Source organism: Nocardia noduli, from assembly GCF_019038455.1.
In the GTDB taxonomy this organism is placed as follows: domain Bacteria; phylum Actinomycetota; class Actinomycetes; order Mycobacteriales; family Mycobacteriaceae; genus Nocardia; species Nocardia noduli.
Window position 1 is genome coordinate 1 of the sequence record NZ_JAFMPL010000061.1, and the last position, 46,436, is coordinate 46,436.

The 46,436-nt window shown below is 67.7% G+C and carries 46 protein-coding genes; 32 read left to right on the top strand and 14 right to left on the bottom strand.

What is annotated here, in order from left to right; genetic code table 11:
- From JZ792_RS26285 to JZ792_RS43050, 3 genes are all read left to right on the top strand, one after another.
- Nucleotides 1-354, top strand: a 354-nt coding sequence (locus tag JZ792_RS26285) for a hypothetical protein (RefSeq protein WP_216914445.1), incomplete at its 5' end; no start/stop codon positions are given.
- Between the two features lie 255 nt (nt 355-609).
- Nucleotides 610-792 carry a hypothetical protein gene (locus JZ792_RS26290; protein ID WP_216914446.1) on the top strand — a complete coding sequence of 61 codons (183 nt, stop codon included), beginning with the start codon at nt 610-612 and terminating at the stop codon, nt 790-792.
- Nucleotides 793-811: 19 nt separating this feature from the next.
- Nucleotides 812-1,231, top strand: coding sequence for an LppP/LprE family lipoprotein (locus JZ792_RS43050; protein ID WP_216914448.1), 420 nt, complete (start codon nt 812-814; stop codon nt 1,229-1,231).
- A gap of 6 nt (nt 1,232-1,237) precedes the next feature.
- Here JZ792_RS43050 and JZ792_RS26300 read toward each other — a convergent pair whose 3' ends face one another.
- Nucleotides 1,238-2,038 carry a DUF1460 domain-containing protein gene (locus tag JZ792_RS26300; RefSeq protein WP_216914450.1) on the bottom strand — a complete coding sequence of 267 codons (801 nt, stop codon included), beginning with the start codon at nt 2,036-2,038 and terminating at the stop codon, nt 1,238-1,240.
- A 209-nt stretch (nt 2,039-2,247) separates the two neighbouring features.
- Between JZ792_RS26300 and JZ792_RS26305 the strand changes: the two genes are divergently transcribed.
- The 3 genes from JZ792_RS26305 to JZ792_RS26315 all read left to right on the top strand — a co-directional run bounded on the left by JZ792_RS26305 (nt 2,248) and on the right by JZ792_RS26315 (nt 4,449).
- Nucleotides 2,248-2,685, top strand: coding sequence for a hypothetical protein (locus JZ792_RS26305; RefSeq protein WP_216914452.1), 438 nt, complete (start codon nt 2,248-2,250; stop codon nt 2,683-2,685).
- A 101-nt stretch (nt 2,686-2,786) separates the two neighbouring features.
- Entirely contained in the window at nt 2,787-3,008 is a 222-nt protein-coding gene (locus tag JZ792_RS26310; protein WP_216914454.1) for a hypothetical protein, read from the top strand.
- A 154-nt stretch (nt 3,009-3,162) separates the two neighbouring features.
- Nucleotides 3,163-4,449, top strand: coding sequence for a glycosyltransferase 87 family protein (locus JZ792_RS26315; RefSeq protein WP_308165467.1), 1,287 nt, complete (start codon nt 3,163-3,165; stop codon nt 4,447-4,449).
- 231 nt (nt 4,450-4,680) lie between these two features.
- Here JZ792_RS26315 and JZ792_RS26320 read toward each other — a convergent pair whose 3' ends face one another.
- Entirely contained in the window at nt 4,681-6,978 is a 2,298-nt protein-coding gene (locus tag JZ792_RS26320) for a putative glycosyltransferase family protein (protein WP_254190380.1), read from the bottom strand.
- A 106-nt stretch (nt 6,979-7,084) separates the two neighbouring features.
- Between JZ792_RS26320 and JZ792_RS26325 the strand changes: the two genes are divergently transcribed.
- From JZ792_RS26325 to JZ792_RS26335, 3 genes are all read left to right on the top strand, one after another.
- Entirely contained in the window at nt 7,085-7,777 is a 693-nt protein-coding gene (locus JZ792_RS26325) for a DsbA family oxidoreductase (RefSeq protein WP_216914456.1), read from the top strand.
- A gap of 88 nt (nt 7,778-7,865) precedes the next feature.
- Nucleotides 7,866-8,321, top strand: a complete 456-nt coding sequence (locus tag JZ792_RS26330; RefSeq protein ID WP_216914458.1) for a MarR family winged helix-turn-helix transcriptional regulator — start codon at nt 7,866-7,868, stop codon at nt 8,319-8,321.
- A 52-nt stretch (nt 8,322-8,373) separates the two neighbouring features.
- Complete coding sequence (locus JZ792_RS26335; protein ID WP_216914460.1) at nt 8,374-8,832, top strand: SRPBCC family protein; 459 nt, start codon at nt 8,374-8,376, stop codon at nt 8,830-8,832.
- Between the two features lie 47 nt (nt 8,833-8,879).
- Here JZ792_RS26335 and JZ792_RS26340 read toward each other — a convergent pair whose 3' ends face one another.
- The gene (locus JZ792_RS26340) at nt 8,880-10,421 is read right to left on the bottom strand and encodes an AMP-binding protein (protein ID WP_216914462.1); all 1,542 of its coding nucleotides are present in this window, start codon (nt 10,419-10,421) and stop codon (nt 8,880-8,882) included.
- 230 nt (nt 10,422-10,651) lie between these two features.
- Between JZ792_RS26340 and JZ792_RS26345 the strand changes: the two genes are divergently transcribed.
- The 8 genes from JZ792_RS26345 (at nt 10,652) to JZ792_RS26380 (ending at nt 20,101) form a co-directional block, all read left to right on the top strand.
- The gene (locus tag JZ792_RS26345) at nt 10,652-11,668 is read left to right on the top strand and encodes a GAF domain-containing protein (RefSeq protein WP_216914464.1); all 1,017 of its coding nucleotides are present in this window, start codon (nt 10,652-10,654) and stop codon (nt 11,666-11,668) included.
- A 305-nt stretch (nt 11,669-11,973) separates the two neighbouring features.
- Nucleotides 11,974-12,417 carry a GyrI-like domain-containing protein gene (locus JZ792_RS26350; RefSeq protein ID WP_109527807.1) on the top strand — a complete coding sequence of 148 codons (444 nt, stop codon included), beginning with the start codon at nt 11,974-11,976 and terminating at the stop codon, nt 12,415-12,417.
- Nucleotides 12,414-12,848 (top strand): GyrI-like domain-containing protein, encoded by a 435-nt coding sequence (locus tag JZ792_RS26355; RefSeq protein WP_216914466.1) that lies wholly within the window; start codon nt 12,414-12,416, stop codon nt 12,846-12,848. The genes JZ792_RS26350 and JZ792_RS26355 overlap by 4 nt, the downstream gene beginning before the upstream one ends.
- A gap of 256 nt (nt 12,849-13,104) precedes the next feature.
- Nucleotides 13,105-13,878 (top strand): hypothetical protein, encoded by a 774-nt coding sequence (locus tag JZ792_RS26360; protein ID WP_216914468.1) that lies wholly within the window; start codon nt 13,105-13,107, stop codon nt 13,876-13,878.
- Complete coding sequence (locus JZ792_RS26365) at nt 13,868-16,039, top strand: Rv1355c family protein (protein ID WP_216914470.1); 2,172 nt, start codon at nt 13,868-13,870, stop codon at nt 16,037-16,039. The genes JZ792_RS26360 and JZ792_RS26365 overlap by 11 nt, the downstream gene beginning before the upstream one ends.
- A gap of 67 nt (nt 16,040-16,106) precedes the next feature.
- Nucleotides 16,107-17,924 carry a putative bifunctional diguanylate cyclase/phosphodiesterase gene (locus tag JZ792_RS26370; protein WP_216914515.1) on the top strand — a complete coding sequence of 606 codons (1,818 nt, stop codon included), beginning with the start codon at nt 16,107-16,109 and terminating at the stop codon, nt 17,922-17,924.
- Between the two features lie 90 nt (nt 17,925-18,014).
- Nucleotides 18,015-19,142 (top strand): glycosyltransferase, encoded by a 1,128-nt coding sequence (locus tag JZ792_RS26375; RefSeq protein WP_216914472.1) that lies wholly within the window; start codon nt 18,015-18,017, stop codon nt 19,140-19,142.
- A 119-nt stretch (nt 19,143-19,261) separates the two neighbouring features.
- On the top strand, nt 19,262-20,101 hold the full coding sequence (locus JZ792_RS26380; RefSeq protein ID WP_216914517.1) for an SDR family oxidoreductase: 840 nt from the start codon (nt 19,262-19,264) through the stop codon (nt 20,099-20,101).
- Here the strand turns inward: JZ792_RS26380 and soxR are convergent.
- A complete protein-coding gene (gene soxR / locus JZ792_RS26385) occupies nt 20,070-20,555 on the bottom strand; it encodes a redox-sensitive transcriptional activator SoxR (RefSeq protein ID WP_109527813.1) in 486 nt (161 codons plus the stop codon). The genes JZ792_RS26380 and soxR overlap by 32 nt on opposite strands.
- 124 nt (nt 20,556-20,679) lie before the next feature.
- On the opposite strand from soxR, the gene arcA reads away from it, so the two are divergent.
- Complete coding sequence (gene arcA / locus JZ792_RS26390; RefSeq protein WP_216914474.1) at nt 20,680-21,975, top strand: arginine deiminase; 1,296 nt, start codon at nt 20,680-20,682, stop codon at nt 21,973-21,975.
- 6 nt (nt 21,976-21,981) lie between these two features.
- Nucleotides 21,982-22,344, top strand: a complete 363-nt coding sequence (locus JZ792_RS26395) for a GntR family transcriptional regulator (RefSeq protein WP_109527814.1) — start codon at nt 21,982-21,984, stop codon at nt 22,342-22,344.
- 17 nt (nt 22,345-22,361) lie between these two features.
- Here JZ792_RS26395 and JZ792_RS26400 read toward each other — a convergent pair whose 3' ends face one another.
- Complete coding sequence (locus tag JZ792_RS26400; protein WP_216914476.1) at nt 22,362-24,002, bottom strand: dolichyl-phosphate-mannose--protein mannosyltransferase; 1,641 nt, start codon at nt 24,000-24,002, stop codon at nt 22,362-22,364.
- Between the two features lie 247 nt (nt 24,003-24,249).
- On the opposite strand from JZ792_RS26400, the gene rsmI reads away from it, so the two are divergent.
- On the top strand, nt 24,250-25,152 hold the full coding sequence (gene rsmI, locus JZ792_RS26405; RefSeq protein WP_308165470.1) for a 16S rRNA (cytidine(1402)-2'-O)-methyltransferase: 903 nt from the start codon (nt 24,250-24,252) through the stop codon (nt 25,150-25,152).
- Entirely contained in the window at nt 25,149-25,901 is a 753-nt protein-coding gene (locus JZ792_RS26410; protein WP_216914478.1) for an isocitrate lyase/PEP mutase family protein, read from the top strand. The genes rsmI and JZ792_RS26410 overlap by 4 nt, the downstream gene beginning before the upstream one ends.
- Nucleotides 25,902-25,973: 72 nt before the next feature.
- Here JZ792_RS26410 and metG read toward each other — a convergent pair whose 3' ends face one another.
- Complete coding sequence (metG, locus tag JZ792_RS26415; RefSeq protein ID WP_216914480.1) at nt 25,974-27,536, bottom strand: methionine--tRNA ligase; 1,563 nt, start codon at nt 27,534-27,536, stop codon at nt 25,974-25,976.
- A 163-nt stretch (nt 27,537-27,699) separates the two neighbouring features.
- On the opposite strand from metG, the gene JZ792_RS26420 reads away from it, so the two are divergent.
- From JZ792_RS26420 to rsmA, 3 genes are all read left to right on the top strand, one after another.
- Nucleotides 27,700-28,527: a TatD family hydrolase gene (locus tag JZ792_RS26420; protein WP_216914482.1), complete on the top strand. Its 828-nt coding sequence runs from the start codon at nt 27,700-27,702 to the stop codon at nt 28,525-28,527.
- Between the two features lie 173 nt (nt 28,528-28,700).
- On the top strand, nt 28,701-29,828 hold the full coding sequence (locus tag JZ792_RS26425; protein WP_216914484.1) for a resuscitation-promoting factor: 1,128 nt from the start codon (nt 28,701-28,703) through the stop codon (nt 29,826-29,828).
- Between the two features lie 42 nt (nt 29,829-29,870).
- Nucleotides 29,871-30,752 (top strand): 16S rRNA (adenine(1518)-N(6)/adenine(1519)-N(6))-dimethyltransferase RsmA, encoded by an 882-nt coding sequence (rsmA, locus tag JZ792_RS26430; RefSeq protein WP_216914486.1) that lies wholly within the window; start codon nt 29,871-29,873, stop codon nt 30,750-30,752.
- 206 nt (nt 30,753-30,958) lie between these two features.
- Here the strand turns inward: rsmA and JZ792_RS26435 are convergent, their stop codons facing one another.
- Nucleotides 30,959-31,864 (bottom strand): DUF8832 domain-containing protein, encoded by a 906-nt coding sequence (locus JZ792_RS26435; RefSeq protein WP_216914488.1) that lies wholly within the window; start codon nt 31,862-31,864, stop codon nt 30,959-30,961.
- On the bottom strand, nt 31,864-32,070 hold the full coding sequence (locus tag JZ792_RS26440; protein ID WP_216914490.1) for a heavy-metal-associated domain-containing protein: 207 nt from the start codon (nt 32,068-32,070) through the stop codon (nt 31,864-31,866). Before JZ792_RS26440 ends, JZ792_RS26435 begins: the two co-directional genes overlap by 1 nt.
- Before the next feature lie 185 nt (nt 32,071-32,255).
- Between JZ792_RS26440 and JZ792_RS26445 the strand changes: the two genes are divergently transcribed.
- On the top strand, nt 32,256-33,191 hold the full coding sequence (locus JZ792_RS26445) for a 4-(cytidine 5'-diphospho)-2-C-methyl-D-erythritol kinase (protein ID WP_109527948.1): 936 nt from the start codon (nt 32,256-32,258) through the stop codon (nt 33,189-33,191).
- An 82-nt stretch (nt 33,192-33,273) separates the two neighbouring features.
- The gene (locus JZ792_RS26450) at nt 33,274-35,079 is read left to right on the top strand and encodes an ABC-F family ATP-binding cassette domain-containing protein (RefSeq protein ID WP_216914492.1); all 1,806 of its coding nucleotides are present in this window, start codon (nt 33,274-33,276) and stop codon (nt 35,077-35,079) included.
- A 4-nt stretch (nt 35,080-35,083) separates the two neighbouring features.
- Here the strand turns inward: JZ792_RS26450 and JZ792_RS26455 are convergent, their stop codons facing one another.
- Nucleotides 35,084-35,983: an Abi-alpha family protein gene (locus tag JZ792_RS26455; protein ID WP_216914494.1), complete on the bottom strand. Its 900-nt coding sequence runs from the start codon at nt 35,981-35,983 to the stop codon at nt 35,084-35,086.
- The gene (locus tag JZ792_RS26460) at nt 35,980-37,254 is read right to left on the bottom strand and encodes a DUF445 domain-containing protein (protein WP_308165471.1); all 1,275 of its coding nucleotides are present in this window, start codon (nt 37,252-37,254) and stop codon (nt 35,980-35,982) included. The genes JZ792_RS26455 and JZ792_RS26460 overlap by 4 nt, the downstream gene beginning before the upstream one ends.
- Before the next feature lie 387 nt (nt 37,255-37,641).
- Between JZ792_RS26460 and JZ792_RS26465 the strand changes: the two genes are divergently transcribed.
- Nucleotides 37,642-38,529 carry an Abi-alpha family protein gene (locus tag JZ792_RS26465; protein ID WP_216914496.1) on the top strand — a complete coding sequence of 296 codons (888 nt, stop codon included), beginning with the start codon at nt 37,642-37,644 and terminating at the stop codon, nt 38,527-38,529.
- Between the two features lie 371 nt (nt 38,530-38,900).
- Nucleotides 38,901-39,488 carry a nuclear transport factor 2 family protein gene (locus JZ792_RS26470; RefSeq protein ID WP_216914520.1) on the top strand — a complete coding sequence of 196 codons (588 nt, stop codon included), beginning with the start codon at nt 38,901-38,903 and terminating at the stop codon, nt 39,486-39,488.
- On the opposite strand, the gene JZ792_RS26475 is transcribed toward JZ792_RS26470, so the two are convergent.
- Complete coding sequence (locus JZ792_RS26475) at nt 39,489-41,129, bottom strand: peptide chain release factor 3 (RefSeq protein ID WP_216914498.1); 1,641 nt, start codon at nt 41,127-41,129, stop codon at nt 39,489-39,491. It abuts the gene before it with no gap.
- A gap of 341 nt (nt 41,130-41,470) precedes the next feature.
- On the opposite strand from JZ792_RS26475, the gene JZ792_RS26480 reads away from it, so the two are divergent.
- The 4 genes from JZ792_RS26480 (at nt 41,471) to JZ792_RS26495 (ending at nt 43,855) form a co-directional block, all read left to right on the top strand.
- Nucleotides 41,471-42,067: a 50S ribosomal protein L25/general stress protein Ctc gene (locus tag JZ792_RS26480; protein ID WP_216914500.1), complete on the top strand. Its 597-nt coding sequence runs from the start codon at nt 41,471-41,473 to the stop codon at nt 42,065-42,067.
- A gap of 21 nt (nt 42,068-42,088) precedes the next feature.
- Complete coding sequence (pth, locus tag JZ792_RS26485; protein WP_109527828.1) at nt 42,089-42,670, top strand: aminoacyl-tRNA hydrolase; 582 nt, start codon at nt 42,089-42,091, stop codon at nt 42,668-42,670.
- 153 nt (nt 42,671-42,823) lie between these two features.
- Nucleotides 42,824-43,465 (top strand): DUF2461 domain-containing protein, encoded by a 642-nt coding sequence (locus tag JZ792_RS26490; RefSeq protein ID WP_216914501.1) that lies wholly within the window; start codon nt 42,824-42,826, stop codon nt 43,463-43,465.
- A 45-nt stretch (nt 43,466-43,510) separates the two neighbouring features.
- Complete coding sequence (locus JZ792_RS26495) at nt 43,511-43,855, top strand: hypothetical protein (RefSeq protein ID WP_216914503.1); 345 nt, start codon at nt 43,511-43,513, stop codon at nt 43,853-43,855.
- A gap of 116 nt (nt 43,856-43,971) precedes the next feature.
- On the opposite strand, the gene egtD is transcribed toward JZ792_RS26495, so the two are convergent.
- From egtD to JZ792_RS26510, 3 genes are all read right to left on the bottom strand, one after another.
- Complete coding sequence (gene egtD / locus JZ792_RS26500; RefSeq protein ID WP_216914505.1) at nt 43,972-44,946, bottom strand: L-histidine N(alpha)-methyltransferase; 975 nt, start codon at nt 44,944-44,946, stop codon at nt 43,972-43,974.
- Complete coding sequence (egtC, locus tag JZ792_RS26505) at nt 44,943-45,773, bottom strand: ergothioneine biosynthesis protein EgtC (RefSeq protein WP_216914507.1); 831 nt, start codon at nt 45,771-45,773, stop codon at nt 44,943-44,945. The genes egtD and egtC overlap by 4 nt, the downstream gene beginning before the upstream one ends.
- Nucleotides 45,773-46,436: SUMF1/EgtB/PvdO family nonheme iron enzyme (locus JZ792_RS26510; protein ID WP_216914509.1), on the bottom strand; the 664-nt coding region annotated here is incomplete at its 5' end. The genes JZ792_RS26510 and egtC, both read right to left, overlap by 1 nt.

Genomic DNA, 46,436 nt, shown 5'->3' on the forward strand with positions numbered 1-46,436 from the left:
GATGTCATCTGCTGGGGGTTGAGTCCGAATATCGTCGACCTGCCGTACGCGGGGCGGATCGCGGCGTATCAGTGGGATGCGACGCCGGGGCGGCCGACGATCGAGATCACCTCGGCGCAGCCGAGTATCTGGGGGTACCAGACCAACCCGGCGATCCGGTGGACGAATCTGGCGACCGGTGAATCCGGTGAGGCGGTGGGGAACGGCCGGGTGGGGCTCGGGTCGACCAATCCCGTGTTCTTCCTGCATCTGCCGACGGGGGCCGGACCGGTCCGGGTGGATCTGACGACGGTCAACGCGGGGCCGATCCAGGTGCCGCCGGTGCGCTGCTCGGGTGTGATCGATATTCGCTAGTGGGCATCGATTCATCCCCGGGAATTCCTGTAACACCTCGAAAACAGCTCCGATACACCTGACAATAGTTGGGGGACACGAATATTCGTCACGCGGCGATAACGCGCAGCGTGTTTATCGGTGCGCGGATATTCGTCCGGACACGATCGAATATCGAAATCGTAGAAAGCCCATGGGCTTCGAGGGGTGCGAAATGAATGTCAAATTATCGGCGGTGTTGTCGATCGCGGCGAGCGTAGTGATCGGAGTCGCCGCGTGCGGCACCGATTCGGGCACGTCGACCGGGGGCGGGACCTCGACGGGGAGTGCCGCGACGTCCTCGGCGAGTCCGACGACGCCGCGGACCACGAGCGCTGGTTCCCCGGTCGAAACGGCGCCGGAAGTGACGTCGAAACCCGGGACACCCGAGGTGACTTCGCCCGCCACGCCGAAACCTGAAAGCCCGACCGCGCAGCCCGTGCCGGAGGGTAGCGGTCACGGCCTCTGCTTCGATGTGAACTCGGCACTCGCGGCGTCGTCGGTCGCGCGTTTGGGCGAGCCCCCGGCGGGGGACGGTTGGGAGATCCAGGCGGGCAGCGATGATCCGATCGAGGCCGGATGTTCCGGTGTCCTGTCGTGGATGACGGTGGAATGGCCGGGAATTCACCCGGGCACGCACATCCTGTTCTTCACCGGCGGAAAGTATCTCGGTACCGCGAGCGCGCAGCCGTACGCGTACACGACGGTTCTCGGCAAGACCCGCGACACCGTGTCGGTGCAATACCGCTGGCCGAGAGAGGAAGATCCGCTGTGCTGCCCGCAGGGCGGACCGAGCGTCGTGACATTCACCCTGACCGGAACCACGGTGACGGCGAACGGACAGTTCCCGCCGAACTGAACGGCCCTACACCGGGCGCAGGACGACGATTCCGGGGACAGTTCTCGCGTATTCGAGCAACGGTGAGTCCACGACCTTGTTGTTCGCCGCGAGCGAGGAGGCGTTGCGCAGGACCGGACCCGAAGGCGTCGTCGCGAAGATACCGACGTGGGTGACGTCGAGGCCGGGCTGGTCGGCGTAGGCGCCGATGTAGTCGCCGTTGCGCAATCGGGCGATGACGGCCTCGTCGACGAATTCGCTCGGGATGTAGGTGATATCGCGTCGGACGACGGGCAGGCCGGGCAGGTAGTTCCCGCCGTCGCCCTTCGCGTTCAGATCCTTGGTGACGGTCACCGCGCGGGGATCGACCGATGCGGTGACGTCGGTGGCGTTGATCTTCCGTGTATGCGCCCAGTCGGTGAAGAAATGCCTGCGCTGGGCGAAATCGACGCGACCTTCGGTGTAGCGCGTATCGATCAGATTCCGTAGGAACTGATCCCGGTCGCCGGATTCGCTCAGCGCCGCCACGTAATCCAGGTAGGTGAAGCAGTCGACGCGGCGGAAATCGACCACCAATTGTTCCGGCCGCGACGCGGAGCCGACGAGCATATCGGCGCCGTAGGGCGTGCCGAGGAACTGCCGCGACAGCAGTTCGACCAGATCCGCTCTGTTCCGGCCACTCTCCGATGCCCGTACCGCCAGGGCATCGTCGATTCTCTTACCGGTGACGTCGTCGACGGCGATCGGATCGCCGAGCGCGATCGGACCGGTGAGGACGAAGCACCCGGCCAGCGCGAGCACTACGGCCAGGAATCGAATGATGCGCAAGATACCTCCAGCGGTTTCGCGGTAGGACGAATCAGCCGTGCGGGTCCAGGCTAGCCGGTGCCCGCGATGTCCTCGGACGCTCCGGGGAAGCTGGGCGCACGGACCGGGCCGGAGTACGGCCCTCCGAGCCCGGGGGGTGGAAACCGGCGCGGTGTCACGGATCCCGCTCCTATAGTAGGAATTCCGTAGACGACCAGGAGGCAGCGCGAATGACCAGGTTCATGTCCCGGATCACGGTCGGCGCCGCGGCGTTGCTGGCGACAGCGGCGGCGGTGGTCGTCGCGGGGGCGTCCGCGCAGGCGGAGGTGACCTCGGTGAGCGTCGCGGCGGGTCCGGAGGGACTCGCGGTCGGCTGCCGCTACACCGTGACCGCCGTCGTCACCGATGCGGTCATCCCGCCGGGCACGGTGTTCTTCATGGTCGCGGGCGGAGTCATACCGGGCAACGGCGAACGGCTGCCCTCGGCGGCGGTGCACCATCCGGAGAACAACACCGTCACCGTCACCTGGACGCCGACCCGTGTCGGTGCGCAGAATCTCGTCGCGATCCAGTCCGAGCCCGGCCGGTACACCTCGTCGCAGTACATCGCGGTCGACGTGCGGCACACCGGAATAGATACGGGCAGTTCCTGCCAGGTCATCGGTTGATCCGGTGGGGGTGGCGTCGCGTTTGACGGCCGTTCGCCGACGCGTAACCATGGAGGGGAAACCGGACAAACCATCATCCGGTTCGGCGTGATGAGGGACGAGTGCGGGATCGATCCGATGTGGAACAGGCGCGAGTGTTCTACGACCTGCTCGTCGCGGAGGCCGAGACGCTCACCTCCGCCATCCGGGGGATGGGACTGACCAGCCGGGGAACCCCGAGGGCCAATACCGAATCGCAGTTGCTGCAACGTGAACTGCGCGAGGTGCTGCGTTGCCTGGACAATCTGCGCGCGAGCTTTCCCGAACTGCGCGGCGAGCAGTAGCAACCGCGGGGTGACACGCCCCACTCGGAAACTGTCTCGGCACAGGTTTGCGACCTGTTCACGCCGGGTTTCCGTGTCGGTGCCATGCGGGTGCAAGCTGAACGTAATGACAGTGACATGTTTGTGATTCGCTGTTTCGGTAAGTTAACTGTCCGTGCGCAATTCGCGGCCATTGGATTTCCCTCGCACCGGGCCGACGTTTTTCGTTCTCGCGATCGGTGCGGTCGCGGCGCTGATTCTTGTCCTCACCACGGTCGATCCGTGGCTCGATAAATCGGGGATCCTGGTCGGCGGATTGGACGTGCATGTCTATCGGGACGGTGCCTGGCGGATACTGCACGGCCGCGCGCTCTATACCGAGCCGACGTTCCGCGGACTTCTCTACACCTATACCCCGTTCTCGGCGCTCGCCTTTCTCCCGATAGAACGGGTGCCGTGGTCGGCGGTCACCGATACCTGGCTCGCGGTGAATATCGTGGTGCTGCTCGGCTGCGTGCTGCTGAGCTGGCGCATCCTCGGCTATCGGATCGGGCGAAATCTGCTCGGGCTGAGCGTATTGCTGACCGCGACATGCGTTTTCCTCGAACCGGTGCGCACCACCCTGTACTACGGGCAGATCAATCTGGTGTTGATGCTGCTCGTGCTGTGGGATTGGTCGCGGGCCGACGGCAGCCGGGGGCGCGGATTCGGCGTCGGTATCGCGGCGGGCATCAAACTGGTCCCCGGCTATTTCGTCGTGCAGTTCCTGGCGCTGCGGCAGTGGCGTGCGGCGGCGACCGCGTCGGGCGTCTTCGTCGCGACGGTCGTGGTGAGCTGGGTGGTGCTGCCCGAGGACTCGCGCCGGTACTGGACCTCGACCTTCTTCCAGTCGGGCCGGATCGCGGTCGACACGCATCCGGCCAATCAATCGCTGCGCGGCGCGCTGGCCCACCTGATCGGACGACCGGCCCCGGTGTGGTTGTGGCTGGTACTCGCGGCGGCGGTCGCGGTGCTGAGTTCGGCGGTCGTCGCCGAGTTGTCTCGGTGTGGGGAGCGACTGCTCGCGGTCATCCTGGCCGGGCTCACCGCCTGCGTGATCTCGCCCTACGCGTGGGGGCATCACTGGGTGTGGTTCGTGCCGTTGCTGGTCTACCTGGTCCATCGGGCGCAGTACCGGCGCGGCTGGTGGATCGTCGCCGTCGCGCTCTTCCTGTCGACCGGTGCGTGGGCCTACCACTGGAGTCCGACCTGGGTGTCGATCGGTGTCTTCCTGCTACCGCCGTCGTGGCCGGTGTCGCCACTGCTGATCAATGCCTACGTCATCGCCTATTGCGGGGTGCTGGCCGGGTCGATGGTTCTGGTTCACCGGATGCGGCGCGAGGTCGTCGCGTTGCCGGAGGGGATCGAGGGTTCGCAGTGGCTTCCATTGCCGCGCCGAGGTTCGGACGTGACCGTCGATTGACCGGGTGCGGCGCCCGCCGGGAGTCGCGCGGGACAGCGCGCCCGTTCGTCATCTGCCACGTCGCGGCCGGGATGACGGCGGGAGGCGGCCGTCGGGCGAACCGCCGTGCGACTGCCACGGAAATCCGGGGGACAACGGCAGAGCCGCCATGCGGTCGGCGACCCGCGCGATGACGGTTCCGGTCGTACCGTCGGCCGCCCGCTGCCGGGTCGGTGCCGACGACGCCAGACCTCACGTCGTCGACGAAGTACCCACCAGCGAGCTCTCGTTTCCGGCCGGCTCGTCCGCCGGAATTTCGAGGTCGCGGCGGCGCTGCCGGTGAAAGGCCCAGTGCAACAGCCCGATTCCGGCCAGGCCGCCCGAGGCGCCCGCGATGCCGAGTTCCCAGCCCGGCGGGCGCCAGGCGAGGACGAGTTCGGCGTTGTCGGTGCCCGCGGGGAGGTCGACGGCGATGAAGGTGCCCGCGACGGTGGTGTACGGGATCTCGTCGCCGTTCAGGGTGACGCGGTGGCCGGGCCAGCCGAGTCGGGACAGGACAACCCGGCCGCCTTCGATCGAGGTCACGCGGGCGTTGCTGGTGAAACTGTTGTGCCTGGTCGCGGTGGCGAGAACGCCTTCGGTGTCGGCGATGATGCCGTTGCGGGTGGAGATCAGGCCGTCGACGCGTTCGAGGACGACGATGTAGCGTTCGTGCCCCGGGTAGTCGACCCACTGCCAGCCCTCGGGCGCGGCGTGGTCACGGGCGTTCGGGTACTGGGCCCGGTGCAGCACCACGCGGTCGATCTTCATCAGGTCGACGATCGTTCGCCCGGTGGACGGTTCGGTCGCGAAGGCGCGGCGGAAACCGTCGGCGCAGGTGCTGCCGTCCCAGGCCATGCACAGCAGACCCGCGAAGGCGGCGTGTCCGATGGGCGTGTAGCCGTTGACGTATTCCAGGCCGAGGTTCTTGGCGTAGTTGCCGATGGCGAGTGACCCGTACGCGTCGGTGATACTCCGGTCCTGCGGCGCGAGCAGGGCACGGTCGGCGAGTTGCAGTGTGCGACCGTCGAAGTCGGGGAAGGCCGCGGTCATCGTCGAACGGCGTTCCGGGAAGTTGTAGGACAGTGGCGTGCTGGGCGAGGCTTCCACCTGGCCGAAGGCGATCGGCAGCATCGCCACGATGGCGAGTACGCACGCCGTGGCCGCGCCCTTGTGGCGGGCGAGCCACACCGCGGCCGCGCCGAGTGCCGCGACGGTCAGCGCCGCGAGGAGATGGCGCAGGACGAGTTCGGGGGCCGCCGAGACCGATCGGATGAACAGCACGCCGATCAATGTCGCCGCCGCGACGGCCCGCCTGCGTGAGGAGGCGAACACGCCGTGGCGGCTGAGCAGTACACACACCAACACGAGCAGAGTGACGGCCAGCATCGGGAGTACGCGCGCGGGCCAGCGCAGCGGGCCGATGGCGCCGGGGCCCGCGGTCCACATGAGCACGGCCGCCGCGAAGAAGGCGATGCCGCTGATCTCGCGCGCCGAGCGCGCCACCGCCCGCCAGTCGATGAAGGCCAACGCCGGAATCAGGAACCAGGCGATGTAGACCATCGGCAGTGGTTGGACGTGGCCCCACCAGGCCGTGAACGCCGGGGTGGTGCTGGGCAGGCTGGCGTTGAGCGATTCCGACCACGGCACGGTGAGGAACGGATCGTTGTGGATCTTTGCGTTGCCGCGCCAGGTGACCTGCGAGGAGAGCAGGCCGGGCAGATTGGCGATCAACGCCGCGAGCGCCGCGCAACCGGAGGCGAGGATCAGCCGCCGGATCGGCGGCCACTCACGCCGGTGGACGTACTCGCCCGCGAGCACCGCCGCGATCATCAACCCCGCGAGCACCGCGGGGAAGGCGTATTGGACGGTCAGTGTCAGGTAGAGGAAGACGAACAGCGGAATCGGTCCGCCGCGACCGCGGGCGTAGAGCACGGCCGAGGCCCACGCGTTCACCAGCCACGCGGTGGCGGTGTGCGAGGTCATCCAGCTGGCCTGGTCGAAGAACAGGAACCATCCGCTGAGCGGGAAGGCGACACCCGCGAGGGCCGACCACGGTGCGCGCGCGCCGTAGGCGAGGCAGGTCCGGTAGACGCCGAGTCCGGCGATGATCGAGAAGACCAGTTTCACCAGGGTGGCGTAGACGGCGAGGTTGTCCATCGACGGCGCGAGGAAATGGGCGAGCAGTTGGGGCGGGTTGTAGAGACCCGCTTCCTCCAGTGAGTAGTTGCCCGCCATCCACTCCCACGGCACCAGCGCGGGAAAACGTCCCTCGCGCATCTCGTTTCCGAGGTGCACCCACATCGGCGCGTACTGGGCCTCGGTGTCGTCGGTGTAGTAGTGCCTGGCGTCAGCGAGCAGAACCGCCGCGTAACCGGCGATCACTCCGAACGCGGTCACCGCCCCCCACGTGTATCTCTCTTTTCGCGATTCGATTGCCGCGCTTGTACTCACGAGGGCCGGAGCGTAGGCGAATCGGGTAAACAGGACAAGACCGGCATGGGAATCCATGACCGTCGGCCTCGGCGGTCTCGGAATATTCGCCGGTCAGGCAATGTTTCAGCTATTCGGAACCGGGGAGATGCCCCGTTGCCGGGAAATGCGGAAGTGAGCTGTGATGCGCGTCGAGATCTGGTCCGATATCGCCTGCCCGTGGTGCTACGTCGGCAAGGCCCGATTCGAGAAGGGTTTGGCCGGATTCGCCCATCGTGACGAGGTCGAGGTGGTGTACCGGTCCTTCGAACTGGATGCCGGGTCACCGCGTGCGGCCACGCCGCTGCTGCCGTTGCTCGCCGCGAAATACGGGCTGACCGAGGAACAGGCGAGGCAGGCCGAACTCGGGACCGCGCAGAACGCGCGCGACGAGGGGCTGGAATATCGCACCGAGGGTCGCGACCACGGCAATACCTTCGATATGCACCGGCTCCTGCATCTGGCCGCGAAACACGACCGTCAGGACGAATTGCTGACGCTGCTGTACCGGGCGAATTTCGCGGACGAGCGCTCGGCCTTCGACCCGGCGCGACTGCTCGAACTCGGCGTCGCGGCCGGACTCGACGAGCGGGAGGTGGGCGCCGTGCTCGCCGACGACAGTCTGTTCGCGGCGCAGGTGCGCGCCGACGAGCGCGAGGCCGCCGAACTCGGCGCGAACGGTGTGCCGTTCTTCGTCTTCGACCGCAGGATCGGCGTCTCCGGTGCGCAGCAGGCCGAGACGTTCACCCGCGCGCTGGAGCAGGCGTGGTCCGCCCGTTCGTCGCTGGTCACGGTCGCCGCCGAGGACGCGGAGTCCTGCGGTCCCGATGGCTGCTGACACCCGGCAAACCGGGCGACAGGCGTCACACCAGCGATTATTGTGTGCAATTGAGTTGCCCGCTACCGTTTAGGTAGGAGGTGTGACGATGACGCAGGGTGAGATCGCCGTCGGCGAGGAATTGCGGCTCGACAGCCAGGTGTGTTTCGCGCTGTACGCCGCCTCCCGCGCGGTGACGCGACTGTACCGTCCGTTGCTCGATCCGCTCGGGCTGACCTATCCGCAATATCTGGTGATGCTGGTGCTGTGGGACCGTGGGCCCGTCGCGGTGAAGGATCTGGGCGCGGCGCTCGACCTGGACTCCGGCACCCTGTCGCCGCTGCTCAAGCGGTTGGAGGCGAACGGACTGCTGACGCGCAGCCGTAGCGCCGAGGACGAACGGTCGGTGCGGGTCGAGTTGACCGACGACGGGGTGGCATTGCGCGAGCGCGCGGCCGATATTCCGCGACGTTTGGCCTGCGCCATCGGCTGGGATCCCACGGAATTGGTCGAGTTCCGCACCCGGCTACGCGAATTCACCGCCGTGATCGGTGAGGAACAATAGACCGGCGCCGATCATCGGCTGAGTCGATTGCCGCGCCTGCTAGCGTGCGGGTATGCAGGACAGCGTGACAGTTCGGATGGCCGCACCCGCCGAGAAGATCTGGGAACTCGTCAGCGATATCACCGAAACCGGGCGATTCAGCCCCGAGACCTTCGCCGCCGAATGGGTGGGCGACGCGAAGGAGCCCGTGGTCGGGGCGAAATTCCGCGGACATGTGAACCGCAACGGCTGGGGTCTCAAATATTCGACGGTGTGTCGCGTGATCGCGAGCGAACCGGGACGTGAATTCGCCTTCATCGTGCTCGGCCCCGGCGGTATGGCCATCAACACCTGGCGCTATGTGTTCGAACCGGTCGACGGCGGCACGGATGTCACCGAATCGTTCGAACTGTCCAGGACGGTGCCGCTGCGGTTGTACTGGGCGTTGGCCGGTCGTTGGCGGGGGCGGACCAATCGCGAGGGGATGCTCGAGACGTTGAACCGCGTCAAGGCGTATATCGAAGCCGCGTAGCTGATCAGGGCTCGCGCGGTACGGGTTCTGCCGTCGCGCAACCGGATTCAGTCCGGGTAGAGCGCCCGCAGTCGGCGTTTGTAGATCTTCCCCGAATCGTCGCGGGGGAGTTCGGTGACGATTCGCAGTTCGCGCGGGATCTTGTAGTCGGCGAGCCGGTCGCGCAATCCTTTCCGCAATTCCTCGGCGTCGAGAAGCGCACCGGGACGCGCGACGACATGCGCGGCGACGGCTTCGCCGAGATCCCCCGGATGCGGGATGCCGAATACCGCGACATCCTCGACACCGTCGAATTCGAGGAAGGCCGATTCGATTTCGGCGGGATAGATGTTCACCCCGCCGGAGATGACGATCTCGCTGGAGCGGCCCGTCAGGTAGAGGTAGCCGTCCTCGTCGAGGTAGCCGGTATCACCGATATCGAGGAAACCGGGGATCGGTGCGGTGGACTCGGTGTCGCGGCCCAGATAGCGGAACGCGGGCCAGTAGTCCGCGCCGCGCACGAACACCCGGCCGATTTCGCCTGCGGGAAGCCGGATTCCGTCCGCGGTGGCGACGACGGCGGCCGACCCGTCCACGCCGCGACCGACACTGCCCGGACGCGCCGACCATTCGTCGGCGCTGATCCAGGTGATGGTGCCTGCCTCGGTGCAGCCGTAGAACTCGATCAGGGCGTCGCCGAACCAGTCGATGGCCGCGCGCTTGACCGCGGGCGGGCACGGCGCGGCGGAATGGATCAGGTGGGTCAGGCTGGAGACGTCGTAGCGGCGGCGGAGGTCGTCGGGCACCGACAGCAGACGCGACAGCATCGTCGGCACGACTTTGGCCTGGGTGATCCGTCGTTCGTCGACCAGTCCCAGGAAGCGTGTGGCGTCCCAACGCGGCATGATCGTGATGTCGGTGCCCATGCGCAGCGCCAGCACGGCGACCGCGTTCGGGCTGGTGTGGTACAGCGGCCCGGCGACGAGCATGCGCCCACCGGGGACCAGGCCCATCCGCTGTGCCGTGCCGCCCGCGATGGACAGCAGTTGCGTCGGCGTCATCCGTTCGCGCAGTACGCCTTTGGGGGCTCCGGTGGTGCCGGAGGTGTAGATCAGGCCCATCGAATCGGCGATCGCCCCGTCGACGTGGCCCAACGGCGTCTCGCTGTCGGCGATCCACTGCTCGAGGGTGGGGTGCCTGCCCGTGGGCGTCGCCGCGGTGTGGTCGAGCCCGGCTTCGTCGAGTAGTTCGACCGGCATCGCCACTTCGACGATCCGCGCTGTGAGACAGGCGGATTCGATGGCCCGTTCGACGGTGGCGATGAACTCCGTATGCGCGATGACGATCCGCGCGCCGCCGTCGGTGAGCACGTGGGCGATCTCGCGCGCCTGCCACCTGGTGCTGATCGGCACCGGATTCGCGCCGCAGGTGGCGACGGCGAGGGAGACCTCGAGGAATTCGATGTCGTTGCGCAGCAGCACCGCCACGCGATCACCGCGGCCGATACCCCGCGCGGCGAACGTCGCGGCGAGACGGCCCGCGCGTTCGTGCGCCACCGGCTGCTCACGGATTCGCGCGCCGCAGCGGATGGCGGGGATCGCGGGACTCATGCGGGGGATCCGGATCGGCGTCGCGGCACCGGGCGGTGGCGCTGTCGGAGGACGTGTTCGGCGTGGACGTGCATCCGGGTCCGCATGGTGACCGAGTCTGCTCGACTGTGTTCTCGTGCGCCAGTGGTCGTAGAGTCGGTGCGACGAGCATCCGGTGGGACAGGGACGGAGCTCAGGCGGGGTGACGGGCAGGGGAATGCGACCGTCCGAACGAAGTCGAGGGGTGGGATATGTGGTACGTGATAGACGCCGCGGAACCGGATCGGGCGATCAGGCAGGTGCCGGAGGAGCGGACGGCGCGTGAGCGCTCGCTGCACCGACTGGTGCGGCCGGGGACGCTGTCCACGGTGGCGAGTTCGGCGGTGGCGCAGGCCATCGAGAGCAACGAGAGCTGCGATCGCGAGGTCCTCGTGCGGGGGGAACGGCGGGATGTGCACGCCGAACCGGTGCCGGGTCCGGACGGGACGCCGCTGGCCGTGCGGTTGTGGGTCGGCAGGCGGCGGCGTGATCCCGCGCCCGGTATCGACGTCTTCCTCTGGCACGGCAGGCAGTGGACGGTGCTGGCGGACGGGACGGGCGGGACGGTCCTGCCGCACGGGCATCCGCGGCTGCACGGCGCGTGGTTCCTGTCGCGGATCATCGAATGCGAGGAGCGCGACCGGCTGATGACGGCGGCGCTGGACTCGCGGCCGGGGACCAGGTGGCAGGGCGCCATGCAGGTGCGCACCCCGGACGAACGCAGTGCCAGGGTGTTCGGATTCTTCCGCCACCACGGGCCGAATGTCCTGCGGGGGCTGCTGCTCCAGGTCGAACCCGCGCGCGAACCCGGCCTGATCGCCCCGACCTATCGGGACGACGCCGCCGTCGCGCTGCTCGGCGGCACCACCGCTCTGATCGATGCCGAGACCATGCAGATCATCGAATGGCTGACGCCTCCGCTCGGTGATATCGCGTGGCGTCATCATCCCGCGTCCAAGGGCACCGATCCGTCCGGCGCGGGGGAATTCGATCTGGCCACCACCCATCTGATCCACCCCGATGACATCGGGATCTATTTGACGGCGCTGCGATCTCTGGTGGAGAACCGGGTGGATCGGGCGCGCGGGGTGGTGCGATTGCTCACGTTGTCGCGGGGCTGGCAACCGGTCGAACTGTCCTGTGTCCGGCTTCCGCACGGCCCGTCGCGGTTCCTGACCTGTCTGATCCGGCCGGTCGGGCCGGACACGCCGTCGGGCTTGATCGAATAGCGGTGAGTCTGCTCGTGCCGGGTTTCGGCGCGGGTGTTCGCTGTGACGGCACGTCCCGGGATTGCCCCGCGATTGCGAACCCCGTGCGGGGGTCGGGGTGCCGGTTCGGCGCGCCCGGCGAAGGGCCGCCGCGCCGCCCGGGTGCAAGCCCCCTTGGCGGACATCTGTCCAGTTCAAACCGGGTGTGCGGCAGGGAACCCGGCGGCCGAGGTGATCGTTTTCCCTCCGGCCGTGTTGATAGCATGGCCTTTCTGTCCGACCGGATGCGGGCGTCGCCCCCGGATATATCTCGAAAGAGTCTTTTCATGCAGTTTGAAATCGTCGAGCGGGACGAGACGTGGGTTGCCGGGTTACCGGTGCGCAGCCCGAAACGTGCGCTCGGAGAATTGCGTGACCAGGATCTGGAGGCCGCATGGGCCGCGGTGCTGCATCAGGATCTGGGCGGCCCGCTCGCGAGTGCGTATACCGATTACAGCGGCGAACTCGGCACTTACCACACCCAGATCGTCGGATATCAGTGCGCGACGTTCGAGGAAGTCACGCGCGGTCATCTCGTGGCACTGCTTCGGGGCGGCTCCTATGCCCGCTTCTCTTCTGTCGGTAACTTTCCGCAGGTGATGACCGACCTGTGGACGCAGATCGCCTATGCCGAGGAGCACAACCAGATCAAGCGCACCTATACCGGCGATTTCGAGTGTTATCCGCACGCCTACAAAATCGATCTGTATCTGGCGGTAGATCCCCGATGAGCTATGCGATCGTTGTCCGCAACGAGGCGATCTACGGTGGGCTGGTCGTTCCTCGGGTGCGTCCGAGCTTCAAGGTCAGCAACAGCGATCTGATCGAATTCCTCAAGGATCGACTGCGCGACCGGGCGGCGACGTCCCAGCCGCTGTTCACCGTCTACGTGCCCGATCCCGCGGGAAACTACAACGCGATGGTGTGTTTCGAGTACCGCGCGCCGCAGGCGGTCCCGGTCGGTGACCTTCTGGTCCGGGTGCCCAAGGGTGTGTACGCCCGCTTCGAGCCGAACGGCGACTACCACGATCCGGTGGAGGACGTCTGGGCGCAGGTGGACGACGCGACGGCCTCGGCCGAGATCACCCGCGCCTACCGCGAGGAAATAGAGATCTGGCGTGGGCCGGAGTCGGTCGAACTCTTCATTTCCATCCTCGTTTGATAGCCCGTCAATTGCGATGAGAGAACCAACTGGTCTTTTCGTTGCGAATCGGATTGGCTGTCAGGGTCCTGAACTGCGGTAACTCGGGTCGTTTCTCGATGTTTCCGGAAGGTTAGCCGGACGCCTGGTGAATTCTCGTGGGATGACGGATACTGCCCTAGGCGACTCTGCCGCCCGAACGAATCAGGGGGCCGGGTTCACCGGATGGGGTATGAACGACCGTGCGCGAGCGCGGAGCAACGGAGTAGGAATACCGATGACTGTCGAAGCGATTGCAGTCGTTCCGGAGGACGCTCTCGGCGCGGGAATCCCGCGATTCCGTGACGAGCAATCCGGATACACATTCTTTGTCGCCGCTCCCGCCGCGTGTCCCGCCCTGTGGAATCGCTATCTGAACGGGGCGCACGAGGTCTACCGTCAATTCGGCGTCGAACCCGCGCTCGAATTCGAGCGGACGAGCGACGGCGCCTCGACGGCGCTGTTCTTCCTCGGTGTGGACCCCGCGGGCGAGGCGGTCGCCGGTGTCCGGATCCAGGGCAGGTACACCCACGTCGACGAGGTCCGCGGTGTCGCCGACTGGAACGGGCGTCGCGGCGCCGTGGAACTGCGGCGCATGGTCGCCGACCGCATTCCCGAGGGCGTGGTCGAGGCCAAGGGCGCCTGGGTGGCGCGGGACTCGCCGCACCGATCCGCACTCGGTGACGTGGTCTCGCGCGCCGTGCTGCACGGCGCGCTGCTGTTGGACGCCCGCTTCGGATTCGCCACCGTCGCCACCTTCACGGTGCCTCGGCATCGGGCCAGCGGGGCCGTGCGCGCCGCGCACATACCGTCGGTGCCCTTCCCGGACGAGCGCTACCGGACCGTCCCGATCTGGTGGGACACCCGCACCTATCGGGCGTTCGCGGACCGGTCGCAGAGCGCGCGGATCCGCGCCGAGACCCGCGCACTCGCCGAGGCCGACCATTCCTACTTCGCCGCGCCGCCGGGCAGCGAGCGGGCCGCACAGGGGCGGGACGGCCATGGGGGATGATCCCGGCCGAGTGCCCGACCATCGCCCGCTGATCCTGGACGAGACCGACCCGGCGCACGCGAGAACCCTGGCCGAATTGCGCGACCTGCCGCATATCGAGCACATCGACCTGCGGGAACCGCTGCGCGCGGAGTTCGACCGCCTCGCCGACACCGCGCGGTCGGTCGCCGATCCGGATTCGCCACGGTGGATCTACTACCCGTGGCGTCGCGCCCTGGTCGGACTTCCCGGCCCGGATGTCTTCCGCGCGGTGCGCCTCGATCGCAATCGCAACAAACTGACCCGCGCCGAACAGGACCGGCTGGCCACCTCGACGATCGGTGTCGTCGGTCAGAGCGTCGGACACGCGATCGCCTATCTGCTCGCGCTGGAGGGCGTCGTCGGCACGCTGCGGCTGGCCGACCTGGACGACATCGAACTGTCGAATCTGAATCGGGTGCCGGGCACGGTATTCGACATCGGCGTCAACAAGGCCGTCGTCACGGCGCGCAAGATCGCCGAACTCGACCCCTACCTGCCGGTCGAGATCTTCGAGACCGGTGTCGACGACGATTCCGTCGACGCGTTCCTCGCCGGATTGTCGATCGTCATCGAGGAATGCGATTCGCTCGACATGAAACTGGTGATCCGCGAGGCGGCGGCAGCGCACCGGATTCCGTTGCTGATGGAAACCAGTGACCGCGGCCTGCTCGATGTCGAGCGCTTCGACCTCGAACCGGATCGGGAGCCCTTCCACGGTCTGCTCGGCGGGGTGCGCGCGGCCGATCTGCGCGGTCTCTCCGCGCAGGACAAAGCCCCGTTCGTGGTGCGTCTGCTCGGGGCGCGTGGCCTGTCGGCGCGAATGGCGGCGAGCATGGTCGAGGTCGGCGAGACACTGTCGAGCTGGCCGCAGCTGGGCGGCGATGTCATGCACGGGGCGGCGAGCGTGGTGGCGGCGGCCAGGCGGATCGGGCTGGGCCGGAAACTGCCGTCGGGACGTATCAGGATCGACGTGGACGAGTGCCTGGACGATCTGGCCGAGCCCACGCCCGAGGGCGAGCCGATCTGGGACGATCCGCCCGAGCCCGCACCCGCCGTCGATCCGATCGGCGCGATCGTGACGGCCGCCCAGCGGGCGCCCTCCGGCGGTAATTCCCAGCCGTGGCGGCTGCGGGCCGAGGCAGGCGCGCTGCGGATCGAACTCGCGCCGGAAGCGTCGTCGGCGATGGATATCGGATTCCGCGGCAGCGCGGTCGCGCTCGGCGCCGCGCTGTACAACGCGCGGACCGCCGCGGCGGCGCACGGACTGCTCGGGCCGCACCGATTCGTCGAACAGGACGCGGGCGTCGCGCTGACGGGCGTGCTGACGCTGGGCGACGGCGACGATCCGGTGCTGGCCGCGGACTATCCGGCCGTGCTCACCCGCGCGACCGATCGCGCACTCGGCACCGGCGCGGCGATACCGGACCCGGTCCTGACCGCGCTGACCGCCGTCGCGGTCGACTCGGGAGCGAATCTGCGTGTGCTCACCGACCGAGACGATCTGGCGGTGGCCGCGACGCTCTGCGGCGAATCCGACCGGGTGCGCTATCTGACCCCGCGGACGCACGCGGAGATGATGGACGAGGTGCGCTGGCCCGAGGACGATCCTGACGTCGGCATCGACGCGCGTAGCCTCGCGCTGACCCCGAAGGAGTGGGCGGGTTTCGAGATAGCACGCCGCGCCGATGTCATGGCGCGTTTGCGGTCCTGGGACGGTGGCGCGGCACTGGGCGCCTACACCAGGGATCGGGTGCTCACCGGATCGGCACTCGTCGCGGTCACCTTCGACGCGGTGCCGTTCGACGCGGTGACAGCCGACGCGGTGGATTCCCGTCTCGAGGGCTACGCGAGGGCGGGTACGGCGGTGTCACGGGTGTGGATCGAGGCGCAGCGGCACGGTCTGGCGGTGCAACCGATCTCGCCGATGTACCTCTACGCGCGAAGTTCTGGTGAACTAGCCGCGATTTCCCCCGACTACGTGGATACACTAGCGTCACTTCAGAGCCGTTTCCTGAACCTACTTGGAGTGCCGGGGCATGAGATCATGGCATTGGTTCTGCGCTTGAGTTACCCGGCCGCCGACACTGCCCCGGTACGGAGCAGGCGGCGTCCGCTGCCGGGCGTGGACAGCCGTAGTTAGCGCGATCGGAGACAAAGTGCCTCGGCGGACACTCGACTCACTGGTGACCCAGGTCGCCTCCGAGCTGATGGGTGTGGACGCCACGACCATGGTGGCGGCTACCGAACGCGTGCTCGCCCAGCTGGTCGAATACTTCGATGTCGATTTCAGCTACGTGCGTCATACCGACCGCGAACGGCGAGCGACGGTCCTGGTCGCCGAATGGCCGCACCGTCAGCAGGTGCCCGATCCCGATCCGCTCGGCATCATCTACTTCGAGAGCGCCGACGGCGTCTTCCGGCAGCTCGAACATTCGACCGAACCGGTGCTGGCCAGGCCGACCCCCGAATTCGCCGACTACCAGGAGACGGTGCGACGCGCCTCGGGTATTCCGCAGGTCACCTCGGCCGCCATGCCGCTGCTCTCGCGCGGCGAGTCGACCGGGGTGCTCGGGTTCATCAAAGAGGGCGACCGCGAGTGGAGCACCAGGGAACTGAATGTGCTCAAGGCCATCGCCGCGCTGTTCGCCCAACTCCAGGCGCGGGTCGTCGCCGAGGAGCGACTGCGCTACATCGCGCTGCACGACGACCTGACCGGGCTGGCCAACCGCCGCGCGCTGCTCGAACACATGGAAGAGCGTCTGCGCGCGGGCTCCCCGGGACCGGTCGCCGCCTTCTTCCTCGACCTGGACCGGCTCAAGGCGCTCAACGATTTCCTCGGGCATACCGCGGGCGACAATTTCATCAGGACGCTGTCGTCGCGGCTGCGTGAGCATCTGGACCCCAACGACATGATCGCCCGCCTCGGCGGCGACGAATTCGTCATCGTGCCCGCCAAGCCGATGGACGCGGTCGCCGCGGAATACGAGGCGGCGCGGATCCAGCAGTTGATCGGCAGGCGGGTGACCGTCGGCGGTGAATCGGTCAGCCGTGGGGCCAGCGTCGGCGTCGCGGTCGGCATTCCCGGCGAGACCACCGTCGCCGACGTGCTGCGCCGCGCCGATCACGCCCTGCTGTCGGCCAAATCCGGGGGCGGCAACGGCGTCGCGGTCTTCACCGACGCCATGCGCGCGCAATTCGAACTCCAGGACGATGTCGAGCTGAATCTGCGCGGCGCGGTCTCCGACGGTTCCCTGCTCCTGCACTACCAGCCCGAGGTGGATCTGCGTACCGGTCGGATCGTCGCGCTGGAGGCGCTTGTTCGCTGGATGCACCCGACCAGGGGCCTGCTACCCCCGGCCGCTTTCGTCACCGTCGCCGAGGCCACCAACCTGGCCGGTGAGCTGGGGCGCTGGGTGATCAGGTCGGCCTGCGCGCAGTTCGCGGAATGGCGGCGGCGCGGGCTGGCGGGCAATGTGGTGATGCGGATCAACGTCTCGCCGGTGCAGTTGGTCAGCCTGGATTTCGTCGAGCGTATCGAGGACATCCTGCGGCTGTTCGGCATCGACGGCAGTTCGGTCTGCCTGGAGATCACCGAACACGTCGTCGTCCAGGATCTGGCGCGCACGCAGGTCACCCTGCGCGGACTCAAACGCATGGGCGTGCAGATCGCCATCGACGATTTCGGCACCGGCTACAGCTCGCTGTCCCACCTCAAGGCGCTTCCGGTCGACGCGGTGAAGATCGATCGCGGCTTCGTGCAGCGACTCGGCGCGAGCACCGACGATCTGGCGATCGTGAAATCCATCATCGGCCTGGCCGGATCGTTCGGTCTCGGCGTCGTCGGCGAGGGTGTCGAAACCGCCGTCGCCGCGCGCACCCTCGTCGGTCTGGGCTGCTATCGCGCCCAGGGATTCCTCATCGCCAGGCCGATGCCCGCGGATCAGGTGGAGGAACATCTGGCGCTCGGCCGGATTCCGCTGGATCTGGATCTGCCGCGCGTCGGGCGTACCCAGACCGCGCGCTGAACCGCGGTTTCGCGCGTTCTTCCCCAGCTGTTCACGCCCCGTTGAGCGCTACAGTCCCCGGGGTAACGGTGCCGGGGACACCATCGGCTGGTGCGCATCGTGCAGCTGGCGAACTTCTACGGTCCGCGGTCCGGTGGTCTGCGCACCGCGCTGCACCACCTCGGCGAGGGATATGTGGCGGCGGGACACGAGGTCGTCCTGATCGTGCCTGGTCCGCGTCGTGGCGAAGAGGTGCTGCCGACCGGTGCGGTGCGAATAACCCTGCCTGCGCTGGCGATCCCGTGGACCGGCGGCTACCGCGCGGCCGATCCGCGCCGGGTGGCCGATGTGCTCGCCGGGCTCGCCCCCGACGTCCTCGAGGTGTCCGACCGGCTGACGCTGCGCGGTTTCGGACGGTGGGCCCGCCGCCGCGACGTGGCGAGCGTGATGATCTCGCACGAGCGGCTCGACCGGCTGCTCGGCCAGGTGATGCCGGGTTCGCTCGCGCGCCGCTGCGCCGATATCGCCAACCGCCGCACCGCCGAGGAGTACGACATCGTCGTCTGCACAACGGAATTCGCGCGGGCCGAATTCCTGCGGATCGGTGCGGCGAACGCGGAACTCGTACCGCTCGGGGTGGATCTCGATCTGTTCAGCCCGCGCAGGCGCGACGATCGGCTGCGCGCGGACCTCGGTGTCGGAGATCATCCGCTGCTGGTGCACTGCGGACGGCTCTCGGTGGAGAAACGGGTGGACCGCAGCATCGAGGCGGTCGGCGAACTGCGCAAGGACGGTGTGGCCGCGCGACTGGTCGTCGCGGGGGACGGGCCGCGTCGCGAGGCGCTCGAACGCAGGGCGCGGAGTCTGCCCGCGCTGCCGGACGGATCACCCGCCGTGCACTTCACCGGATTCATCTCCGATCGCACCATGGTGGCGAAACTCCTGGCGACCGCGGATGTCTCGCTCGCGCCCGGCCCGCACGAGACCTTCGGGCTCGCCGCGCTGGAGGCGCTGGCCGCGGGCACCCCGGTGGTCGCGAGCCGTTCCTCGGCGCTGGTCGACATCGTCACGGCCGAATGCGGCGCGGTCGCCGCCGATCACCCGTCGGCCTTCGCGCACGCGGTCACCGACGTGCTCGCGCTGCCGACCGTGGGGCGGCGACGGGCCGCGCGAATCCGCGCCGAACAGTTCACCTGGCCGCGTGCGGTGGCGGGCATGCTCGACGTCCTCGGTCGGTGACCTGTCACAGATCGGCCGTAAGGCATGGGCCCTCGTGCGACCGGCCGAGTAGCCTGCGGGGACGAAGCGGGTGGACTCGAGGACAGGGAGCAGCGGTGCGAGAACTCGGGCGTAGGACGATGCGCGGGGCGAAGGTACTGGTCACGGGTGCGGCGAGCGGAATCGGTCGGGCGACGGCGCTGGCCGCGGCCGACGCGGGGGCGCTGCTCGTGCTCACCGATATCGCCGAAGAGGGGTTGGCCGACACGGCCGAATCCATTCGCGCCGCGGGCGGAACCGTGCTGGCGAGCCGGGCGTTCGACATCACCGACTACGACGCGGTCACCGCGTTCGCCGCCGATATCCACGCCGAGCACGACGCCCTCGATATCGTCATGAACGTCGCGGGCGTCTCCGCGTGGGGCACCGTCGAGACGCTGGAACACCGGCACTGGCGGAATATGGTCGAGGTCAATCTGATGGGGCCCATCCACGTCATCGAGAATTTCGTGCCGCCGATGGTGCGGGCGGGCCGCGGTGGCGCACTGGTGAACGTGTCCTCGGCGGCGGGGTTGATCGCGTTGCCGTGGCACGCGGCCTACAGCGCGGGCAAATTCGGAATTCGCGGTGTCTCCGAGGTGCTGCGCATCGATTTGCGCCGCCACGGCATTTCCGTGCACCTGGTGGCGCCCGGCGCGGTGAATACGCCGCTGGTGCACAGTGTGGATCTGGTCGGTGTGGACCGCGACGATCCGCGCGTGCGTAAACTCACCGCGAAATTCACCGGGCACGCCATTCCGCCGGAACGGGTGGCGAACGCGATTCTGCGCGGCGTCGAACGCAATCGGTTCATCGTCTACAGCTCGTTCGATATTCGATTCGGCTTCTGGTGGGTGCGAAAGTTCCGTTACCCGTACGACTTCCTGATGCGGCGGGTCAGCGCCACGTTCAGCAGGCTGTTGGTTTCGAAGAGCAGTTGAGGTGGGTGTCGAGGACGCGGGCGCCCGGGCCGTCGACGCCGAGCCGGTCGTGTTCGTTCACCAGTTTGCAGCTGCCCAGTGACAGGCAGCCGCAGCCGATGCAGCCGGTGAGGTTGTCGCGCAGGCGGATCAGCTGATTGATCCGGTCGTCGAGATCGGTGCGCCAGGTGGTGGACAGCGTCTCCCAGTCCCGCCTGGTCGGGGTGCGGCCCTCGGGCAATTTGTCCAGTGCCGACCGAATCTCGCTGAGCGGTATGCCGACCCGTTGGGAAATGCGGATGAACGCGACCCTGCGCAAAGTCTCACGGGTGTACCGACGTTGATTCCCACTGGTGCGACGACTGCTGATGAGGCCTTCGCGTTCGTAGAAGTGCAACGCGGAAACGGCCACTCCGCTACGCTCGGACAGTTGCCCGGGGGTCAGTTCCTTCGCTCGCCAATCGGCAGTCGACATGCACGCTCCTCCATTCACCTCAACAATACTTCAGGTTGATGTCGGCGGGTGTGAGATTCGGACACCGGCGTATTCGAAGGGCGAATTGCGTGCTCGGAAGCGATTCGCGAACTACGGTCGGACCATGGGAGCAGACGCGTTGCCAGGGGGGACCGGAGCGAGTCCGCCCGACGAGGCGCCCGGCCTCGCCGACGAAACGAGTCTCGGTGTGACCTCCGAGGTCGGCGCACTGCGTGCCGTGCTGCTGCACCGTCCCGGCGACGAGCTGCGCAGGCTGACCCCACGTAACAACGATCAACTGCTGTTCGACGGCATCCCGTGGGTGGAGCGGGCCCAGCAGGAGCACGACACCTTCGCGAACGTCCTGCGCGATCGCGGCGTCGAGGTGCTGTTACTCGCCGACCTGCTCGCCGAGACCATCGCCGTGAGCGGCGCCGCGCGGATCCAGGGCATCTCCGCCGGGGTCGACGCGCGCCGCCTCGGGCACGCCCTCGCCGACGAACTCGCGGCCTACCTGCGCGGTGTGCCCGCCGCCGAACTCGCCGACATCCTCATGGCCGGGATGACCTTCGACGAACTGCCGTTCGGCCCGACCACGGCCTCGCTGGTGCGACGGATGCACCACGGCGCCGATTTCGTCATCGATCCGCTGCCGAATCTGCTGTTCACCAGGGATTCGTCGTTCTGGGTCGGACCGAGGGTCGCCATCACCTCGCTCGCGCTGCCCGCCCGGATGCGGGAGACCTCGCTCACCGATCTGATCTACGCCTTCCACCCGCGTTTCCTCGGGGTGCGTCGCGCCTACGAATCGCATACCGCGCCGATCGAGGGCGGTGACGTGCTGTTGCTGGCGTCGGGCGTGCTCGCCGTTGGCGTCGGCGAACGCACCTCGCCCGCCGGTGCGGAAGCCCTGGCGCGCAGTCTGTTCGACGACGAACTCGCCCACACCGTCCTGGTCGTTCCGATCGCGCAGAATCGCGCGACCATGCACCTGGACACGGTCTGCACGATGGTCGACACCGACGCCGTGGTCATGTATCCCGCCGTGCGGGACTCGCTGCGCGCGTTCACGATTCGCCGCGAGAACCACTACGGCGGACGCGGCGGCGGCGACGGGGTGTCGATGCGCGGGCCCGACCCGTTCCTGCCCGCCGCCGCCGAGGCGATGGGGATCGGGAAACTGCGTGTGATCGATACGGGACTGGACGGAGTGACCGCCGAACGGGAACAGTGGGACGACGGCAACAACACCCTGGCGCTCGCGCCCGGGGTCGTCGTCGCCTACGAACGCAACGAAATGACCAATGCGCGACTGATGGACGCGGGCATCGAGGTGCTGCCCATACCCGGCTCCGAATTGGGGTCGGGGCGAGGCGGACCTCGGTGCCTGTCCTGTCCACTCGCCCGCGATGACGTGTGAGCCGCCATGTTCCAGTTCACGATCAACACCGCCTCTCCGATACCGCCCTACGAGCAACTACGCCTGGGCATCATCGCCAGGGTGCGGGCGGGAGAACTGACCGCAGGTACGAAGATCCCGACGGTGCGAGCCCTCGCGGCCCAGCTCGGGCTGGCCCCGAACACGGTGGCCCGCGCCTACCGCGAGCTGGAAGCGGACGGGGTGTTGGAGACCAGGGGCAGGCAGGGCTCGTTCATCGCGTCCTCCGGCGACCCGACCAGGGACGCGGCCGGGCGGGCGGCCAGCGAGTACGTCACGGCGGTGCGCAGGCTCGGCGTGGACGACGAAACCGCCGTGCGCTACGTGAAAGCGGCGCTCGAATCGCGGTGACGTACTCCGGTGCGACCTCAGCGCCAGCTCGGCAACCACAGGTGGTCGTGCCAACTGCTGGGCGTGATGGGGTGGGCCACCAGAATCGGCCACAGCCACACGAAATTCGCGACGACCAGGCCCAGGTACAGGCAGACGGCCAGCAGTCCGAGACTGCGGCGTTCGCTCGGTAGCGGGGGCAGGAACGCGCCCGTGGGACTTCGGCGCGTGGCGAATTCCCTGGCGGGCCCGAGGATATCGCCGAGCACCAGCGCGATTCCCATCACCAGGAACGGAGCGAGCGGCACCGCGTAGAAGTAGTACATCTGCCGGTCGAGAGTGAGGAACCAGGGCAGCAGGCCCGCGCCGTAGCCGACGAGCACCGCGGTGTAGCGCCAGTCGCGGTGGGTGATCGCGCGCCACAGCATCCAGCCCAGGATCGGCAGCGCGATCCACCAGATGGCGGGGGTGCCGACGAGCATGACGGCCTTGACGCACTGGGATTGGCCGCAGCCCTCCACATTGGCGTCGGCGTAGTAGTAGAGCATGGGACGCAGGCCCATCGGCCAGGTCCACGGCTTGGATTCCCACGGGTGGTGATTGCCCGCCGAGTTGGTCAGTCCCTCGTGGAATTGCAGGGATTCGCCGCTGTAGTACCACAGCGACCGCAGCGCGTCGGGCACGAACGAGAAGGTGCCCCCCGGCCCGATCTGGTTGCCGACCGCGTACCTGTTCACCCCGGTCTCGCTGGCGAACCATCCCCAGTAGCTCGCGAGATAGACCCCGAGCGGGATCAGGACCAGCGCGTACAGCGCGGGCCCGATATCGCGCACCGCCGTGCCGAACCAGGGGGCGCGCACCCCGTAGGTGCGTCGCGCCGCGAGGTCGAAGAACACGCTGAGCAGCCCGAACGCGACGATGAAATAGATGCCGGACCATTTGGTTCCGCACGCGAGCCCGAGCAGCACGCCCGCGCCGAAACGCCACCACCGCACACCGAGCCGCGGTCCCCACGACGTGTCGCCGATACGTCCCTGGGCCTCGGCGCGCGCCAGGCGATGCCGCACCTCGTCGCGGTCGACGATCAGACAGCCGAAAGCGGCGACGACGAACAACGCCATGAAGATGTCGAGCATGCCGATCCGCGAGGAGACGAAGGTCACCCCGTCGCAGATGAGCAGGATGCCCGCGATGGCGCCGATCAGCGTGGAACGCGCCATCCGCCGCACGATCCGGATGACCAGCAGTACCAGCAGCGTGCCCGCGACGAAGGCGCTGAACCGCCAGCCCCAGCTGTTGTAGCCGAAGATGGCCTCGCCGATGGCGATCATCTGTTTGCCGACCGGCGGGTGCACGACCAGGCCGTACCCCGGGTTGTCCTCGACCCCGCCGCCGGTGAGCATCTGCCAGGCCTGCGGCGCGTAGTGCTTCTCGTCGAAAACGGGGGTACGCGCGTCGGTGGGACTGTGCAGCAGGAACAACCGTGTCACGGCGGCGACGGCGGTCAGGATCGCGGTGACGACCCAGCCCCGCAGGGTGTCGGTCGGCCCGAAATCCGGGGACGGCCGCAGCGGGGCGGGACTCGACCACTGTGGCACGGTCCCGAACGGTGTGCTCGTACGGGAGGTCACCTGGGTCACGCCCCGATCGTATGCGGTTCCCGCCCGGCGGTCGCGCATCGGTGAGCACACCGCCGCCCCGCCGCCTGTCGGTCCCGGGATGTCTCGCACGACTGCCGAGTCAGCGCGAACCCGCCGACGCGGCCCCGGTCCGCGATGCCTGTTTCGCGTCTTCGTTACTCGAACCTCGTGATCCGGACCCGGTAGCGTGCGCCCTCCCGTTCGGCGCGACCGGCGGCCCGGCGGCGAGCACTAGGCTGCTGGTTGATCCGGCGACCGCCGGGGGTCAGGTCGAGGCGGGAGTGCGGTGACGGACGAATCGGCGGCAGGTGAACCGGCGGTGTCGGCGGGCGGTGTCAGTGGCAGATTGGTACTGGCCGCGACGCCGATGGGCGATGTCGGCGACGCGTCGCGGCGATTGCGCGAGGCACTGGCCACCGCGGATATCGTGGCCGCCGAGGACACCAGGCGAACCAGGGCGCTGGCGAAGGCGCTCGAGGTGGAGATCACCGGGCGGGTGGTCAGTTTCTACGATCACGTCGAGACCGCCCGCATTCCCACGCTGCTCGCCGATATCGAGGGCGGTCGGACCGTACTGCTGGTGACCGACGCCGGCATGCCCTCGGTGAGCGATCCCGGCTACCGCATGGTCGCCGCCTGCGTGGCACGCGACCTGCCGGTGACCTGTCTGCCCGGCCCGTCGGCGGTCACCACCGCCCTCGCCCTCTCCGCGCTTCCGGTCGAACGCTTCTGTTTCGACGGATTCCCGCCCCGCAAATCCGGCGCGCGCCGCGAATGGCTGCGCAGTCTCGCGGCCGAGCCGAGGGCCTGTGTCTTCTTCGAGGCCCCGCACCGGCTGGCCGACTGCCTGGCCGACGCGGTGCAGGTGCTCGGCCCCGATCGCCGCGCCGCGGTGTGCCGCGAACTCACCAAGACCTACGAGGAGATCGTGCGCGGCACCCTCGCCGAATTGGCGGCGTGGGCGCAGGAGGGTGTCCGGGGTGAGATCACCGTCGTGCTGGCGGGCGCGGCGCCCGAATCCGCCGACCCGGCCGATCTGGTCGGCGAGGTCGAAACACTCACGGCGAGCGGGATGCGGCTCAAGGACGCGTGCGGCGAGGTGGCCGCCATGGCCGGGGTGTCACGGCGCGAACTCTACGACGCGGTCCTCACCGCGCGTTCATCCGACGAGAGGATTATCGAACCATGACGTCATTGGAGAAGAAGGCGAAAATCTTTCTCGAGCTGCACCAGCCGGGTAATCCGGCGGTGCTGCCGACAGTGTGGGACGCGTGGTCGGCCAACCTCGCGGTGTCCGCCGGTTTTTCCGCGCTGACCCTCGGTAGTCATCCGGTCGCCGATTCGGTCGGCCGCAGCGACGGCGAGGGTATGACCTTCCTCGAATTGCTCACCAGGGTCAGGCAGGTCACCGACGCCGTGACGGTGCCGGTGTCGGTCGATATCGAAGCCGGATACGGCCTCGAACCGGCGCAGCTCATCGAGGGACTGCTCGAGGCGGGCGCGGTCGGCCTCAATATCGAGGACACGGTGCACAGCGAGGGCAGGCGGCTGCGCACACCCGAGGAACACGCCGATTTCGTGCGCGGGCTGCGCGAATTCGCCGACGCCGCGGGCGTGCACGTCGTCGTCAACGCGCGCACCGATCTGTTCCTGCGCAAGAACGGCGAGGAGGCCGACCGCGTCGACCGTGCCATCGCGCGGTTGAAACTGGCGGCCGAGGCGGGCGCGGATGTGCTCTATCCGGTCGGCAGCCATTCCGATGCCGATATTCGTCGCCTGACCGCCGAATTGCCGAGGCCCGTCAACGCGATCGGCATCCCCGGCACCTCCGACAAGGCCGAACTCGCCGCGCAGGGCGTCGCCAGGATCAGTTTCGGGCCCTACCTCCAGTTCGCGCTGGCCGAGGAGGCCAAGCGCCTGCTCGCGCGCTGGACGTAGCGGACCTCCGCCCGAATCGACGACGCCGACGTACCGGAACCGGTACGTCGGCGTCGTCGGAATTCGTTGGCACTACGCCTCTTTGGGCTCCACATAGCGCGGATACACCGGTTCCGGCGCGGGCAGCGCGACACCGGGAGTGAGCGGGGTCGCGATATCGGCGAAGGTCCGGTTCTGCTGCGCGAGCAGATCCAGGATCTTGGCCGCCGATCCCGGCATCACCGGCTGCACCAGGATCGCGACGATCCGCACCACCTCGAGGGTGACGTACAGAACGGTCGCCATCCTGGCCAGATCCGCCTCGGTCCCCGATTTACGCAGGGCCCACGGCTGCTGGGCCGAGAAATACCTGTTCGTCTCGCCGAGCGTCAGCCAGATCGCCTCCAGCGCGAGATGCATCTGCTGGGCGTCGAATTCGGCACGGCACCGGTCGAGCAGCGAATTCGCGCGGTCGAGCAGCGCGCGATCCTCTTCGGTGAATTCCCCCGGCGTCGGCACCGAGGCATCGCAGTTCTTGTTCACCATGGTGAGGCTGCGCTGCACCAGGTTGCCGAATTCGTTGGCGAGGTCGGCGTTCATCCGGCCGACGATGGCCTCGTGGCTGTAACTGCCGTCCTGCCCGTAGGAGATTTCGCGGAGCAGGAAGAAGCGCAGCGCGTCCAGGCCGTATTCGTCGACCAGCGCGAGCGGGTCGACGACATTGCCGACCGACTTCGACATCTTCTCGCCCTTGTTGTACAGGAACCCGTGCACGAAAACGCGTTTCGGCAATTCCACACCGGCCGACATCAGGAACGCGGGCCAGTAGACCGCGTGGAAACGGGTGATGTCCTTGCCGATGATGTGAACGTCCGCGGGCCAGAATTTCCCGAACGCGGCGGAATCGGTATCGGGGAAGCCGACGCCGGTGATGTAGTTGGTGAGCGCGTCGACCCAGACGTACATGACGTGATCGGGGTGGCCGGGCACCGGCACGCCCCAGTCGAAGGTGGTGCGCGAGATCGACAGATCCTTCAGGCCCGCCTTGACGTAGCTGACGATCTCGTTGCGCCGGGTGGCGGGCGCGACGAATTCCGGGTGCTCGTCGTAGAGGGTGAGCAGTTTGTCCTGGTACTCCGACAGTTTGAAGAAGTAGTTGGACTCCTCGGTCCATTCGACCGGAGTCTTGGTGTCGGTGGAGATCCTGGTGCCGTCCTCCTGGACGGTGGTCTCCTCGTCGGTGTAGAACGCCTCGTCGCGCACCGAGTACCAGCCGGAGTAGTTGCCGAGGTAGATGTCGCCGCTGGCCAGCATCCGCTCCCAGATGGCCACGCTCGCGGTCTGGTGATCCGCGTCGGTGGTGCGGATGAAACGGTCGAAGGAGATGTCGAGCGCCTTGTCCATCGCCTCGAACACATCGGAATTGCGCGCCGCCAGCTCTTCCACCGGCACACCTTCGGTGGCGGCGGTCTGCTGCATCTTCTGGCCGTGCTCGTCGGTGCCGGTCATGAAGAACACGTCGTAGCCGTCGAGCCGTTTGAACCTGGCGATGGCGTCGGCCGAGACGTACTCGTAGGCGTGCCCGATATGCGGTGCGCCGTTGGGGTACGCGATGGCGGTGGTGACGTAGAACGCCGGGCGATCGGTGTCGCTCATGCCTGCGCCTGCCTGACATCGGGCTCCGGCACGACCGAACCGTCGGCGGTGGGGATGGATCGCTCGCTTCGCTCGCTCATGGTGTCACTACTGTAATGCGCGTGCATTCAGTCGCTCGATCGAATATCCCCGCATCCGGTGTGCTGTCACCGGCAGGCCGCCGATGAGCGCGAAACGGCCCGCGCCGGAACTGCCCGAACCGCTCGAACCGCTGGTCGACGCCCATACCCACCTGGACGCATGCGGCGCGACCGACGCCGATTCGGTCCGGGTGATGGCCGATCGGGCTGCCTCGGCCGGGGTCGGCACCATCGTCACCGTCGCCGACGATCTGGCCGCCGCGCGGTGGGCGGTGCGCGCCGCGCACTGGGATCCGCGGGTGTACGCCGCGGTGGCATTGCATCCGACCAGGGCGAACGCCCTCGACGACGAGGCCAAGGCCGAGCTGGAACGGCTCGCCGCCGATCCGAGGGTGGTCGCGGTCGGTGAGACCGGGCTCGACTACTACTGGCCCGGAAAGCTCGAGGGCTGCGCGGATGTCGAAACCCAGATCGAGGGTTTCCGCTGGCATATCGATCTGGCGAAACGGTCGAAGAAACCGCTGATGATCCACAATCGCGAGGCCGATCACGATCTGCTCACCGTATTGCTGGACGAGGGCGCGCCGCCGAAGGTGATCTTCCATTGCTTCTCGTCGGATACGAATATGGCGCTCGCGTGCGTGGGGGAGGGCTACTTCCTGAGCTTCTCCGGAACGGTGAGTTTCCGTAACGCGCACGAATTGCGCGAGGCCGCCAAGGTCGTCCCGGTCGAGCAGATCCTGGTGGAAACCGACGCGCCCTATCTGACCCCGCATCCGTTCCGCGGAGCGCCGAACGAACCGTACTGCCTGCCGTACACGGTGCGCGCGCTGGCCGAATTGCGGGCGCAGGATCCGTTCGAGTTGGCCGAACTCACCACCCTCAACGCGCGACGCGTCTACCGGGTCTGAGATCGCGCGAATACCCGTTCGGCACCGCACTACACGGGTGTGTGATCCAGCTCACTTCTGGTCTCCATTCCGTGATGTACCTGCGGTGTCGAGATTTGTTCGTGATAACGGTCCGCGCAGTTCGCGTGTCGTCGGTTGTCGTGCCATCCCGGCTTCGTTATCGTGCTGTGACCATGTCCCCATTCGTGCGCATCAACCAGTCCAGATCGCCGCTGCTCTACGCGGCGATCGCGGCCCTGCTGATGACGCTGATCGTGGGTGCGGCGATGGCGATCGTGAACCGCAAGACCGTCACCGTCGTGGTGGACGGCGAACAGACCACCCAGACCACCATGTCGCGCAATGTCGCCGGACTGCTGCGCGCCGCGGGCTTCGACGTCTCCGACCGCGACCTGGTGCGCCCCAATCCGGCCGCCGCGCTCGTCGACGGCGCGACGATCGTGTTCAACCGGGCCCGCGAGATCACCCTGACGGTCGACGGCAAGGCGCAGAAGGTGTGGACCACCGGCGTGACCGCGGGTGAGGCCATGGAACAGCTGAAGATCCCCGCCGACAACTACGTCGCGCCCGCGCGCGGCGAGCGGTTGCCGCTGATCGGGGCCTCGATGCGGGTCTCGACCCCGCGCACCGTCGCGCTGCTCGACGGCATCGGCAATACCGTCGACGTGCGGCTGGCCGCGCCGACGGTCGGCGAATTCCTCACCGTCGCGGGTATTCCGCTCATCGAGCAGGACAGCGTGGAACCGGCCGCCGACACCCCGCTCACCGACGGGATGAAGGTGGTCGTCACCCGCCAGCGGATCGAGAAGCGCGTCGAGACGATGCCGCTGGATCCGCCGGAGAACGTCATCGAGGACGTCACGATGAATATGAGCCGCACCATCGTCGAGGAGAAGGGTGCGCCCGGGGTTCAGGACGTCACGTTCGCGGTCACCATGCTCAACGGCTCCGAGATCGGCCGGGAGCAGATCGCCAGTACCGTCACCGTGCCCGCGCAGCCCAAGACGGTGCGCAAGGGCGCCAAACCGGGTACCGAGGTGCCCCCGGTACGCGACGGCGCGATCTGGGACGCGCTCGCGCGGTGCGAATCGACCGGCAACTGGGCGATCAACACCGGCAACGGCTACTACGGCGGTATCCAGTTCGACCAGAGCACCTGGGAGCGCCAGGGCGGCACCCGCTACGCGCCGCGTGCCGATCTCGCCACCAGGGAAGAGCAGATCGCGATCGCCGAAGTCACCCGCGCCGGGCAGGGCTGGGGCGCCTGGCCCGGCTGCACCGGCCGCCTCGGCCTCGGGTAGTCCGCGCCTTTCCCGACGTCGGGCACTTGGTAGGTTCTTCGGGTGTCAGAACCCGATACCTCCGTGCGTGGCAGCGCAGCTCTGCTCGGCCCCGCCGAGGTACGAACGCTGGCGGAGCGTTTCGGGGTGCGTCCGACCAAACAGCTCGGGCAGAACTTCGTGCACGACGGCAATACGGTGCGTCGGATCGTCACGGCGGCGGGCGTCGGGCGCACCGACACCGTTCTCGAAGTGGGCCCCGGACTCGGATCGCTGACCCTCGCCCTGCTCGACGTGGTGGATTCCGTGGTCGCCGTGGAGATCGATCCGATACTCGCGCAACATCTTCCGGTCACCGTGGCCGACCGTGCGCCGGAGCTGGCCGACCGACTGCGGGTGGTCGAGGCCGACGCGCTGCGGGTCGCCGCCGCCGACCTGCCCGCGGTGCCGACCGCGCTGGTCGCCAATCTGCCCTACAACGTCGCGGTGCCGGTGCTGCTGCATCTGCTCGCCGAACTGCCGAGTCTCATGACCTCCCTGGTGATGGTGCAGGCCGAGGTCGCCGACCGGCTCGCCGCCGAACCCGGCGGCCGCGTCTACGGTGTCCCGAGCGTCAAGGCGGGTTTCTTCGGCACGGTGCGCCGCGCCGGTGCGGTCGGCACCCAGGTCTTCTGGCCGGTGCCGCGCGTGGAATCCGGTCTGGTCCGCGTCGAGCGCTACGCCGAACCGCCGTGGCCGACCGACGAGGAACACCGCCGCCGGGTCTTCGCCGTCGTGGACGCGGCCTTCGCGCAGCGCAGGAAGACCCTGCGCGCCGCGCTCGCCGGGTGGGCGGGATCGGCCCCCGAGGCCGAGCGCAGGCTGATCGCGGCGGGTATCGCGCCGACCGCGCGCGGGGAGACCCTCGATACCGCCGCCTACGTCCGATTGGCCGCGCAGGCCTGAGTCGGGCTCGGGTCGACTCGTACGGTCCGACCAGAAGGCGGTCGTCCGAACAAACTGTGGATAACCGGCGTTTGCCTTCCTTCGGTCGACCGAAGGGCAGGGCGCGCCGGACCGTCGCCGGTACTGCCGAATCGACCTCACACTTCGATAAAAGGCCAGGTCGAACCCGGTGTATCGGCGAGATCAGGCGCGCGGGCCCGAACCTTTCACCGGTGTCCGCCGCCCGTGTGTCCGCCGCCACCGGATGTGGATGGGCCTGTGAGTTTTTCCGAACCCGTGGCCGAGACGGTGAATTCCGCGGTGTGCACCGAGCCGCCGTGGGAGAAGTCCAGGTAGAGCCGGTAGTCGTCCGCGCTCGGGGCCTGCGCGTGGAAGGTCACGTCGGGTCCTCGGGTGCCGTCCGTCTCCGGATGCACGTGCAGGTAGGCCAGATCCCCGGCGCGCAACGCGACCAAGTGGGCGTTGGCCCCGAGATAGGGATCGAGATCGGTGACCGGTTTGCCGTCGCGCGAGATCGTGAAACGCAATTCCCCTCCGCGCGTGGACAGCTCACCGTGGCGGGTAACCAGGTAGCCGTCGACGTTCGCGGTGTCGGTCGGGGGCGGCAGCGGTGCGAGCGTCGCCGGGCCCGCGACGTCGACGGTGCGCCCGAGCACCAGATCCTTTTGCTCCCCGGTGGTCTCGGGCACGAAATCGGCGAACACCCGGTAGCTTCCCGGCGCGGCCCACGACCAGTCGGTCGACCAGACGCCAGCGGCGTCCATGGTCGGGTGCACGTGCCGGAATTCGGTGGCGTCCGAGCGGACGACGATGAGGTGCAATTTCTTCTCGTGCTGGGTGGTGAACCGTGTGACGGGTTCGCCGTCCGGTCCGATGATGCGGAATGTCAGGGGACCGGCCTGATTCGGCGCGGTGGGGGCGGTCAGGTCGACCAGGCGGTAGCCGGATTCCGAATCCGACAGCCCGCTCGCCGCCGCGGTCGCCTCGGCGTGATGCGCGCCGCGATCCACCGTCTCGTCCGGATCGCCGACGAGGGCTCCGATTCCGAGCGCGACGCCGAGCAGCGCGACGAGTCCACCGCCGACCGCGACGAATCTCAGCCGGTCCCGCATCAGACGGCGACCTCGTAGCCCGCCTCGTCGACGGCTGCCGCGATCGCGGCGTCGGTGACGGGTTCGGCGCTGTCCACGCGCACCGCGCCGGTCGCGAGGTCGACATCCACCGAGGTCACCCCGTCGATCCTGCCGATCTCCGTCTTGACCGAACTGACGCAGTGTCCGCAGGACATGCCCTTGACGGTGTAGGTGGCTGTGGCCATCTCCGACTCCTTCGCTCGTCGTCGATAATACGGTCCAGGGGTATCCGGACAGTTCGAAGATACCCCCGAGGGGTACGGGGTGCAAACAGTCGGTCGCGGTCTGCTGTCACCGAATCGCGACCGGCGGGTGAACGGCTCATATCGGTCGAGACGGGTGTCGTAGCCACCGGTTAGGCTTGAGCATCGTGTTGTCAGTAGTGCCAAGCCCAGTCATCGTGCGCGCGCCGTCGAAGGTGAATCTGCACCTCGGAGTCGGCGATCTGCGCGCGGACGGCTATCACGATCTGACGACCGTCTTCCAGGCGCTCTCGCTGAGCGACGATCTGCGGATCGCCCCGTCCACGGTACTGAGTGTGCGCGTCACCGGCGAGGGCGCGGCGCAGGTGCCGACCGATCGGACCAATCTCGTCTGGAAGGCGGCGGTGCGGCTCGCGCACCTCGCCGGTCGCGCGCCCCTGGTCGAGATCGCGATCACCAAGGGCATTCCGGTCGCGGGCGGAATGGCGGGCGGCAGCGCGGACGCCGCCGCCGCGCTCGTCGGGCTGAACGAACTCTGGGAACTCGGGCTCGCCCGCGACGAATTGGCCGTGATCGCCGCCGAACTCGGCAGCGACGTGCCCTTCTCACTACACGGCGGCACCGCGCTCGGCACCGGCCGGGGCGAACGGCTGCTGCCCGTGCTGTCCCGCAATACCTTTCACTGGGTACTCGCCCTGGCCAAGGACGGACTGTCGACGCCGTCGGTCTTCGCGGAACTGGACCGGCTGCGTGCCAACGGTGATCCGCCCCGCCTCGGCGAACCGCAGGACCTCATGCAGGCGCTCGCCTCGGGTGACCCGGCCCAGCTGGCCCCGCTGCTCGGCAACGACCTCCAGGCCGCCGCGCTGTCGTTGAAACCGGAACTGCGCAGGACACTGCGCGCGGGCGTCACGGCGGGTGCGCTGGCCGCCCTGGTCTCGGGCTCGGGACCGACCTGTGCCTTCCTCTGCGAGAGCGCGGATTCCGCGATCTCGGTCGCGGCGGAACTGGCGGGCGCGGGCGTCACCCGCAGCGTGCGCACCGCGAGCGGACCCGTCCCGGGCGCGCGCGTGATCGGCGACGAGGCGCACGGTAAGCGCTGATCGGCGCGGAACCGGACACGGCGGGCGCGTTACGCTTGCCGGGGCACGCAGCGCGCTGCCCGCGCGACCTTCGGAAGGATCCATGTCCAACCTGATCAACCTCGAACAGGTGTCCAAGAGCTTCGGCATCACGCCGCTTCTGGACAATGTGTCGCTCGGCGTGCACGCCGGTGAACGCATCGGTGTCGTCGGCCTGAACGGCGGCGGTAAGACCACGCTGCTCGAGGTGCTGACCGGGATCGAGGCGCCCGACTCGGGCCGGGTGAGCCGGGTCGGCGGACTGCGCGTCGCCGTGGTCACCCAGCGCGGGGTGTTGCCTCCCGGGTCGACGGTGGGATCGATCGTGCTCGCGGGTCTCGCCGACGATCAGAGCGTCGGCGGCTCCCACGATCTGGCCGAACACGAATGGGCGTCGAATCCGCGGATCCGCTCGGTCATCGAGGGCATCGGCATCGAGGGCCTCGGCATGGACGCCTCGGTGGACAACCTCTCCGGCGGGGAACGTCGCCGGGTCGCGCTGGCCGCCGCGCTGGTGCGCGATCTCGACCTGCTCGTCCTGGACGAGCCCACCAACCACCTCGACGTCGAGGGTGTGCAGTGGCTGGCGCGGCATCTGACCGCGCGGCGCAGCGCGCTCGTCGTCGTCACCCACGATCGCTGGTTCCTCGACACCGTCGCCACGAATACCTGGGAGGTCGTCGGCGGCAAGGTCGAGAGTTACGAGGGTGGGTACGGCGACTGGATCTTCGCCAGGGCCGAACGCGCGAGGCAGTCCGACGCGAGCGAGGCCCGCCGCAGCAATCTGGCGCGCAAGGAGTTGGCGTGGTTGCGACGCGGTGCGCGGGCGCGCACTTCCAAGCCGCGCTACCGGGTCGAAGCGGCCGAGGCACTCATCGCCGATGTGCCGGCCCCGCGCGACAGCGTCTCGCTGGCCGCGTTCGCCCGCAAACGTCTCGGCCGCGTCGTGATCGAACTCGAGGACACCACCCTCACCACCCCGGACGGGCGCGAACTGGTGCGCGACCTCACCTGGCGTCTCGCGCCGGGCGAGCGCGTCGGCCTGGTCGGGGTCAACGGTTCGGGCAAGACCACCCTGTTGCGCGCGCTGGCGGGCGAGGTGGAACCGGCCGCGGGCAAACGGATTCAGGGCCAGACCGTTCAGATCGGCTGGCTGCGACAGGAACTCGACGACCTGCCGGTCGATATGCGGGTGCTCGAAGCAGTCCAGCAGGTCGCGCAGCGAATCATGCTGGGCGACAAGGAGATCTCCGCCGGTCAACTCGCCGAGCGGCTCGGGTTCACCCCCGCGCGTCAGCGCACCCCGGTCGGTGACCTGTCCGGCGGTGAACGCAGGCGACTCCAGCTCACCCGCATCCTGATGGCCGAACCGAATGTGCTGCTGCTCGACGAGCCGACCAACGATCTCGATATCGATACCTTGCAGCAGTTGGAGGATCTGCTCGACAACTGGGCGGGCACCCTGGTCGTCATCAGCCACGATCGCTATCTCATCGAACGCATCGCGGATTCGACGTGGGCGCTGTTCGGCGACGGGAAACTCACCAACCTGCCCGGCGGCATCGACGAATACCTGAAAAAGCGTGCGGCACAGGGGGAGATCTCCGGCAAACCGGGCGACGGCAAAGCGGTCGTCACGGCGGCCACGGCCACCGATTCCGCCGCCTATCGCGCCGCCCGCAAGGAGTTGTCCAAACTCGAACGCGCCATCGACAAACTCACCGAGCGCGAGCGGAAACTGCACGCGGCGCTGGCCGACGCGGCCACCGAGCCGGACCGGCTCGTCACGCTCGGCGCCGAACTCAAACAGGTGCTCGCCGACAAGGAGATCGCCGAGGAACGCTGGATGGAACTGGCCGACGAATCCTGAGACGTCAGCTGGTGCCGGAGGCGCGGCCGTCCTGTACGACCACCGGAAGGCAGGTCTGCACGAAGTCCGCGCCGAATCCGGTGAGCACGATGCTGCGGTAGTACACCTTGGTCCCGAATCCTGAGCGCTTGAGCACTTCCCGCACCGGGGACTGCGCTTCGAGGATCTGGTAGCGGTTCGGATTGCCGACCGGTTCGCGCGCGAAGTCGATCAGCCCGAGTCGGCGCAGGTTGGGCAGATACTGCTGGATCCGGTTCGGGAAACGCAGGCCCGCGTGGTCACCGATCAGATTGAGTCCCGACACGACCCGCTCCGCGCCGAGTCCGCGCGGACGCCCGGTGCGGATATCGATGGAAGGCTGCGGGCCGTCCATGTGCAGGAAACGCAGGATGCGGGCTTCGTCGGGGGTCAGATCGGCGAGCATCCGCGCGAAGGCGGGGTGGATCTCCCCCGCGTCGGCGTGGGTGCTCGCGGATAGTTTCAGCAGCGCCGCGCCCTGTTCGCGCAGTGTCGGCACCTCGGCGTCCCGGCTGGTGGCCGGTGCGGAGGAAATACCGAGGGCTTTGCGGACCGCGCCCTTGAATTCGGCCTCGGCCTCGGCGAGGACCTCCCGCGTCGGCGTGCCCGCGATACTGCCGCGCACCACGGCTGCGCCGACTCCGAGCGCGGTGTCGACACTCCACGCGGTCACCGCGCCCGCGGCCGTGACCGCGACCTTGGCGACGCCGGTGGCGGCGCGCACGGTGTCACGAGCGGAAGGGCGGTGGCGTCCGTGTTCGGGAAGATCGACCGTGCCGGTCGGCCGTCGCGCCAGTTCCGTGGAAGGCGTCGGCGACGCCGACTCGACGGTTCCGGAGGGCTCGACGGCCTCGATATCGCCGCCGTCGCCGTCCGTATCCGTCATAGCCATGTCGTCGCCACTCCCGTTCCGAAGATCAGGATATGAGCGTATCCGGCGAACAGCCCGAGCACACCGCCATGCAGAAAAAGGAGCCATTCGTCCTGTTTGATGGCCGCTCGCAGCATATCCACGAAGTCGTTGGGCGAGAGCGCCGACATCTGTTTGGCGATGTAGTCGTTGATCTGCTTGCCCTGGCGGACGTTGAACTCCGGGTCGGCGAAGGCGATGGGGGCGATCCCCATGGCCTCGGTGGTCAGGGTGGATTGCAGCGAGTCGTACTCGCGGCTGCCGAGCATGAACTTCACCGCAGGCCTGGCCGCGCCGAGCGCGCGGTCGGCGGCGGGGCGCAGGGTGTCCTCCAGCATCTGCATGGTGCGGTCCGAGCGCGGGCCGTTGAGCAGTTCGTCACCGATATTGGCGACCGTCATGACCTGGCTCGATACCAGTTCGGCGTAGCCCGCGGTGATCTCGTCCTGGCGTTTGATCAACAGACCCTGCCGCCACGGGCACCACCATTTCGGGTAGGCGGGCGCGAAGATCATGTTCAGGCCGACGTAGTTGACCACCCAGCCGATGATCACACCGCCGATCGGCAGTACGACCAGACTCGACCAGCCCGTCAGGTGCAGCACGCCGACCAGCACCACACCCATCGGCGCGCCGAAGTAGAAACCGAAGTTCTGCATGAACCGCAGTTCCTTCGCGCCGAGCACCTGGAACAGCGTATTGAGCAGATGCGGCCTGGCTTGGAAGTACCGGATCACCATTTGCTTGACGTCGATCAGTTGATCGATATTCGCGCCGAGTTCATTCGTCAGTTCCAGCAGAATCTCGGGCAGCTGCTGCTTGACGCGCGCGTGCACCATCTCGCGCACCTGGGTCGGCAGGTTGTACCAGAACTGCGGATGTTCGCGGCGCAGGATTTCCTCGACGATGTCGCGGATCTGCGCGTCGGCGATGGACGTCAGATGTTCGGCGAGTTTGTCCGGCTCCAACTCCCGATAGAAGTCGGCCACGCTGCCGAGTTTGGCCAGCCCTTTGTCGACGGCGATGCTCGCCATTTTGTCGGCGCGGGACGGAACGATGCCCTGCCAGCCGATTCGCCCGTCGTAGCTCAGTAGCGGAAGAACCTGAATTCGTTTGGGCAGGAAGGGGAAAACCGCACGAAGACCGGGTAGCCGGACCCCGTGGAAAGCGATCGGCTTGAACAGCATCAAGATGCCGGTCCAGTTCGTGATGTAACCGATCACGCCAGTGAAAAGCGGAATGGTCACAAGCTCGAGAAGGATTGTCGGGTGGATTCCGAAAATATTCTCCAGCACGACACCCTCCTGCAGATACAACCGGTGGTCCGCCGCCTCACCGGCACCCCAAACTAGCACCCCTGGGCGTGCTGGACCCCATTGTGAGCTGTCGAGCCGTGTCGGGTTCGACGCCGCGCCGACAGCCCTGAGCCGGAGATATCGGTCACAGTGCGCGGCGGTAATGTCGCAGCCCGGTGCGGCTGCGGCGACAATGGCCACCACCACATTCCGGCGCGGGGTGGCACGGATGTGGACAGGGGTGGCCCGGAGAACGCCGAGTTCGGCGTACCTGGAAGGCTGACGGACAATAATCTCGGGCAGACAGACTCGTTCACTTGGCAATACATCGGAGTAGACGTGGCAGACGACAGGGCCGGACAGGACATCACCCGAGCCGGTTCCCGCTCCGTGGAACGCAGCTCGGATGTCGAAGAGCGGCAGATCAGCAACGAGGCCCGACTGATCCGCGGTGTGTTCCGCGCGGCGGGTCTCGCGGCGGGCACCGCCGTGCGCGGTGGACAGTGGGCGGTCAACACCTCCTACGAGGTCACCAAGGAGATCACCAAGGCGGCGCTCGACGGTGAATCGTCGGCCGATATCGCCGACCGCACCGGTAACGCCCTGCGCGCCATCGCCCGCAGCGCGCTCGGCGTCACCGAGGGTTCGGTGCGCGAAATCGTCAGCTATGTACCGACTCCCGGCAACGGCACCGGCGCAGCCGGTGCGCAGCCGGTCGCGATCGGCTCGCATCTGCGTTCGGCCACCACGCAGGAATTACGCCGTCGCGGTGACGCGCTGCTCGCCCGTTCGGCCGACGTGTACTTCACCGAGGACGTGCACCCCGCCTACGACCGCATCCTCGACGAACTCGCCCCCGACGAGGCGCGCATCCTGCGCTTCATGGCGCTCAACGGTCCGCAGCCCGCGGTCGATGTACGGACCAATCGTCCGCTCGGTATCGGTTCGGAACTGGTGCGCGGCGATCTCACCTCGGTGCCGGAGCAGGCGGGCGTTCGCTACCCGGACCGGGCCCGCCCGTATCTGATCAACCTCAACCGCCTCGGCCTGACCTCGACCTCCGACGATCCGGTGGTGTTGAGCCGGTACATGGTCCTGGAAGTACAGCCGGTTGTCGAGGCCGCGTTGAAGAAGGCCGGTCGCGCGCCCAAGATCGTGCGCAAGAGTTTGCGGCTGACCGAATTCGGCGAGGATTTCTGCCGGACCTGCTTCACGATCGGAAATTGATCTTCCGACCCCGCCGCATACGCAATATGCTCGTCTGGTGATAGCAATCTGATACAGATCTCCCCCAAATCGTGAGGCATGGCAGCTTCGGATGGGATTGTTGAGATATGCATCAGGGAAGCGGCGAGCAGTGGCGTGGCGACCCGGGGGCGAACGCCGCCGAAAGGCACGTCGGCGACACGACCTCCGAGAGCGTCACGACCGTTGCCGAGGTGAACGGGGCGACCGAGGCGCCGCCCCCCGCCGGTGACGGCCGCCCCGGCGCCGACGACGATGTGACCGCCGGTGCTGTCGTCACCGACGACCCCGCCGCGCCGGACGGCGAGCAGGTGGACCCGGCCATCGCCGCCGACGAATCCGCGGCCGACGAGATGAATCCCAACGGTGACCCCCGCATCCGCACCACCCCGCCGCGGCGCGACGAACGCGGGGTCGACGACATCTCCGCAATCAGCAGGCTGAAATTCCGCTATCTGCGCACACTCGACACGAAAGAGTGGGAAGAGTTCGCGGACACGATGATTCCCGAGGCCACCGCCACCTACAGCGAATATCTTCAATTCGAATCCCGTGACGCATTCCTCGCATTCATGCGCAATACTCTCGGTCCGCACGTCATCACCGAGCATCGCTGCGACCACCCGGAAATCGACGTCGACGGCGATACCGCGACCGGTACCTGGTACCTGGCCGATACCGTCCTCATTCCCGAGCACAACATGCTGTTGCGCGGGGCCGCGTTCTACACCGACCGCTACGTGCGCTGCGAGGACGGACAGTGGCGGATCGCGCACACCGGATACGAACGCTCCTACGAGGTGGTGCTCTCGCTCAGCGATCTGCCCAGCCTGCGCCTGACCTCGAGCCGCTGGGGGTTGATCGCGCGCGAGAGCGGAATCGCGCCGGTCGAACGGGATCCCGGCGCCGCGCCGGTGCGGCGCGAACCCGAGTCGCGGTAGTCAGTCCGCGGTCGCGACCAGCGGTTCCAGCAGCAGTTTCGGATGTTCCTTCTCGATGTACTGCAACCGCCATTTGTCGCTGAACAGCGCGAGAATCGCACCGTCGGTGCGGGTGAACACCTCGACGCCGCGCTGACGATCGAGTTCGGGAGCCGATTCCGCGTCGGTGCGCCGCGCGAGGGTGTAGCCGAGGAATTCCATTTTCGTCTCGACATTGAATTCGGCCATCATCCGGGCGGTGACGACCTCGAACTGCATCGGACCGACGGCGGCGAGCACGGGGGAGGCGTCACCGCGCAGATCGTTGCGCAACACCTGCACCACGCCCTCGGAATCGAGCTGGTCGATCGCCTTGCGGAACTGTTTGTACTTACCCGCGCTCTGCGCGCGCAGGGCGGCGAAATGTTCGGGCGCGAACGAGGGAATCGGCGGGAATTCCACTTTCTTGTCCACGAAAAGGGTGTGGCCGGGGGCGAGCGCGGTCGCGTTCACGAGTCCGACCACATCGCCCGGATAGGCGGTGTCGACCGTGGTGCGTTCGCGGCCGAAGACGGTCAGCGCGTATTTCGTCGCGAACGGTCTGCCGGTCTGGGCGTGCGTGACCACCATGCCGCGCTCGAACTCGCCGGAGACGATGCGCATGAACGCGAGCCGGTCGCGATGGGCGGCGTCCATCCCCGCCTGGACCTTGAACACCACCGCGCTGAACGGCGAGCTGGTCTCGCGCGGGTTGCCGTTGACATCGGCGCGCGCGGCCGGGGCGGGGGCCAGCGCGACCAGCGTCTCCAGCAGCTGCCTGACACCGAAGTTCAACATCGCGGAGGCGTAGATGACCGGTGAGGTCTGACCGGCCAGGAACATCTCCTGATCGTGGTCCTGTCCGGTGGCCGAGAGCAGTTCGCTCTCCTCGGCCGCGGTATCCCACGCCTCGCCCTCGCGCTCGCGCGCCTGTTCCGGGGTCAGCGATTCCTCGGGGGCGATGGTCGCGCCGCCCGCGGTGCGGGTGAAGTGGACGTACTCGACGGCCGCGCCGTCCTCGCCGCGGCGCAGCAGGCCGCGGAAATCGCCCGCGATGCCGACCGGGAGGAACAGCGGGGTCGGGGTGAGGCCGATGCGCTCGTTGATCTCGTCGAGCAGTTCCAGCGGCGCCTGACCTGGCCTGTCCCATTTGTTGATGACGGTGACGACCGGGATGCCGCGATGGCGACACACCTGGAACAGTTTCAACGTCTGCGGTTCCAGGCCCTTGGCGGCGTCGATCAACATGACCGCCGCGTCGACGGCGGTGAGCACGCGGTAGGTGTCCTCGGAGAAATCCGAGTGACCGGGGGTGTCGACCAGGTTGATGACATTGTCGATATCCGAGCCCGCGGCGCGGTAGTTGAACTGCAACGCGGTGGAGCTGACGGAGATGCCTCGGGCCTTCTCCATCTCCATCCAGTCCGAGACCGTCGACTTGCGTCCGGCCTTGCCGTGGATGGCGCCCGCCTCGGAGATCATCCTGGCGTGCAGCGCGAGTGCCTCGGTCAGCGTCGACTTGCCCGCGTCGGGGTGCGAGATCACCGCGAACGTGCGTCGACGCGAGACTTCGGCGGGCAGTCCGCGCGGCGTGGGAGCGACGACATCCTCAGGGGCGGTCACGGAACAACCTTTCACTTCACGACCGATCGGCAACCGCTCCAGCGTACGTGACGGCCGATGTCGGCTCGTCGCCGCGCCGCTCACCACCACCCCGATCCTGACCAGGCCGATTGAAATATGTCCGGGCTGCTGCGGTATGGTGTTCGGGTTGTCTCGGCGAGGGTGACCGCAGACGTTTTGCGTTCACCGTGATCGACGCGGCTCGGCTTCCGGCCGTCCTCGTTCAGTCTTCGCCCGACGAGTAGACCACCGCCACGATTACGACAGCCACTGGTTTTTCTGTAATCGCCGGCGAGCAACCGTTGATCCAGCCCGGAAGAGCCGTAGGAGTAGATCCAGTCATGTCCGACGCCAACCTTCTCGAAGCCGCCGTACGCACCGAGTTCGGTAAGGGCGCCGCGCGCCGCACCCGTCGTGCCGGCAACGTCCCCGCCGTGCTGTACGGCCACCAGTCCGACCCGCAGCACCTGTCGGTGAACGCCCAGGCGTTCGCCGCGATCCTGCGTGAGCACGGCACCAACGCGGTGCTCAACCTCGTCATCGACGGCGAGAAGCAGCTCGCGCTCACCAAATCGGTTGTCGTGCACCCGATCCGTCGTTACATCGAGCACGCCGACCTGCTGGTCCTCAAGCGTGGCGACAAGGCCACCGCCGATGTCCCCGTGACCCTGATCGGCGAGGCCGCCTCCGGCACCCTGGTCACCCAGGACGCCATCACCGTCTCCATCGAGGCGGACGCGATGAACCTGCCCGAGGCCATCGAGATCTCGATCGAGGGCGCCGAGGCAGGCACCCAGATCAACGCGGGCGATGTCGTGATGCCCGAGGGCGTCACCCTGGCCGCCGATCCCGATCTGCTGATCGTCAACATCATCGCCGCGCCTGCCGCCGAGGCCGAGGGCGAAGAGTCCGGCGAGGGTACAGAGTCCGCCGAATAGTCTTTCGCATCGGTTCTCTTCATGACCGAATCCGTGACCGGACCCGCGCTCGTGGTCGGACTGGGTAACCCAGGCCCCGAATACGAGCGCACCCGGCACAACATCGGCTTCCTGGTCGCCGACGTGCTCGCAGAGCGCGTCGGCGGCCGTTTCGCCGTGCACAAGAAATCCGGCGCCGACCTGTTGCAGGCGCGCCTGGACGGCCGTCAGGTGCTGATCGCCAAGCCGCGGTCGTTCATGAACCTCTCCGGCCGTCCGGTGGCCGCGTTGGCGAAATTCTTCTCCGTCCCCGCCACCGAGGTCATCGTCGTCCACGACGAACTCGACCTGCCCTTCGGTGAGATAAAACTCAAACGCGGCGGCGGCGAAGGTGGTCACAACGGTCTGCGTTCCATCTCCAGCGCGTTGACCACCAAGGAATACCTGCGCACCCGCATCGGCATCGGCCGTCCGCCCGGTCGCCAGGACCCGGCCGACTACGTCCTGAAACCCTTCGCCGCCCCGGAGCGCAAAGAGGTACCGGTGATCGTGGAGCAGGCGGCGGACGCCGTGGAACTCCTGCTGAAACTGGGTTTGGAACCCGCTCAGAACCGCCTGCACTGAGCCTTGCCGCCGTCGCGTTCGCGCACGGGCCGGGCCGGGCCGGGCCGTGATGATCGATGCCGAACAGCGGCGCGGAACGAACAGCCCATCCCCGACTCGTCATGACACGGGCGCACGGCCGACATGTCACGGCCTCGGCGTAAGTTCGTCCCCATGAGCGGATTCACCGGTTTCCCGCTGGCGGGACTGGATTTCTACGAAGACCTCGAAGCCGACAACTCGAAGACGTTCTGGAATGCGCACAAGGCGGTGTACGACGAATCGGTGCGCGCGCCGATGGTCGCGTTGACCGCCCTGCTCGAACCCGATTTCGGAACGGCGAAGATCTTCCGGCCCTACCGCGATGTCCGGTTCTCCAAGGACAAACTGCCGTACAAGACCGCGCAGGGCGCGGTGGTCGGCACCGCGCCGGGAACCGGCTGGTACGTGCAGATCGGCGCCGCCGGACTCTTCGTCGGCGGCGGTTTCTACTCCGGCACCCCCGCGCAGATCGCCCGGTACCGCGCCACCGTCGACGACGAGGTGCGCGGTTCCGAACTCGAGGCGATCCTGGCGAAACTCCGCAAGAAGGGTTTCGCCATCGGCGGCGACACATTGAAGACCAAACCCAAGGGATACGAGGCCGACCACCCACGCATCGAACTCCTACGGCACAAGTCGATCACCGGTCACAAGGAATACGGCGCACCCGACTGGCTCCCCACCGCCCGCGCCGCCACCGAGGTCCGCAAGACCTGGGAATCCATGCGCCCGTTCATCGATTGGCTCACCGCCGTCGTCGCCCCGACCGGGTAGCGCCCACCGAGAACCAACCGAAGCGTCATGTGAGAGCGTCGACTCATGCGCGATCACTGGAGAACGATCGGTATATCCGGCGTCCTCGGCCTGCTGCTGGGTCTCGCCGCCATGGGTGTGTGGACTCACGAAAATCCGTCCGAGCACAGCCGAGTCGTTTACGAGGGTTCTTACGAACCGCTTCCGGCCGGTGAGATCGCCCGGCTGTCCAGCGAGACTTCGTCGGAACTCGACGCAGCAGATCGCGAGGCGGCTCACGACAGACAACTGCGGGCATCGCTGTGGATCGCGATCCCCACCGTCACCACCGTGGTCGGCGCCGCATCGGGTGTGACGCTGGCAGGATTCCGCGGCCGATCTCGGTCACAGCGGAGCACGACTCCGGAGTGACCGCTCGGAACCGGCTGCGCTGGGTAGAGCGAGTAGCGATGCTGCCCGCTCTACCCAGCGATTCTCGAAAGTGCTGGTCCGGCTCGACGGTGGGGAACCGCGAAGTCGAGACGGGGTCAGACCCGCTCGGACAGCACCAGGGCGAAGCGGTCGTCCGGGTCGGTCCACACCCGCTCGGTGCGGAATCCGGAGGCGGCGAGTTCGCCCCGCAGTCCGTCGATGCGGAATTTGGCCGAGATCTCGGTGCGCATCTGCTCGCCGGGCGCGAATTCGACGGTCAGATCCAGTTCCCGGACCTTGACCGTGGTGGCCTCGGTCGCCGCGAGGCGCATCTCGATCCATTCGTTCTCGGCATCCCACACCGCGATATGGTCGAATTTCTCCGGGACGAAATCGGCGTCGAGCCGATTGTTCAGTACGTGCAACACATTTCGGTTGAATTCGGCGGTGACCCCGGCCGCGTCGTCGTAGGCGGGCACGAGCACCGCGGGGTCGATCACCAGGCCCGCGCCGATCAGCAGTTGTTCGCCCGGCTCGAGTACTTCGTGGATACCGGCGAGGAATTCCGCGCGCTCGGCCGGGACGAGATTGCCGATGGTGCCGCCGAGGAAGGCGATCATGCGACGTCCGCCGCGCGGCAGATTGCCGAGGGTTCCGGTGAAATCGCTGACCACGCCGTGGACGGAGACGGCGGGGAATTCGGCGGCGATCTCCTCGACCGCGGCGCGCAACGCCGACGACGAGACATCTTGGGGCACATACGTCTCCAGCGCGCCTTCGGCGGTCAGCGCGTTCAGCAGCAGCCGGGTCTTCGCCGACGAGCCGGAACCGAGTTCCACCAGAACCTCCGCGCGGGTACTGCGCGCGATCTCGCCGACCACCCGTTCGAGCAGCGCCCGCTCGGTGCGGGTCGGGTAGTACTCGGGAAGTTCGGTGATCTGCTCGAAGAGTTCACTGCCGCGCGCGTCGTAGAACCATTTGGGCGGCAGCCATTTGGGGGCCGAGGTCAGGCCGAGCAGGGCGTCGGCCCGCAAGGCGGCGGTCAGATCGTCGTCGGAGAGGTGGGTCTCCAGTGTCGGTACGGCGTTCATGGCGCGAGCCTTTCGGGGTCGGGAAGCGGTTCGACGACGAGGTGATCCGGACGCGCGGTGACGAGACTGCGGTCGGGGATCGACTGCCAGCGCGGATCGTCGTCGAAGGGTTCGGAGGACAGGATGGCGAAGTCTTCGGTGACCAGGGCCGAGAGCGAATGGTGCCAGGTGGTCGCCCACAGTTGGGCGCCGTCGCCGAGGAGAAAATTCAGCCGCGCCCCGGGCGCGTGCGCCGATACCGCCGCGATCAGCAGTCGGAGCGCGGCGGGTGCGGCCGTCCACGCACCGTCCGGGAAGTCGGTGGCGAGCAGTCCGCGCAGGAGAACCCACAGCGTCGCGGAATCGGTGGCCGACTCGGCTTCGAGTAGACGGGCCGCGTCGAACAACGCACCCGCCCCGAGTTCGGCTGCGGTGTCGGCGAATTCGGCGGCGACCGCGGTTAATGTCCGACGCCAGTCCGGGACGACCCCGTTGTGACTGAAGGCCCAGCGGCCTTCGGTGAACGGCGCGCACGCGGTCAGTTCGATCGGCATGCCGACCGTCGCCGAACGCACCGAGCCCAGCACCGCCCACGATTCGAGTTGCGGCAGAACCTCTTCCACAGCCGGATCGGTCCAGATCGGCGCGGGATTGCGGTAGCGGCTCACCGACACGGTGTCCTCGTCGTCGTCGCGCCACCACGCGACACCGAAACCGTCGGCGTTGATGGTGCCGCCGTTGCGCATATCCCGTGGCGCCCACGCCTGGGTGCGCAGCGAATGCGTGCCGAGGGTGAGCATGTCACCGACACGCACGGGCGGGCCGACATAGCCGAGATGTCGGCACATCAACGTTCCTCGGGGCGCAGATCACGGGCCAGGCGGAACCCGGCGAAGATCTGGCGTCGGATCGGATGATCCCAGTTGCGGAAGGTGCCGCGGCAGGCCACCGGATCGGTGCCGAAGGAACCGCCGCGCAGCACCCGGTAGTCGCCGCCGAAGAAGACATCGGAGTATTCGGCGTAGGGGAACGCGCGGAAGCCGGGGTAGGGCTCGAAACCCGACGCCGTCCACTCCCAGACGTCACCGATGAGCTGGTGCACGCCCGCGGGCGAAGCCCCCTTCGGGTACGCGCCGACCTCGGCCGGTTCGAGATGGCGCTGACCGAGATTCGCGGTGTCGTCATCGGGTTCGGTGTCACCCCAAGGGTATTCGCGGGTACTTCCGGTCGCCGGATCGAAACGCGCGGCCTTCTCCCATTCCGCCTCGGTGGGCAGTCGCTTACCCGCCCACCTCGCGTAGGCCTCGGCCTCGTACCAGCAGACATGCACCACGGGCTGACGTGGGCGCAGCGGCGTCATCACGCCGAAGACCCGCCGCCACCGCTGTCCGCTCGGATCGCGTTCCCAGAATTGCGGGGCGACCAGCCCCGCTTCCCGCCGGTGCGCCCACCCCCGTTCGGACCACAGTTCGGCACGGTCGTAGCCGCCGTCGTCGATGAAGACCGAGTAC

Bases quoted from the DNA above. Each gene is read 5' to 3' on its own strand.
- JZ792_RS26425 (WP_216914484.1), top strand. From the start codon at position 28,701: ATGTCCCCATTCGTGCGCATCAACCAGTCCAGATCGCCGCTGCTCTAC.
- JZ792_RS26400 (WP_216914476.1), bottom strand. From the start codon at position 24,002: ATGCGCGACCGCCGGGCGGGAACCGCATACGATCGGGGCGTGACCCAG.
- JZ792_RS26420 (WP_216914482.1), top strand. From the start codon at position 27,700: ATGAGCGCGAAACGGCCCGCGCCGGAACTGCCCGAACCGCTCGAACCG.
- JZ792_RS26490 (WP_216914501.1), top strand. From the start codon at position 42,824: ATGAGCGGATTCACCGGTTTCCCGCTGGCGGGACTGGATTTCTACGAA.
- JZ792_RS26470 (WP_216914520.1), top strand. From the start codon at position 38,901: ATGAATCCCAACGGTGACCCCCGCATCCGCACCACCCCGCCGCGGCGC.
- JZ792_RS26305 (WP_216914452.1), top strand. From the start codon at position 2,248: ATGACCAGGTTCATGTCCCGGATCACGGTCGGCGCCGCGGCGTTGCTG.
- JZ792_RS26340 (WP_216914462.1), bottom strand. From the start codon at position 10,421: ATGAGTCCCGCGATCCCCGCCATCCGCTGCGGCGCGCGAATCCGTGAG.
- JZ792_RS26345 (WP_216914464.1), top strand. From the start codon at position 10,652: ATGTGGTACGTGATAGACGCCGCGGAACCGGATCGGGCGATCAGGCAG.
- pth (WP_109527828.1), top strand. From the start codon at position 42,089: ATGACCGAATCCGTGACCGGACCCGCGCTCGTGGTCGGACTGGGTAAC.
- egtC (WP_216914507.1), bottom strand. From the start codon at position 45,773: ATGTGCCGACATCTCGGCTATGTCGGCCCGCCCGTGCGTGTCGGTGAC.
- soxR (WP_109527813.1), bottom strand. From the start codon at position 20,555: ATGTCGACTGCCGATTGGCGAGCGAAGGAACTGACCCCCGGGCAACTG.
- JZ792_RS26435 (WP_216914488.1), bottom strand. From the start codon at position 31,864: ATGCGGGACCGGCTGAGATTCGTCGCGGTCGGCGGTGGACTCGTCGCG.
- JZ792_RS26480 (WP_216914500.1), top strand. From the start codon at position 41,471: ATGTCCGACGCCAACCTTCTCGAAGCCGCCGTACGCACCGAGTTCGGT.
- JZ792_RS26395 (WP_109527814.1), top strand. From the start codon at position 21,982: ATGTTCCAGTTCACGATCAACACCGCCTCTCCGATACCGCCCTACGAG.
- JZ792_RS26495 (WP_216914503.1), top strand. From the start codon at position 43,511: ATGCGCGATCACTGGAGAACGATCGGTATATCCGGCGTCCTCGGCCTG.
- JZ792_RS26360 (WP_216914468.1), top strand. From the start codon at position 13,105: ATGACTGTCGAAGCGATTGCAGTCGTTCCGGAGGACGCTCTCGGCGCG.
- egtD (WP_216914505.1), bottom strand. From the start codon at position 44,946: ATGAACGCCGTACCGACACTGGAGACCCACCTCTCCGACGACGATCTG.
- JZ792_RS26325 (WP_216914456.1), top strand. From the start codon at position 7,085: ATGCGCGTCGAGATCTGGTCCGATATCGCCTGCCCGTGGTGCTACGTC.
- metG (WP_216914480.1), bottom strand. From the start codon at position 27,536: ATGAGCGACACCGATCGCCCGGCGTTCTACGTCACCACCGCCATCGCG.
- JZ792_RS26335 (WP_216914460.1), top strand. From the start codon at position 8,374: ATGCAGGACAGCGTGACAGTTCGGATGGCCGCACCCGCCGAGAAGATC.
- JZ792_RS26365 (WP_216914470.1), top strand. From the start codon at position 13,868: ATGGGGGATGATCCCGGCCGAGTGCCCGACCATCGCCCGCTGATCCTG.
- JZ792_RS26330 (WP_216914458.1), top strand. From the start codon at position 7,866: ATGACGCAGGGTGAGATCGCCGTCGGCGAGGAATTGCGGCTCGACAGC.
- JZ792_RS26350 (WP_109527807.1), top strand. From the start codon at position 11,974: ATGCAGTTTGAAATCGTCGAGCGGGACGAGACGTGGGTTGCCGGGTTA.
- JZ792_RS26380 (WP_216914517.1), top strand. From the start codon at position 19,262: ATGCGCGGGGCGAAGGTACTGGTCACGGGTGCGGCGAGCGGAATCGGT.
- JZ792_RS26455 (WP_216914494.1), bottom strand. From the start codon at position 35,983: ATGACGGATACGGACGGCGACGGCGGCGATATCGAGGCCGTCGAGCCC.
- JZ792_RS26440 (WP_216914490.1), bottom strand. From the start codon at position 32,070: ATGGCCACAGCCACCTACACCGTCAAGGGCATGTCCTGCGGACACTGC.
- JZ792_RS26370 (WP_216914515.1), top strand. From the start codon at position 16,107: ATGGGTGTGGACGCCACGACCATGGTGGCGGCTACCGAACGCGTGCTC.
- JZ792_RS26320 (WP_254190380.1), bottom strand. From the start codon at position 6,978: ATGGATTCCCATGCCGGTCTTGTCCTGTTTACCCGATTCGCCTACGCT.
- JZ792_RS26355 (WP_216914466.1), top strand. From the start codon at position 12,414: ATGAGCTATGCGATCGTTGTCCGCAACGAGGCGATCTACGGTGGGCTG.
- arcA (WP_216914474.1), top strand. From the start codon at position 20,680: ATGGGAGCAGACGCGTTGCCAGGGGGGACCGGAGCGAGTCCGCCCGAC.
- JZ792_RS26410 (WP_216914478.1), top strand. From the start codon at position 25,149: ATGACGTCATTGGAGAAGAAGGCGAAAATCTTTCTCGAGCTGCACCAG.
- JZ792_RS26450 (WP_216914492.1), top strand. From the start codon at position 33,274: ATGTCCAACCTGATCAACCTCGAACAGGTGTCCAAGAGCTTCGGCATC.